Genomic DNA, 57,671 nt, shown 5'->3' with positions numbered 1-57,671 from the left:
CCTGTTTCCTTAGATTTTGCAAAGCCGGGGCTTGAAGGGCAAACCGTGACCATCCCTGCAAGCGACTTTAAAATTACCGATGCAGATGGCGACGCACTGAAGAGCATTGAGATTATAAGCGTGGATGCTAGTCAAGGGAAGCTTCAATATAATACAGTGTCAGATACAACTTATAGAGATATTACAGGCAAGATTGATGTAGCAGATTTGGCCAATGTAATCTTTATTCCTGTACCGGATCTGCCGCTATCTCCACCAGTTACGATTGAATGGCAGGGAGGAGACGGGAAGCAGAATTCGGAGAACACAGGCAAGATCATCATCACCTATGATGGAAGACCCGTAGCTAATGCCCAGTTGATTGAGGTAGAAGAGGGTACCCCTTCAATCCCGATCACATTAACAGGACAAGATGCCGAGAGTTCGGTTCTGGGCTACAACATTGTAGGGCAGCCTGCCAAGGGCTTATTGGAACCGACATCTTCCGGCGATCATGTGCGGAACTATATTCCGAACTCTGATTTCATCGGCGGCAAGGATACCTTCTCATTTACCGTAACCGATGATGTGTACAGCCAGGTCAGTGAACCTGCAGTTGTTACGATCCAGATGAACCGCACGCTGGATGGCTGGGTCGGTGAACAGAATCAAGGAGACAATGAAATTGTTACAGCCATTCCCGGGAAGCCTTTGAAGCTGTCTGCGGTCAGCTCGCTTAAGGCTCAGCAGGTGAATGCGATTGTAAACGGGGTTGTCGTTCCACTTACGGAGGTAAACCCGCAAGAAGCGGAAACCGCTGGTTATAAAACATGGAGCAACAGCAGCTGCGCCTTGCCGAAGGGAGTCAATCCGGGTAATTGCGTACTGCCTATGGACACGGCTGCTGGTACGTATACCGTAACTTTTGAGGCATATAGCGGGTCAGGACAGGAATTGCCACCAGAAACGAAGCTTCAGGACAATCAATTCAAGGTTGTAGGCACGGAGCTTACGGTCACAGCGAATCCAGCGGCTATTCCTGGAGACGGCAAGTCGACGACAGAGTTAACAGCCGTATTGAAGGATGGAGACGGAAAACCAGTTAAGGGCGTTCAAGTGGTCTTCGATGCACCGGCTGGACAAGGCGAATTTATTGGTTCGAATATCGCAGTAACGGATGAGGACGGAAAAGCTGTTGTAACATTCAAATCACCTCAGATCAGCGGAGTGGAGAACCAATCCATCGCTGTTACCGTGACGGTAGATGAACCGGAACAGGGTTTGTATGGAGAAGATCATATTCTCATCACATTCCAGCCTGCTACGATTCAAGGGGTCATTACAGAAGGCGTGTCCCGTACACCGGTAGCCAATACCAAAATACAGGTGACGCTGGACCTGAATGGGGATGGCAAAATCGAACCGGGTGTTGATTTCATCGAGACCGTGACTACGGATGCTAACGGTGCATATTCACTTCCGGTTCCAAAAGGCGATGCAACCTATCATATTGAGTTTACGCAAGACGTTGTCATCGGCGGTGTTAGAACTCCAGTAACATTCACGCAAAAAGCCCGTGTTGATAAGCTCAACGGGAACAGCGAGGTATTTGATTCCGATAAAACCGTAACAGGTATCGTCTTATTCAAGAATCCTGACGGCAAGTCGAGTTTGCTCGGCAGCAAAATGTCGGAGCATATGAAAGTTTATCTGAAAGACGAGAACGGCAATTATATCAAAGATGGGAATGGCGTGAAGAAGCCGTTTGAGCTGGGGGCAGAAGGCGTATTTAGCGCCGATGGCTTAGTGGCTAATCAGAAGTATAGTCTTGAAATCTGGTACGAGATGGAAGTCTACGACGAGAACGGACCTACCGGCACATATAAAGAAATCCTGATCAACGGGAAACGGGATCCGCAGGATCCGAAAAAGATCAGCTATCCAGAGGTTCGGGTTACGGAGGATGGCGAGCTGAATATTGTGCAGGAATTAGTTGACCCATACGGAACCATTACCGATGGGAAAACGAAAGCCGCTATTGAGGGCGCCGATGTGACATTGTACTATGCCAATACAGCAAGAAACAAAGCGAACGGTATCACACCGAATACCAAGGTGTACCTGCCGCCGATCGCGGACTTTGCTCCTAACGGCAACGCAAGCCCTGGTCAGAAGAGTGATATGAACGGTTTTTATGCCTATATGGTATACCCTGAGACGGATTACTATCTGTCCGTAACGAAGAATGGATACACTTCTTACACAAGCCCAACACTTGAAGTCAATTGGGATATTGTGAAGCATGATGTTCAGTTGCACCGGCCAACTGGCCAGGGTCAGGGAGAACCTGCTTCGCCAGTTAAACCGGAGGAGACTCCTAAAGATCAACCGGCTGTATCTTTAAATCTGTCCGTGGATAAGAACCTTGTTCAAGAAGGCGGACAATCCAAGATCACAGTCAATTATAAGAATGAATCTTCTACTGCTATAGAAGGTGGCAAAATCACAATCCAACTTCCTGAAGGAGTGGAAGTGATAGATGCGGCTGGTGGTTTGGTAGAAGGCAGCACGATTACTTGGACGGTTGGAAGTCTGACAGGAAAACAGTTCGGAAAATATGAAATTGTATTGAAGTGGCCAAACTTGGATGTCAAAGAAGTCATCTATGATGTAAAAGGAATTTTCACAGCGGGATCCAGTACTAAGGTACAAGCAACATCCATGTTGAAAATTAAAGTATTCTCTACTGGATTCGAACATTTGAATCACCAGCGGTATATCTTGGGTTACCCGGATGGCGAATTCAAACCGAATCGGTCACTGACTCGTGCCGAATTGGCAGCAATTGTGGCACGTCTGACTGAGAATAACGAATTGTCCGCTCCACTGAGCTATAAGGATGTGCCAGCGGACTACTGGGCTGTGAATTATATCAAGATTGCAACCAAGCATGGTTATTTCAATGGTTTTGCTGATGGTACCTTCCGTCCGGATGCGAAGGTAACGCGGGGCGAGCTCGCTTCGGTCATGACCAGGTTCCTGAAGCTTGATATCAGTAAGTCAGGAGAACTGCATTTTAATGATATTGAGGGATACTGGGCTGCCGATGCGATTGAAGGGTTATATCGTAACCAGTTCCTGTCCGGCTACCCGGATGGATCCTTCAAACCGAAGAGCCAGATTATCCGGTCCGAAGCCGTAACCTTGATCAACCGGATGCTGTATCGCGGTCCACTGCAAGGTGTGGAGCAGCAATTCCCGGATATGCCGAAGATCCATTGGGCATTTGGTGACGTGCAGGAAGCGACCATATCCCATGAATCCGAAAGAAACGCTGACGGAATCGAAGAGTGGGTCAAGAACATCAGCGATGATGTGAAGTAAAATGAGCAATATAGAATGATGTAACGGCACGACAGAAAGAGCCCGGGTTCTTCTCTTAAAGGAGAACTCAGGCTCTTTTTAATATTTTAATATGATTCGCTATTTATTATTTCACTTAAGAAGCTCCCAAGTCTATCTCCCCTTCGGGTCATTTGCTTACCTTACCACAAGGCCGATAATTGTATTAACGAACTTCACTGCTATGCTGAAGTATCATCTGGAGCTTCTTAGCATTTTCACTTTCCCTATCATTCTTCATCTCTACAATGCGGGCGGCTAAAGTAGGGGCCATCCATTCATTGACCATGTCTTCGTCCATTCCTGTTAGCAGACCGTATTCTTTCAAATATTCATGATGAAATAACTCGCGAAATGGCCTGTTGATCAACCATTGTGGAGCATTCGGTGGAAGTGAATGAGACTGCATCATCATAGAGGTTCTGGCAACGTCAGCTGCTTGATGTCCAATCCATACATTCAGCCAGTCAATCACAATCGGGCCTTGGGGCGACATGATGATGTTATCCGGGTGAAAATCATAGTGGCAGACAGCATGGCCTTCAGGCAAAACGTGAAGAATATGCTGAGTCATCTGTTTCTCATGTTCATTGATGACTGCTGACGAGTCGATTAATGACCCAATCTCTGTTTTGAGATTCGGCTCCATATCGACCTTGGCCTGATGGATTTCAGCGTGAAGCTGTGCCATTAACTTGGCATGATAAGAAATATTATCTTTGGTGGGTTCGATCTGCCAGAGCATGGTCAGCCCATCAATTCGTTCATAGATAAGGCAGGACTTCCCTTCATACTCCAATAACCCTGAATATTGGGGAGCGCGTAAATTCAAGCTGCTGATCATCTCTGCATTTTTTGCTTCCTTATGTGCTTCATACGTTGAATTGAAATGATCATGGAATACCTTGATAACCTCATGATTTCCCCAGCGATAGACATTAGCTGTATTACCAACCCCAACTAATTCACCTATTCTCATACTAATCCCCTCTCCTCCATCAACAGGCTTCTGCGACAGAGCTATCTGCAATTCGTGGTCAATCCCATTATATATGTTCTCATCACCATCAATTGCTGCACTTGGATGCTCTTAACTTCGAATGTTGAATTAAGGAACAAATCCCCTTAACCATTATACATCCGAGAGCGTAAATGCCGGTAGACAAGATGCATCAATATATTGTTATCTGCTGTCTTTGTTCTTCCGAATAAATCCCTGGATTATCGTTAAAGAGCATGCTTGCCCACTGGGTAATTCTGGTTCCGACGCATCAATATCTAATTCGTTCGTAATACATGTTTCACTTCTATGCAAATTGGGTAATTGTACTAAACATATTATTGCAGTTATACGGACCTATTCATAAGGGACTCGTTTCCTGCTTACGCATTTGGCATAGATCCATTTGGGCTGAGAGGAGCAGGGGCGCGATTTTATTGCTGTCTGACTGCCTATAAGTATATAAGGGATTCATGTTAAAGAAATGAGAACGCAGCCATTCCCATATACGAACTGGGGCACACAGGCTTGAAAATGTTTTGTCGGATGGATGTAACAGGGGATTGCAGAGCTTGGCAGGCTACAAAAGCAAATAAGGTGGAGTTTTTGGTCAGTAAGTCAATGTTGTAACGAAGTTTTTTGACTTAAATGGTTTATACCTCAGGGTTTCCTCTATGATTTGTTTCCACCCCTAGATGATACGCTTTAATTTTATCGATTTTTGCTTTCTTTAAAAGCTAACTTGTTAGCTTCATTTCCGTTTCTACATAACATGGCTGCTGCCTTCCTTAAATCCGGCATTAACGTTCCCCGCAACCGTTTTTTTGTCATGGATGGATGAATTGCCAAATGCTCCGCATAATATGGATACTGCTTGCAAAGGGGCGATTGAATGATAGTACTGGAGCATGTGAACAAGGTTTATGATAATGGCTTTCACGCGTTGAAAGACATTAATCTCGAATTCAAAAAAGGGGAGATTAGCGTCCTGATCGGACCGAGTGGCTGCGGCAAATCGACAACCATGAAGCTGATCAATGCGCTCAATACGCCATCATCGGGTAAAGTGCTGATTGATGGTAAGGATATTTCCAAAATGAATCCGGTCGAACTTCGGCGCAATATCGGTTATGTCATTCAAAGCGTTGGTTTATTTCCGCATATGAATATCTCCAAGAACGCGGCTGTGGTTCCGCGCCTGAAGAAATGGGATAAAGAGAGAACAGAACAGAAAGTGAATGAACTGCTGGATATGGTGGGACTGGATCATACCATTTATGGCACTCGCTATCCATCCGAGCTTAGTGGCGGACAACAGCAGCGTGTGGGTGTCGTGCGTGCGCTTGCCGCAGAACCTGACATCATCCTGATGGATGAGCCGTTCTCGGCACTGGATCCGATCAGCCGTGAGCAGCTTCAGGATGAGCTGATTCGGCTTCAGCAGGAGCTCAATAAAACGATTATCTTTGTTACGCATGATATGGATGAGGCTATTAAAATTGCCGATACCATCGTTCTGATGAAAGATGGTGAAGTGGTTCAGACGGGTAAACCGGACAGCATTTTGCGGCATCCTGCCAACGATTTTGTGCGTGACTTTATCGGTTCGAAGCGCCTGCAAAACGAAAACGAAAGCACCTATGAAATTCCGCTTGTTGATGAGGTGATGATTACGAATCCGGTAACGGCTTTCCCGAGCCGGGGACTGGCAGAAGCCATCAAAATGATGGAAATGAAGCGGGTCGATTCGCTGCTGATCGTGGATCGCAACAAGCAGCTGCAGGGTGCGGTCTCCATCTACCGCGTACTGGACCAGTATGGCGAAGAAGGCAAAACCGTGGCGGACGTCATGCATCCGGTCCGTTTTTCCGTAGCGTCGGGAAGTACGCTTCCGCAGGCCATCGAGATTATGGACAGCCACCAGCTCAGCAATCTTCCTGTCATCGACAGCAATAATCGGTTCCTCGGGCTCATTACGAGAGGTAGTGTCGTTAAACATCTAGCTGAAGTCTACCCAACGATAGCTCCTCCGGAGCTAAGCGGAGAGGGTGAGTAATATGAATGCATTCTGGAGTTTTATCACGGATCGTTATCCGGATATTCTGAAGGCTTTGCAGGAGCATCTCGTCCTATCGTTCTCTGCCGTGCTGCTCGGAACGATCATTGCCGTACCGATCGGCATTTTGCTTGTATATAACCGGGTGGGCTGGATCAATCGTATTGTCTTTTTCATTGCGAACCTGTTTCAGACGGTTCCCAGCCTGGCGCTTCTGGCGATTCTTATTCCGCTGCTTGGCATCGGCATGAAGCCGGCCATATTGGCGCTGTTTCTGTATTCCTTGATGCCAATCCTGCGGAACACGTATGACGGGTTTCACTCCGTGGATAAGGGCGCGCTCAATTCCGCCAGAGGGATGGGATACAGCATTGCCCAAACGATTTTGAGAATTCAGCTTCCCTTATCGCTTCCTTACATCATGTCCGGTATCCGCATTACGACGGTGTACATCATCAGCTGGGCCACACTGGCTTCCCTGATTGGTGCTGGCGGTTTAGGTCAGCTTATTGTATCGGGCCTTGGCGTCAACAAGCCTGAGATGATATTCATCGGGGGTATTGGGGCGATTCTCTTGGCGCTGGTGGCTGACGGCCTGCTTGGTCTTCTCGAAGGCTGGCTCAGCAAACATTACCATCAGAATCAGACCCGGGACGCTGCGATATGAGCCATATCAGCGAAAAAACAGCGAACCGGCGGAACAAGGGAGGCGTGATGGAACTGAAGAAACTCAAGTGGATAACTACGTTGGTCGGCCTGATGATGATTATTGCATTCACTTCCGCATGCGGAATCAAAAGTGATATTACGATCGGGACCCAAACCTATACCGAAACCAAGATTATTGCCGAAATTTATAAAGCTTTGATCGAAGACCAAACCGATCTGAAAGTGGATATTATCCCGGATCTGGCATCGAGCTCATTGGTCATCAATGCGATGAAGAAAAATGACGTTCAGATATCGACACTCTATACGGGTGAAATATTTAACAACCATTTTCCGATTAGCGGTACGAAAGACCGCGCAGAGGTGCTCAAGGAAGCGCAGGAAGGATTTCAGGAATACTTCGGTTTCACCTGGATGAATCCCCTGGGTTTTGAGAACACCTATGCGTTCACGGTAAGACAAGATCTTGCCGAAACCAATGGATATACCAAAATTTCCGATGTCAAAAAAGACATGGCCAATATGAAGCTTGGCGTAGATACGACGTGGCTGGAGAGAAGCACGGATGGATATCCGGCATTTTCCAAAGCTTATGATATTAAATTCGGTCAAATATTCCCTATGGAAATCAGCCTGGTATACAGCGCGGTAGCCAACGAGCAAGTCGATATCGTGCTGGCCTATTCAACGGATTCCCGGCTGAAAGCCTACGAACTACAGACGCTTCAGGATGACAAGCAATTCTTCCCTCCTTATGATGCAAGTCCGGTACTGCGTTCGGACCTCTTGAAGGAGCATCCTGAAATTCAGGATGCGATAACGCCTATCATCGGTAAGCTGGATGCAGACACGATGATATCGCTCAATTATCAGGTGGATATCGAGAAGAAAAGCGAGCGGGAGGTTGCGATCGCGTACTTGAAAGAGCAGGGCCTCTTGAAAAGCTAAAGGAGGGTTAGCATGGAAAGTGAACATTTAACATTTTCAGATTTTTTGTCGTATATATCACGAAATAAAGATATGCTCTGGGAGTTCTTCACCCAGCATATTACGATGGTTGTAATCGGTCTCGGGCTGGCCGTCATTATCGGAGTGCCGCTCGGCATTCTCTGTTCTAAGAACAAATGGGCGGCCAAGATCATTCTGTTTATAACCAATATTCTTCAAGTCGTACCGAGCCTTGCCATGCTGGTTATCCTCATGCTATGGCTGGGCCTCGGCACGACGACGGTCATGGTTGGACTGTTCCTGTATTCACTGAATCCAATCACTCGTAATACGTATGTTGGATTGCAGCAGGTGGACGCCAGCTATCTGGAGTCTGGCAAGGGGATCGGTATGAGCCCCTTCCAATTGCTTATTAACGTGCGATTTCCGCTTTCTCTGACGTATATTATGTCAGGTCTGCGCATTGCAGCCGTCATTGCCATCGGCGTGGTGACGATCGCTCCTCTCGTAGGAGGAGGGGGACTTGGACGGGAGATTTATGCTGGTCTGAACAGCAATAACTCCCTGCGAATTTTTGCAGGCGCCATTCCTGCCGCCGTGCTGGCGATCGTAGCGGATGTCGTGCTTGGCATCCTGCAGCGTAAGATGGATCTATCCAAGCGCAAGTCAGGCGGTGCGGTTACAGCTCCTGCGAAACCACAGAAAACCGCCTGAAGCTTACAACACGTATAGAAGCACAGTTTTCAGGATTGAAGGGGCATCTCACAAGTCTAACCGACTTTGGGATGCCTCTTTTTTTGGTACAAGAGACGATGTTTATAAATGATCGATATCCACGCTTCTATCAGTCTATAACCCATGAGGAATTTTTACTATATATGTCTATATTCAAAATACTTGGTGGAAATCGCATAACGATCTTATGAAAGTTAGCGTTGTATTATATATAGGCCTGAATAGTCCCAATGATCTCATCCAATCACACTAAAGGAAAGAGGTTACAGGTATGCCCAAAACGAAAAAGCAAACATACCTCTTATGGTCTGCAATGGTGCTTGTCATTTTGTTGACAGGTTGCGGACCGACCAAAGTAAAAGAGGATAATCCCGAGGCTGAACAACATCAAGAGAAGAAACCCAACGAGTTATCTGTGAAAGATAAGAACACGATTACTGAAGACATTGAAGCGCTATTCTCAGAAACCTGGGATCGCCAACATTACAGAATCGAAAATATCTCGGTTCATTTTCTTAATGAACAGGATGAAGGCGATAAAATATCCATCGATGCAAATATCAGTTATACCATGACTTTAATAAGGGATCCTGCGGACAGTCCTCTAATTAGAGGGATGAAAGAGGCCTTAGCAAAAATTAAACCTGATGATGAAAGAAAAATAGCTCAAGATATGATAGATGGCTACCTTAAGGAAAAGGAGCCTGAATTCAATCAAGAACAACAACTCAGCCTTCCGCTTAAAGTAGAAGTAACTAACAATGGTAACAGCGATTTGGAGTATCAACTATTATATCCCGTAACGAATGGGGAAGAGGTCACATTACATCCAGCCAGAGAATATTTCCTGGAGAATTTTAAAGAAGATGAAGCTGCACAAGAGCGAATGGGAGAAGACATGGTCAATGAGGAAATAGCCAGAGCCAAAGGGTAGGGTGTCGCGGCTTTCCATCAGATAAGAATAAAATGAAGCCAAAAGCGGGTGAATGCTTTTGGCTTCTAGTTATGTATCATGTCCTGTTACTTCTCAATTGTAAAGCTATCTTCACCCTCTATCGTAGGCAGATCTGTTATCGTCAATTGGTTTACACTCGCACGTTTCAATGACTGCATGCATTTGACCAGAAAATCAATATGCAGCTCTTCCCCTTGTAATTCTGCTTCCACGCTGCCATCTTCTAAATTCCTCACCCAGCCGGTTAATTTCATTCTTTGAGCAATACAGGATATTTCCAGGCGGAACCCAACCTTTTGTACCTTTCCGGCAAAGACTGCTTTTTGTCTGACTATTTGGCTTGGTTTAAAGTCTGGAATCTTAATACGGTTCGCATGCCAAGTGACATAGTCATTTCTGAGTTTTTTAAGAACGCTCATTCGTGGGCTCCTTTAGAGGTCTGTAATTGTTAAGATGACAGTGGGATTTTCTTAATCCAGCTTAGTGTCTTCCCGTACTTTTTCTCTACATGTACATAATACAACTCAATCTCAGCTTGTCCATTAGTATTTTCCAGTTTATTCATCGTAAATTTCGTTTTGTAGTTGCCCTTCTGAGTAGGAATCGCAAATCCAATATGATCCATCGCGATCTTATCTGAAGTTTCTCTTCTTAATAATTCCTCTGATTCATACCAAGTTCCAATGGAGCCTGGAGTATAGTACCCTGGATCCTCAACAAAACTAATATTTCCTAACCCAGATGCAACCGGATATATATAATGACTGGCTAATTCATCTTTCAATCTAACAATATCGAGCTCTACTAGAACATTATTTTCATCAAATGGGGTAATACGCCCTTCAATTTGAATATCAGCGCTAGTTATTGATGGTGATAAACGATTGTAATAGGTTAGAGAAAAAACAATAACCAGAACTGCTATTAATGTACTGCTAACAATCGTTACTTTTTTCATGCTTTCATCCCTTTACACATGCTGAATATTCCCCCCATGAAATAATAGACTGAAAATCACTCGATCATCAAATCGAATAGACTCCTCACCCTGAAATTTATTGAGATCGCCTGTCCAAGAACAATGGTACTCAAAAATATCATTCTTATAATGATTCGGTCCACGATAAGGGACCTCAGCAGTAACCTGCTTCAAGCACTCAAATAAAAAATCCGGGAAGCCCTCGATGGGATCATAAGTGTAGCCATAATAATTCATTCCCCATAGCGCCTTCTCTTGATGCCAAACAATCTCTTGTCCAATAAAATTAATTTCACCAAAATAACTGTCCATATATGCATAATCGCCATCTTTGTAGGGCAAATCTTTGGAGCCCATTCGACGTGGTTCTATCAATGCTCCGCTTCCCGATGCATAAGTTGTTTTCTTAGCTTGAACAAGAAATGATAAGAATTCATGATTCAGGGTCATCATTATATCCTCCAAATAGAAAATTAAAATAATTAGCCGATTGCAGGGGAACATTTTTGTATCTACGAACCCAAGAGGCATAAGGGAGCGTCATCGAATGGGCCAACGGACTTAGCCTAGCAGGGGTGTCTGTTGATCCAGCCTCCTCGAAAAAAACTCTGCAGGCTAGGACCTAGACAGAGATATGGTATAAATTCATTGATTGTTAGGTGACGTTATAGAATTCTACAAAAGCCCACCAATATCCTCCCGTATTCTATGCTGATGAGAAAATCCACATAGCAAATAACCCAGCCTATGATAAGAGCTATCTATGGCTGGGTCGTTTTGTGAATACAATAACGCGATTATGAGGTTTGCCCTACAGTGCCTTCCCTGATTGTTGATTATAGTTGCGCTTCATCATGCCAGTCGTTACTCTCATTCCTCTATTCTCATAATATCCTTGTAGATCCGCATCACATAACAAATCCACCATATAATAATCCTTCAACTGTTCTAACATTCTGTCAACTAATTCTGAGCCAATCCCTTGTTTCTGATACTCCGGTATGACTTCTAGTAATGGTATGTATGCTGTTAACACCTTATCTGAAATTGCATTAATAAATCCGACTACCTTGTTGCTATCCTTATCAACTGCCAGCCAAACATAGGTTGAATTCTGTAGTATTCTATAAAAATTCGCCCTTGACGGTGGATTCGGCCATCCATCAAAAAATCCTGAGTCCAATTGCTCTTCACTTATCCCGTCTAAGGAATATAGATATTCAATCATATGATTGAGTCCTCCAGTTGTTGTAGTAATCATGTATCTTCCATGATTATACATCGGAAGACTAGGGGCGTAAGCCCTATAGCGTGAAAACAATGTTAGATGATGTAGAGGAGGACTCCGAATACACGGATTCTCCTTTTTTAAATTTCTTGTTTCTTGTAATAGTTGGGCTGCGGTAATAAGTACTGGAGATTAGTTACTCACGCTTTCTGTAAAGTTCTTCACCATCATTATCAAGTATTATTATGTTATCTACTTCACTAGTTTCTGTATTAGGAATCAAGTAACCCTTTTTTCCTGTAATTCCTCTTGAGTGGGATTTACCATTGGTATAAGTAACTAAGATACGATCAGCACCAGAGCTTAACAAGTTTTCATTAATGATAATGGCTATGAAAGGGCTACCGTCTCCTACAAACACTGGATCTGAAGAATTTGCTCCCCATGACATTTTTTGATCATATATCTTTCCTTGCTGGTCTGCATAAAGTGTAATTAATGAATTATTAAGCAAAATGATTGCGGAATCATTAGTCCATATGCTATCTTCTAAATCCAGATTATTGCTATATACATAATCAGTTATTTGTTCATTGGTTGGGGGTTTATACACTGGTTCAGGTTTACTACAGCCGATTAGTAGAGCTATCAATGCTAAAGACAATAAATATTTTTTCATATCTTCTCCTGTATAAATTTTTAGGGGGAGTTCATCTAACATTCTTGTAACTACGAACCCTCACTACCTTAAAGGAGCAAGCGACTGGCCGCGATGTGGTTAGGAAGTGCAGGGTCATCTGCTGATACGCTTCCTCGAAAACCCTCGGCAGAACAAAGGATGACCGCGACGATGGTGTAGACACTTTGTTATGTAAAGTTACTTCTCTATGAGTCACAAAAACATCTGGTTGGAACTGGAGATAATTACTTTTTGAGCAATAAATTTAATTAGTTCTATATCATATACAAGTAAGTCTGCTTCTTTTGAAAACGGAAGTATAATCTCAATATCCTCCTCGCTCTCGTTAGATTTGCTGTGTACTATCTTGCACCTAATATTGTAGATTCTATCTCTAAGTGCATTAATTAATTCATTATCTGGCATCGAAGAGGATAATTTAATATCTGTTAGTCTTTTAGCTTGAGGCTTCTTACCGTCTTGCAATTTATATGAAAAGAACTCCTCTCTTCTAGTATTTGAATCAAGAAATTCTCTTAACTCAATTAATTCAATGCACTCATTCAAAGTAGACATTAGTTGGGTTTTTTCATTACTATAACCTTTCCCAAGCTTCAATCGTAGGGAATTTATTAATTTCGTTAAATTCACATCATTATTAACATTAAACATTGGATCTTTTAACATGTTTTTTAATGTTTTTTTCGCATTCACATCACTATAGATTGGATAATAAAACTCTATCGCCTGATAGTAAGCAAGATACTGTAATAAGGGCATTCGTCTTGCACTTCTTGCATACCAGTAGAGAGAGATGGATTCCATATTATATTGCATATTTGGAAATTCTAACATGCTAACATCCGCCTGATTCGGAACCATCCCAAAAGAAACTGAATTATATTGTTTAGATAAAATAATTGGTAATTTAAACTTCAAATCTATTTGAAAGAATAATGAATCGGAGACCTTCTGTAATACTTCTAAAGCCTTATCATGTGTCGATATATTTAATCCTTTAATTTTAAGTGAAATGCTCCCTGATCTTCTTAGATTTTTATTTAATAAAACCGCGATTTCTCGGGAGGCTGCTCCTAATTCTATTTCAATCTTTCCACTATCTGTTTCTTGCGTAAGTTGAATTGGTGAAATTGCAGTAACCTCTCGAACTGAATTAATACCAAACAACTTTCTATACATAACAATTAAACTAGTATGGATCGGTTCAATAATAGCTTCGATATATCCCGATTTATAATCACAAATTGCCAAATAATTATTGATGACTATATATTCTTCAAACCGTATTTCTAATAACGCAACAGCCGATAACCAATTATCAATTATTACACTATATTTTTCTCGACCGGAGTTTAATTTAACTATGACTTCGTAATCATCAGTATATTCGTAATCAATATTTGATTTTAAACAGCGTTCTCTTATTTCATTTGCATGTTCTTCTAGCACTATAGATTTTGTATCTCGGTCTCCGTCTGCTTCATCTGATTTTAATGAGTAATATTCTTGCATGTTTAAACCTCCGATTAATTTCTTAGAGTTACTTGTGGTTCTCTTGAGATTAATGATGGGTTTTCTGAAATATAATCAAAAATTTTTATAATATCCATTCTAATTCTCGTCAAATAATCTTCTAATGCATCTTTAGTAATAACGTTTATTACTGTATGAGGCATCCCAATAATAGGATTTCGCCATAGTAGAATACCTTGAGAAACTTCGTTTACACTCATTTCATTACTGTCATTTAAATAGGTTTCAAACAACCTGCCATCAATTACTAATATCGGAAAGCTAATGTTTACATATCTATCATTCCTTATTTGATCAGCCTGTTTGACTATTGCTCTAGTTGCCTTCGAGACCGATATACATGAGTTATATGCAACATCGTTACCACTTGTAAAAGCTTGTGTCAGCCCGTAACCAGGACGTTCAGGCAAACTGAAAAGTTTTAGATCTTGAATTTCTTTCTCATGTGCTAAGTTTCTCAAGATAATAGTACCAATCTTTGATCCTGCTCTTTGAGCAATTCTAGCAGGCGAAGCTAATCTAGTATTACTTGAGGTAAATATTATCCATGGTTTATCTTTCGAGACCTTGCACTCAAGTATCAAACTTATTCTAATAAGCTTGTCTCCTATTTCTTTTTGAAGACTTGCAACTATATCAATTTCTCTGTGTTGAGTTGACTCTTCATCAATATAGTATTCAGACTGGCGTACATTAAAGTTTAATTTCTGTAAAACTTCTGCTACACTCATCTCCAACGGATATCCTTGAGAATTTAACCAATCTGTAATCCGATCATTAATATTATTTTCTGGCAATTTATACACCTCATTTTCGATGATTTCACCTAACGTTCCCGTATTCGCCACCTCCCACCGACTTAAGGCTGCGCAAGCAGCCTTAAGTCGGTACGTATGTGTCCACTGATTCTGCTACTCTAGCAATCTTTTCTTGCGGACCAAGGGCTGCCAGGCCCGAACGTGAAAATAATGTTATCCGAAGGAAGCGTCTTCTTTTATTAAACTTTCAAACCCTATTCTCAAGTGAGTTGCATCAACAACCGTTCTATCTTTAATCAATATACAATCAATCTTAAAGTAGCCTACAGCTACTCCTACCAACATATTGATCATATCATTTATATTATCGAATGAGATCTGGAAAGAAGAGATTAATTCCTTATTGATTATGTCTTTTGCAAACAGTTTGGCTCTATCAATTCTCACCACACCGTTAACGTTACTATGTATGTAGAATGGTGAATTTAATGGATGAAAATGATGAGTTATTGCATTTCTTAACTTTCTTAACTTCTCAGATTCATTATCTATGATTTGAATACATTCTTTAATTTCGATTAAGTCTCTCTCTTGTAGTTTTCGTATTACATTTTTAATAGATACTCCATTTGAACCAAGTTTATCTTCAATTAATTTTAGACTAAACAAACAATTTATAAATTGCGCTACCCTTTCTACAAGTGTAAACAGTTTGCTCAATGCACTTTCAAAAAAGAATGAGAAATCTTGTACATCCATTACAGTCATTTTTTCAGTTGTATTTTTGAAATAATCTTTTTCAATTTTATAAGTCAAATAAACTAAGCATCCATGCGTACAAGCTAAGTCATATTCAATTAGTTGAAGCCAATACTTAATTTCTGTGAATTTAGTAAATTGTTCAGTATTCATATTTAGATCTTCTAGGGTAGTATTTTCAAATCGCTTATCGATTTTCAATATCAATTTATTAGTGACTAGTACGCTATCTAATGGGAACTCCCTAGCGATTCTATCAAACTCTTTAGAAGTTATTAGATCTCTAATATACTCCATACATAATCACCTCTGAGTTAGTAAATTTCGATTCTTTCGGAGAACGTTGTTGTATTCACGAACCTTCACTGGCTTAAGCGCAACAGCGCGGGTCTGACGGACTTAGTCAGTGCAGAGTTGTCGCCTGATTCATCTTCCTTGAAATCCCTCCTGGGACCGAGGGTGAATGCTCGACGCATGATTATGGTGTTAAGCGATGTAACTGACTTCTCCGATTCACCAGACTAAGCATTGTTACTAAAAATCTATGATCTTTACCATATAGGTTTTTTTGATCTTGTTATTAATGATTTGCACATATAGTTCTCTATCTGTATGTATGAAACTTCTGAGCAAACAGTGCCTGGCATATTTACAATGACCTCACTATATTACTTATTTGTTTGGGTTCACATATTCAGGTGTAACTAATTTTAAGGAAAAAATATGTCCACAATCTTTACATGCAGTCGCCTGTATAACGAAATAATTCTTAAGGTGAGGTTATCGTTGTAAATACTACACCATCAAGTCCAGTCGAAAGCTTCCCTTCAATAACATTAACTGAACCACAATTATTACATTTCACTTTATAAACTCCCTTGCAGTAGTTTTATCATTATTTAACTAACAATGATCGGTTAATCCTCAGTAAATGGAGTTCTTGATCTGCATATCTAGCTCTTAAACTATAAGATATTCACGACGTCGAGAGGCTTAAGGTCACAAAGGGACCGGCTGCACTTGCGCAGTTAGCCTCGCAAATATGTCTGCATGATTCCGCTCCCTTGCAATCTCCTCGGACGGACCGAGGAATCGTTAGGTTCCGAAGTGTGAATATTATGTTACATGAAGTTTATTGCTACTATGAATTTGCTATGTTATTTAGTTTGTCAAACGCCGTGGTAGTTGTAACTGTATTAACCTCTTGTAAAAGTCTCTGAATTAAACGAGCAGGAAAAGCACCTACAAATTCAACTCTTGATTTAGAAAACCTCTCAGCAACTCTATTGATCTTCTCCTCATAAGCATTTATATCCTCTTCCATTGTTTCACTTGCAATCATCACAACTTGCTTTTGTAGCACCTTGGCTTTTTCAAAAATTGTAACTTCTACTTGTTTTCTCAAAATTCTTCGTTCCTGTTCTATTCTACTAACTTGGTTAAAGAAATCATTAATAGTTGTGTAGTGATGTAAATCCAGCTTTTTTACAAACAAATGCTTATACTTGTCCCATGAATTGATTTCGATTACTGGCGTACTTTCGTAGTAGTCATTAGAACCTCTAAGTTTATCCAGAGATTCTTCAATACTTTTTATTTCTAAAACAACTATATTTGCAGCACTTTTTAACTCATCTTTTTTTTGATTTTTATAAAGAAAAAACACAAAAAAACCAACCACAAAAATAATAATTGTTTGAAAAAGATTACTATCAAAGAAATTATACAATTGCATTCCCTCCGTATTATGAATTTCATGTAACGTTCTTGTATTCACGACGTCCAACTCCCTTAAGCCCCGAAGGGGCGGCCGCGACGCGGTTAGGGAGTTGGATGTGTCCGGCTGAATATGCCTTCCCTACTGCTGAAATCCCTCTCCGAATCCACTTCTACCTTCTGCCGGACCGAGGGCCGAATGGACCGATGCGTGAACATGGTGTTATAGGATGTCAGCGCCTTCCTCGAATCACTCACACTTCGTTATATTATCTGATTATTTATTTTCGATCTAACCAATATGATTTTTCTGGTACTTCATCAAGTACAAAGATATCAATTGGTCCTCCGACTGTCTCAACTTTATTCATTACCTCTGAAAATCCTTTTCGATAAAAATCAATAATCTCATCAAATGTCCAATCTGCATTATCAGTTTCATAATAAGGCAAAATAATCTCATAAACTGGATCATCACCAATAACTGCTTTAGTTCCTCCCCATTGAAATTCGTTAAAATGAGATTGATAACTATGAATTTTTGGTATTAATTTTCCATTATCATTTTCGAATATTCCCATCAACAAGCAAAAGCGATTGTTTAAATCAAAAGGATTACGTCCCAGCTTCTCGCTTAGTGTTCTGTTCCATGTTTCCACTAATCCTCTGAAAATCAACTCGCCGGAATAATCAAACAATTTATTTTGATTCATTTTGATAAAATGCATTGTTATTTCATTTAAATCAAAGTGTTCTCCAATTGGTATTTTTCGTAAACCTGCATGACCAATGAATAGCTTATTTTGAATCTCAATGATTTTATTGGCTTTATCATCAAATTCAAGCATTTTCCCATCTTTATCTCTAGCAGATGATCTACTATCTGCCATAATAATGATTTTGTTCTGCCATACATGAGCAATTACCATTGTCATGAGTTTGCACCTTCTTGTTTTCGTATTTTTGCGCTGATTTCCTATAACTCTTTTCCACGTATTCATCCATTTCCCAGACAGGTCCAAATAGACGAATTCGTCTAACGCCATACTTACATATATTAGACAAAGAGGAGGCCAATCCTCCTACATTTTCGGCAGAATTCTTCACATAATGTGGTTCTGAGGTCACGGAAGTGTTCCTGAATATACCTCTAGTGCGGTTTCACTCTCCGACAAATGTGTGAGATTGTTCATGAATCATGTTTCTCTGAGACTATTCGGCTAGAGCACAGCTAAAGCGATATAAAGCAAAAATGAATGAAGCACACACGACAAAACCATCTCTTTGATTAATCGAAAGGGATGGTTTTTTTTGTGCGCTATTTTGTCTCCAAAGCCAAAGTGTATGAATTTCCCAAATAATTTATTGACAGTTTAAATCAAATGACATAAACTTTCAATTGATTTATAGTGTCAATAAAAGTTAATGGCGAAAGGTGGTAACTTCCATGAACAGTCAATACAAGCGAAGATGGTGGGTGTTGGGGGCACTGGCCATAGGCATACTCGCGGTAGGTTTGGACATGACGATCCTCAACCTTGCTTTGCCTATTTTAGCTACAGACATGCAGGCAACGAATGGGGAACTTCAATGGTTTGCGGATGCGTACAATCTTGTATTCGCGGCAGCGCTACTTCCGGCAGGTTTGCTCGGGGATCGGTTAGGGCGTAAAAAGATGCTCATCATCGGGCTGATTATATTCGGAGCTGCATCGTTAGTGTGTGCGTATTCTAGTTCCCCATGGGAGCTCATAACAGGGCGTGCATTACTAGGACTTGGAGCCGCACTGTTGGTACCCTTGTCTATGTCCATCATACCCGTGATGTTTTCTGAAAAAGAACGGCCTAAGGCAATAGGAGTTTGGATGATGGCTAACGCTTTTGGTATCCCGCTCGGTCCAGTTCTAGGTGGGTGGCTACTCGATAATTACTGGTGGGGGTCCGTGTTTCTGATTAATATTCCTCTCATTGTTATCGCTCTGTTTGCAGTTTCTTTCCTTCTGCCAGAATCTCGAGGTTTACAGAATCAAAGGATGGATCTCATCGGAATACTGACTTCAAGTGTCGGTCTAGTCGGTGTAACCTACGGCGTAATTGAAGTGGGGGAAAGAGGCTGGGGGGACATCACAGCAATTACTACAATCCTCACAGGACTAGTACTTCTAGTGGTCTTTATGTTATGGGAGCGTCGAACGAGTCATCCGCTTATTGACCCTGCTTTGTTCCGTTCGCGAAGCTTCACCTGGGGTACTGTATTAGCGACGGTTGTTTCTTTTGCCATGTTTGGGGTGTTGTTTGTAATGCCGCAATACTTCCAAGCGGTGGAAGGGGTGGATGCATTAAGTGCAGGTTTACGATTATTGCCGCTCGTTGGTGGGCTTTTAGTTGGATCACAAGTATCCGATCTGCTCCAGTCCCGTTTCGGTACCAAGGTCACTCTTTCATTCGGCTTTTTAGTACTCGGAATTGCTTTGGTTATTGGAGCCAATACGGGTGTTACTAGTGATTATGGATTTGCCTCGATATGGGTAACCCTTGTCGGGCTTGGAATTGGATTTGCACTGCCAGCTGCCATGGATGAGGCAATGTCCGCACTTACTGCCGAAACAAGTGGTGTGGGTTCAGCGCTCCTTATGGCCTTACGTCAGGTTGGTGGAACGATGGGGGTAGCTATCTTGGGCACCATACTTAGCAGTGGGTATCGAAGTAAACTGGATTTACAAGGGTTACCTGCGGAAGCTGTGGAATCGATTCGACGAAACGTATCGGCTGGTGTAGCTGTGGCTCGCCAGATTCATTCGAACACATTGATAGATTCGGTAAAGTCCTCTTTTGTTCATGGAATGGGAATCACGTTGTGGGTGTGCGCGGGAGTGGCAGTTATCGGTGTTCTCATAACGATGAAATTCGTAAAGACGAGGGTACACCGTAATGAAGTTACGGATGTTGGAGTTTAACACCTTTCAAAATTTGACATACACATTTAAATGGAACAAACTATCACTATATATGTAGACTCGATTAAAATCCTCACCTTTTGCGGATTCAACCGATTCAAGGTCGTTCCCGCGCTAGAGTTGTATTCAGTACCTTCATGCTTGGCGTAAAGAGGGGGATGGAGACATGGAGTCTGAACAAACTAGCATTAAGGAGTGAGATTAAAGTGTCAACGAATAATAAACGGAACGGCGGATTGCGTGAGCGCAAAAAGGCAAAAACCATGGCAAACGTGCAGATGCATGCGCTGCGGCTTTTTCGCGAAATTGGATATAATGCCACAACTGTGGAGCAGATTGCGGAGGCTGCGGAGATTTCCCCCAGCACTTTTTTTCGGTACTTTTCGACAAAAGAGGATGTGATGATCACAGATAACTATGATCCTCTCCTAATCGCTTCATTTGAAAAACAGCCTCCTGAACTGAGTACACTTCAGGCGGTGAGAAATGCGATGTTATCAGGAATCTCCGAGTTGTCTGCTGATGAGATAAAGACGATGCGCGAGCGAAATCAGCTTATCATGTCAGTTCCTGAACTTAGGGCAGCGACATTGAATAACCTGACCCAGACCATGCAGCTGCTCACAGAGATGATAGCCAAACGCACGGGCCATAAATCTGATGACTTAGCTGTGCGTACATTTGCTGGGGCTGTCGTAGGGGTAAACATCTCGGTGATGTTTTACTGTGCAGAGAATCCTGAGGCGGATTTTGCTAAAATGCTGGATGAAGCCTTGGCCAAATTAGAGGAAGGTTTACCGCTGTGAGTGTGTCCCCCAAAAGTACCCTTAAACTCTAAATAGGCATGAGTACGCACAAGTATGAGTTACCTTTTTTAAGGCTCGATATGTGCTTGGGTAGCATACCATCCCCTAAACTTTAGTTTTAGGGTTAAATTGATGGGTTCCTTAAATCCGAAACTATCATTCTCATATTGTTGTGTTACAAAGACCTTCGAGACGAAAAAGAAATGCAGCGGCAGAACAAATCCTATGCGATGTGATTTCTTGTTATACGTAAAATTTTCTTCAATATTAACTCCACGCTCGATTGGATTGATTTTTTGATATGTCATTTGGTTCATATAATCCGCATGATCGGTCGCTCCGCTCATGGCCTTTTCTAAAATAACCTTTATGTCATGTGCAATCCATACGCCGAACAAAACATAGGCAGCAACAAATAGGACTGTCAGTGAAAGTACAAGTTTTTTTCTTCTCATGTCTATTCCCTCCTGAAGATTGTACCCATCTCTTCTATATAAAACGTGTTAAGAACGAAATAGTTATATCTTAATTTAATGTTAGGATGTTCATTGCTCCTTATGAGATTCGAACCGTTATAAAAAAGCCAGCATCATCCGCATCATGGGATAACGCTGGCTTCTTTGTTTGTCTCACATACATCGTATTCACCGCTTCTTCCAGAACAGCTGCAGTGCCGTCTTCGCGCACCACAGGGAGAACAGCAGGAACAGCAGCGCCCAGACGAAGGCCGGGAGAAAGGTCATGTTGGCCAGATTCGTGGCATCGCCTGCTTGCTTGGGACGGGTCAGCGCCATGGTAAGGAGGGTTAGTGGACTGACCACGGACTCTTCCAGTACGAGAAAGGCGAGCAGCAGGTAATAGAAATTGCGGATCTTTCCGCCAATGAAATAGAAGATTAGATTCACGATCATAAAAATAACAAGCCACCACAATCCGTATCCAGCACGAACGAAGAAGATGATCATAAGGAGGGCAAGCACGGTAATGGTGATTAGGCCAGTGTCCTGTTTTTTCTTGGCATAGCCGTAGAACATCAGAATGGCGAACAGCGATGCCGACATATAACCTGCCAGGGAGACCACGATCGGACTCCACCCGCCGGAAGCCAGCATGGAATACGTCACGCCGCTGTGATCGGGATTCAGCTCGATGCTGAGCACCCGCCCCGACATCAGGAGGGTCATCACGGCATGCCCCAGCTCATGGATCATCGTATCCAGGATACGGAACCAAGAAGAGAAGGGAATCAGCCTCGTCAGAAAAGCTGCACCCACCAGAAATAACAAAGCTTTCAACCATTTATTCATTCGAAGGTCCTTTCAGCGTAAAGTCGTTCGCTACACTATCATTCCGTCCATTATAATACAGATAGGAAACATGTGAAAACGAAAGAAGTCCCCGCAGGTTTAAATGATATAATTGAAGTTGTGACGGAGGTTCATGTTCAATGACAAATGATAAGCCTAACAACGACAATCACATTGATTTGATAAAACATACTACGCACGTGAATGACCAAGGGATTCGTTTTGCCGAATTCGAGCTGGCCGGGGATGAGCAGGACGTGCTGCTGCCGGACAAGCGGACGGATCTGCAGAAGCCAGTGCACGAACAAGTCGATACTTCAGCAACAACGAAGAAGTCCCTGATTGTGGAACCCCAGCAGCCGCTGAGTATCAATTGGGATGAAGACTTCCGCTACGTGACCAAGGAGCAGCAATTCGTGCAGAAGGCAAGGGAGCTCGCCTGGCATGTGGAGGGGGAGTCCCCTTTTGTACCTTTCAAAAGCTATTGGCCGACCTACGACCAAATGGCCAGCGACCAGTTCAAATGGTATTTTTACTGGCGTGAGGAAGTAAGATCCGGACGATACCCGGATACGGACTTGTCCTATTTGTTTGTTTATTTTTACGAGCTGATCCATGGTGTTGGCTGGAGCGATCCCGTGCAGGGTTATGAGTTGATGGAACAGGCATGGACGGCCTACCGCAAGCGGTATAACAAGCTGGATACGTACCTGCGTGAGTGGCTATATGATTTTATGATTGTGCATAGTCTGGATATGCCGATTCGGGAAACGTACGAGCGCTTTCCGCGCGTTTTATCCAGTGAGCTGAAGGAGAGTGAATGGAAGCGTCGGTTCTCCCTCCAGCCGATAGAGCTGACATGGGACCTGCTGCTGGACCTGCTGGATTATGACGTGGAGAAGAGCCGTTTTTATCAGGAGGAAGGCCGCAAAGATCTGGAACAATATGTCCCCAAAGTCATTGCACTCGTGGACAGCTATTGGGCCAAAATCAAGGGGCAGCGCTTCATCGACCATTTTCAGCCCCGGCCCCGGCAGGTGAAACGGCATTTATTCCGCAGCGCGGTGTACGATCATGGGTTATACGGGCGAAGCGTCGTGCTGACGGTGGTGTCCTTAAGCGAGTATGCACCTTTGCGTTCCTATATAACGGCGCTGGTTCGCTTGACCGAGAATAAGCTGCGGGAGCTGAGAGGTTTTAAGGGACGGCTGCGCGGCCCTGATGTGGTGGATCCCGAAATAGTAGAGATTATCACCCGTTATTTGAAAAAAGAGATTCAGGAGCAGATAGAGGCCCAGCGCGTACAGGCGATACCTGAGGTTCAGATCGATACAGGGAAGCTGCGCCGATTACAGCAGGAGTCGGACCAGGTCCGCGACATGCTGCTTACGGAGGAAGCCATGCAGCAGGCTGCAGTGATCAGCAGCCAGCTGGAACGGGAGCCAGCCCCTTCAGCAGAAGCTTACTCAGGCCGCTCCGAAGATGCGGAAGCAGACACGAACATGGTCGGGTCCACGAAGAAGGGCCGATCATCTAGAAAGTCTGCGGCGAAGAAACCGGATGTATTCCAGGCAGTGATGGATTTTGACGCGGTTCCGTATGAGACTGATGCCTTGCAGGGGCCGGAGGCGCTTGGGGGCGGAGCTGAGGTTACAATGAACTCCGATAACTTGGAAGAAACGGGAGAAGAAGCCTTCGTGAACTTAGGGAACTCGGAGGGAGCGAGAGCTGAAGTCCCTATCAACTCCGGGAACTCGGAAGATATGAGAGTAGAAGCCGTTGGGAACTCCCGTAACTGGGAAGGAACAGGGGCCGAGAGCGGGAGAAGGTCGAAAGCGTTAGGCGGCAGCGGTGTGGACCTAGTGCAATCAACGGGCTCTCCAGAAGAGAAAGCATCTGCAGCTCAAGCCGATGTTAACCACGTTGTTGCCCATGATGCAGAGTCGCATGACTTGAACGAGGGGATTTCCAAGTCCTCGTCTATAGAGGAAGTCATTTTGAGAGAGCAGGCATGGCAATGGGAAGTAGAGGATGAAGAATGGCAGATGCTTGCAGAGCGTCTCAGTCCTCTCCATCTGGAAGTTCTCCACGCCCTGAAAGCGGGCGCGAACCGTTCTGAGCTGCAGCGGATTGCAGAGCGGGCCGGCTCCATGCCAGCGCTGCTGCTCGATGAGATCAATGAGGCTGCAATGGATACTATTGGTGATCTTTTGATCGATGGGGAGTCTATTGCAGATGATTATATAGAGATGCTGGATACGCTGAAGAGCGTGTAAGCGGAAGAATTGTAATAGACCAGACTTATTCACGTTTGATAGATGCTTGAAAGAGGTGAGATCATGACCGAACTAAAAATACCGAAACGGCTCACAACGGCCCTCGTAAACTCTTTAACGGCAGGGGTTGTGCCGCGAGTGGGGCTGGAGTTCATCGCTGTCGGCCGGAAGCCGGAGGTGGAGTCCATCCTGCGCGATATGGATAATATCGCCGAGGGCGGCGCTGCCTTCCGCCTGATTACGGGCCGCTACGGAAGCGGAAAAAGCTTCCTGCTGCAGATCATCCGCAACTACGCGATGGACCGCGATTTCGTGGTGGCGGATGCGGATCTGTCGCCGGAGCGGCGACTGGTAGGTACGAAAGGGCAAGGGCTTGCCACTTACCGTGAGCTGATGACCCATCTGTCCACAAGGACGCGTCCGGACGGGGGCGCGCTGGAGGCCATTTTGCAGAAATGGATCGCCGCGATCCAGCAGGACATCATGCAGGAGACGGGCATGCGCCCGGATGACCCTGCCCTGAACGATCGGGTGGAGCTGCAGATCTATGCGGTGACGAACGACATGCAAAATCTGGTGCACGGGTTTGATTTTGCGAAGGTGCTGGCTGCTTATTGGAACGGTTATAAGCTTGGCGACGATGACCGCAAGGGAGCGGCGCTGCGCTGGCTCCGCGGGGAAGTCCCGACGAAGACGGAGGCCCGCAAGGACCTTGGCGTCGGGGTCATTATCGATGATGACAACTGGTACGAGTATATGAAGCTGTGGTCGGAATTCACGGCTGCCATCGGTTATAAGGGATTGCTATTGTTCATAGACGAAGGGGTTAACCTCTACAAAATCACCAACAGCGTGTCTCGTCAGAGCAACTACGAGAAGCTGCTGACCATGTTCAACGACACGATGCAGGGCAAAGCGGAGCATTTGGGCATTTATATGGGCGGAACGCCGCAGTTTGTCGAGGATGAGCGCCGGGGGCTGTTCAGTTATGACGCGCTGCGCTCCCGCCTGATTGACGGGCGTTACGGCAGTGGTTCGCTGAAAACCTACACCTCGCCCATTCTGAAGCTGGACATGCTGTCGTATGAGGAGATTTTGATCCTCCTGCAAAAGCTGCGGGATATTCACGCTCTGCACTTCAAATATGAAGCGCAGTTAACGGATGATCAGCTCATCGCATTCATGCAGACGGCCGTGAATCGGCTGGGGGCTGAGGAGCTGCTAACCACCCGCGAGGTGGTGCGGGATTTCATGGATCTGCTGCATACGCTGCATCAGCATCCGGAGGCCACGTTTGATGATTTGCTGGGTGAACGCGCTACGGCACAGCCGCAGGGCAAAGGGACGAACGAAACGGCTTCGGACGATTTGGACGATCTGCTGGCGGAGTTTGAATTATGAGTGCGAATCCTTTTTCCAGACTGGCCCCGTTCATTCAGGAGTTTATCTATAAAAAAAGATGGGACACGCTTCGCGAGGCGCAGGTGGAAGCCTGCCGCGTCCTGTTTGATACGCCGAATCATCTGCTGATTGCTTCGGGCACGGCATCGGGCAAGACCGAAGCCGCGTTCTTCCCGGCGCTGACGGAGCTGTACAACCTGCCTTCCAGCTCAGTCGGGATTCTGTATATCGGGCCGCTTAAGGCGCTGATTAACGACCAATTTGAACGTATCACCGATCTGTTGAAGGAAGGCCGGGTCCCGGTATGGCATTGGCATGGTGATGTGTCCCAGGCTGAGAAAACCAAGCTGATGCAGAAGCCGTGCGGCGTGCTGCAGATTACGCCCGAGTCGCTTGAGGGGCTGCTGATGAACCGGCCGAACGCCATCCCGGCGCTGTTTCAGGATCTGCGGTATGTCATCATTGACGAGGTTCATGCCTTTATGGGGGCCGACCGCGGCATTCAGGTGCTGAGCCAGCTGACCCGGATCGAGCGGATGGCTTCCTGCTCGCCTCGCCGCATCGGGTTGTCGGCAACGCTTAGCGACTATGAGACCGCAGCTGGCTGGCTGGGCGCGGGCACGAAGAACGCGGTAGAAGTCATCGCCCCGCAAGGAGGACGGAAGCTGCGGCTGTCGGTCGAGCATTTCTCCTTCCCGGATGCGCGGGATGAGAAGCAGGCGGAGCAGCTGGAGCTTGCGCGCAAAGCCTATTACGACTTCGTATACGACAACACGCATCTGAAAAAAGCGCTGGTCTTCACGAACAGCCGCTCGGATGCCGAGCTGACCACGCTCGAGCTGCGCCGGATTGCCGCCAAGCGCGAGCAGCGGGATGTCTTCCATGTGCATCATGGAAGCATCTCCGCCATGCTGCGCGAGGAAGCCGAGGCCGCGCTCCGCGAAGGTCCGGGGCCGGCAGTTGCGGCGGCCACCCTGACGCTGGAGCTCGGTATCGATCTCGGCGAGCTGGAGCGGGTGATCCAGCTGGGCGCGCCGTACAGCTGCTCCAGCTTCGTTCAGCGGCTCGGCCGCTCCGGCCGCCGTGGAGATCAGGCCTCCGAGATGATGTTCCTCTGTCCGGAGGACGAGGATGAGGAGGCTATGCTGCCTGCCCGCATGCCATGGATGCTGCTTCGGGCCATCGCGGTCATTGAGCTTTATATTCGCGAGAAGTGGGTTGAGCCGCTGGCTCTGCGGAAGAAGCCTGTGGGCGTGCTTTATCATCAGACGATGAGCACGCTCAAGAGCATGGGCGAGGCAGAACCCCCGGATTTGGCGAGAGCGGTGCTGACACTGCCAGCTTTCCGCGGCATTGAGCCGGAGGAATACAAGGAGTTCTTGCAGTATTTGCTTCAGACTGATCATATCCAGCGTACGGAAGAAGGCAGCCTAATCATCGGGCTTGGTGGGGAGAAGATCGTGAACAACTACCGCTTCTATGCGGTGTTCAAGGATGATGAAGAGCATGTTGTATATAACGGTTCCGAAGAAATCGGATCGATTACGACCGTGCCGCCACCGGGCTACTGCTTCTCATTGGCGGGCAAGTTGTGGAAGGTGGAGGAAGTCGATACGAAGCATAAAGCCCTGTACGTGAAGTCGGCCAAGGGCAAGGTCGATACGTTGTGGCTTGGTGCAGGCGGCGATGTGCATACCCGGGTGGTACAGAAGATGCGGGAGGTGCTGGCCGACAGCGCCATCTATCCGTACCTGGCGCCGGGGGCAGTCAATCGCCTGGAGCGGGCCCGCCGACTAGCTCGGGAAAGCGGACTGCTGAAGCAGGTAGTTCTTCCAGCAGGCGGCGACTCCTTGTTCATCCTGCCTTGGGCGGGCAGCAAGCAGTTCCGCACCCTGGAGCGATTGCTGAAGCATAATCTGTCCGAGCGACTGGCCCTGCGCTCCATCGTGCCGATGGAGCCGTATTATATGGTTGTCGCGGGCAAGGTTGATAATAAGACGCTGATGGAGGAAATTAAAAAGGAACTGGCCGAATGCGAGGACGCTGGCGACCTCCTTGACCTGGACGAGGCGCCGTATCTCGGCAAATATGACGAGTTCGTCCCACCGAAGCTCGTTCGCACCGCTTTTGCTGCCGACGGATTGGACCTAGGTGGATTGGCTGAAGCGCTGGGGGCAGTCAATGATCTGAAAGGCTAGTGTGATAGTCGTAATGGTTCGACATGAGTTTGTTTTATAATAAATACAGCCATGAATTGGGGGACCCCAGTATTCATGGCTGTATTTAGTAATTTGTTTTATTTCGATAGAACGTATGCCTTTAAGTCTTCAAATTTCGTTTCGTTGTTCTTCATCCATGCTGCTTCATTCCCGGATTGAGATGATTGAAGTGTACTTTCTTCCCCTAAAATTAGTGGTATTGCAGGGAAAAACTCGTTATTGCCTTCTTTAACCCTCTCTATTATGAATGGAATTGCAGGTATACCGAGAGATTCTAATGACTTGATTTTCTCATCAGCTGAGAGGTTTGAATTTGCGATATTATTAACTTCTTGTGGAGTTTGATGAAGCTGTTTTTTCCACTGCTGTGAAAATGCATTACCAGTGTCCCAAAATGTCTTTGAGTTTTTCTTGAGGTCTACTTTAGCTATTTTTTCAGCAGCAATAGCTAAAATGTAATCCATAAGACCACTACCCTCGCTCTCGTCAATATTCTGTTCAATATAAGGTAATGCCCTGTATCCTAAATCAACAATGCTCTCAATTCCTTTGATGTTATTCACGTAATCGTAAGGGTTGCTACTTAGTGCTAAGGTAGAATGATTTTGTATTTCCCGTTCGATCTTTTTTTGAATTTTATTAATGGAGTTCGTCGGAATGGTTTAGCTTGTATTCATTGTGGGAGTCTTCGTGTGAAGAGAAACGGTACTTATCGCGAGCGTCAACGATACTTATGCAAGGATTGTAGAAAAAGTTTTAACGACATAAGCGGAACGCCACTTTCTGGCACACACAGTCCTGAAAAATGGATGAAATATTTTTTACTGATGGTTGAAAACAAAGGGAAGTCACTGCCCAAAATAGCTGTTGAACTCGATATTCACGTTGCTACTGCATTTTATTGGAGGCACAAGATACTCAATGCCTTGCGGTCAGTAGGTCATGCCACTTTATGTGGCATTGTTGAAAGTGATGAAACTTATGTCTTGGAAAGTGAAAAGGGCAAAAAAGGAGGCATTGCACATCGTAAGCCTCGTAAAAGAGGCGGTAAAGCTAAAAAACGTGGGATAAGTGATGAACAAGTATCCATCGTGGTCGCTCTTGACCGTAATGGTGCTATTTTTTCACAAATTGCTGGGCATGGACGAGTTACAGCATCTCAAATTAATGATGTAATGGGGGATCTTCTTCATGAAGAAGCCGTGTTATGTACGGATTCTGCCACTAATTACAAGTCATTAGCCCAGCAAAATAACATTAATCATGAAGTAATAAATGTTCGAACAGATGGATATGTAAAAAAGGGGATTTATCATATTCAACACGTTAATCGATATCACGGTGAACTGAAATATTGGTTGAGGCGTTTTGATGGTGTGGCTACACGACAAGTCACTTTCTAACACAATATTATTAGCTGCTTCCCAGAAGCCTTCTTTTACAAGAGTGAACTCTTTTTAACAAGCCAACTAATTTCAATCAAACTCGACAGTGGACATGTCTATGTTCATATTTAAGGGTCTAACAATTAGCGTGACAGTTTATTCCTGATTTGCTCTAAATGATGAATATCATGCTCTGAAAATATACTAATGTAACTTTCAATAGTAAATGGTCGTTCATCCGAACCAATAGTGAATTGTAGATCGCTATTAATGCTATCGATAGCCTCAAATAATTGGTTTCGTGTATATACAACCTCATGAATTAAAGCAACCACATTTTTGAAGCTACTGATATACTGAATTCCTTCATTATTGTGGAAATCATGATCAGGGAATGCAATTAGATTTGCTCCTTGCGCCATGAAAGGGATATGTTGTTCTAAAATAAATTTATCCCAATAGTGTAGATGTCCAATTATTTCCCTAATTGACCATTTCCCTTCTTTAATAGGGTCAAGCATTTTATACTCTTCATTTTCTTTTAACATTGCTATCTCTTTGGTTGTGTCCTGATAACTAATAATTGCTTTCAAGCTCATTTGACTCTCTCCCACCATATTTAAAATTTAGATTCTGGAATTATTATACTTTAAAGGAATCGAACCTGTAAAGAACATATGTTCTCAATATTTGAATGTTATTAATATGAGTTATGATAGCTATTTTTACTTAGCAACAATATTTTAGAAAATAGCCTTAAAAATATATATAGGAACCCTGAAAGTTCATTCCATTCTCCTGAAATGAACTTTCAGGGTTGTTCGCTGTTCTAAAAGGCGAATAATAGTTAAGGGAGACTATTAGACTATCACAACAATAGGCATATTATACCAAAATATATGTTTTTATGATAAAATAACTATAATTTCTCTCAATATATGTACAAATGTAAATTCCGGTGAGATTGAGAGAGGCGGGTTGACGTCCCTAAGCAAGGGCGTAGAAAGGAGATTAGAGGCTTAGTACATAGAGATATGTGTGTAGTGTAATGGGTTTTATGTAGAATGACGGTAGCGGAATCCAGAATGAACGGGAATGGAATTTGAAGTTGAAGTTGAAGTTGCATTGTTGGAACCGCTTCCCTTATTCAAGGAAATTAGGAAATGGGAGTTGATTCTATGAAACTTGTAAAAAGTTTACTCATGGGCGCTTTGGTCACATCTTCGATACTTGGGTTATTTGTGGGACCAACCACGGCAGATGCTGCAAAAGTGGAGTATCGCAAAGTTCAGGTGCTTGTAGATGCCCGTAAAGTGAAGTTTAAAGGAGGAGAGCCGTTTCAAGAAAGCGGTCGAGTGCAGGTGCCGCTGCGCGGGATCGGGGAGGCACTTGGAGCCAAGATTGGATTCGATGGGAAAAAGGTCAGCTATACGAAAGACAACAACCAAATTGTTTTGACACTGGGCAGCAAGCAGGCACTGGTAAACGGTAGGACAGTGGCAATGGATACACCAGCCAAAGCAATTAAAGGTCGGACTTATGTTCCACTGCGGTTTGTTAGTGAGAATCTAGGTGTCCCGGTTAACTGGGATCAGGTTGGGAATTGGGTTTGGATCGGATCGAAGGAAGTTCCTGATTACAGAACAGTTAAGACTATAAAGGAGTATCCGCTACAAAAATTTAGGCATTTATTTGGATCTGCACAATTTCTAGCTGAGGGTAAAGAAAACATTTATGTTTTCACTATTGATGATCTGCCTTTAAGTTTCGATGGTTTTATCCTCTATGATGTTTGGGAAGAAAAATGGACTACCAACAATTACCCTTATCTGAAAGCCAGATTCCATAAAGGAGTTGGGCAAATGGCATATCTACAGGAAGGTGTGGAGCCAAGACATAGAAGTAATGCTTTTCCAGAGCGCTACTCGGATAAAACTTTCACAAAGACATATCAAAGTTGGAGTGAAAATGATAAAGACTTTGATCCCAATTGGCGCAATTATCAGGTGAAAGAAGCCGAATATATTTATATTAATACGATAGCTGATCATCTTGCGTTTTTAGTTAATCCATTTAAATAACGTGGTAAGTGACTTATGAAGCTAATAAAGAAGATTATACTCATAACCTTACTTTTAACTAGTGTCGTGAACTTCTTTTCTTGGCAGTATACATATGCATCAGTATTGCCAACAACTCCGAAACCGTCCGATCCGGATAATACCCATTTGTTTGTCGGTTTGTTTTACCATGATATTTGGCGAAACTCTGCAGGTGGTTGGACATCGGATGGTGCTCCAGGACAATTAAAAGATATCGAATTCCCTTATAGTTTTGATTTTCCTGGGAGAAAAATCAAAGATGTGAAGACAAATAAATTCGATCCAAATATGACAGATCCAGCAGGCACTTCATTGTATTATAATTCTCGATATAAACAAGAGACCTGGGATTCTAGGAAGAATAATGTTTCTCCTACGTATACTGTTTTTAATCCAATGAATTTGCAAGGGAAAGGAACAGATTCGGCAAATTTTATTGTTAAAATCAATGGACTTCTTGACGCACCTCTATTTGAGAATATTACCAAGCAAGACCAGGGAGGATTAGTTCAAGGGCGTAGATATTATTTCCCCATTCTCATCACCATCGAGCTAGAACCTGAAGGTGGCGAGGCTTTAATTCGGCACTATACCACAACGGGAACGCCACTCAACGGCACCCCAGGCTTTACTGATCGGACGGAGGTACTTACCGTAGGGAAATCACATCCGTTCTCACATACGCCTGGCACAGCAGATTACGTGTATGAGGGTTATAAAGTAAGCGAGTCTGGACCACCGTCTGGAGGCAGTATAGAACAGGGAGATCCACCTCCATTACGTTATGACGGATCTTTTCCTAAATACTACGTCTATTACTATTATGAGGAAGTAAACAAACCAGGTCAGCCAGACCCTGACCCGCCAACCGCCTCGTGTACCCCACCAGCTCCAGGTATGAAGATGGATGGCCGGTATATGGACCCGGAGGTTTCAGCCAAAATATTAGCCGATCAGCGTGGTCAGGAGATGTTCGATGTTTTGCAGGGGATACCCACCTCCGAAAGTCTGTACGGCAATATCTTATCGCTCAATTATTTGTTTCAGCATTCATTTGTCAATATGACCGGAAGCTGCACGTTTGAGGTCAACGTGGAGAAGACATGGACACTGAGCTGGGATCCGGGTAAGCCGGGACCTAAGGGTCCGGATGGCAAACCGACTACGGTACCTGATCCGCAGACGGAGGAAGAGACGGTTACACAGCGATATACCGTGGTGCGTCCCTATTCCTACTGGGTGATTGATAATCTGGAGGTCTATAAAATCGATCAGGGTACACTTAGTAACTACGCCCTGCCTGGCGGGCAGATTACGATCCAGCCGCAAGGATATCAGCCGCCGCAGTATTCAACGAATGCGTCTGGAGCCTTCTATCCTCCATCACCACCTGATCCGATCGTAGCGCCTTCGGGGTCTCATGGAGGTAGTTCCTATAAATCGAAGCCGTCTCCGCCGAGTGAGAATTTGCAGAGCGTGGCCGAGGCCGCCGTTGATAAAGTGGAGGTTACCAATGACGCTCTTGTTTTTAACGGAACAACGATCATGAATCCAGGCCGCGTTCAGGAAAGCGGACCGACCCCGGGCAGCATACCTGCTCCTACGCGCATTAATGACCAAGTGCTTTACAAGCCTAACAATATGATCAGCAGTGATAAGGTCAACAGAGCTAACACGCCGAGCAGTGGGACAATCCACTACGGTCTGTTACCTGGAAATATTAATGGCGGTAGCAATAAGGAATTCCCGATTAATCCCATCAATACCGTCACGGTCCATACGCCAGTGGTCAATTACTCCTCAGTGACGGATGATCAGGCCCACAATCAGAAGACGACCCCGAACCGGAGTCGGTCCGCCTTCATATTGGATCGCCCGTTCACAGTCCGTATACCTACCTCAGGTCAGCATCGCAATATTCCGGGCTATGGAAACCGGGACTATGCAAAGTATATAAGAGTGAAGCAGGTGTATTTCCCGTTCGATGTGTACAGTGGCGATAAGAGCACATTTTATCCAAAGCATACCTGGATCACGATTCCGACATCTCAGCTCGATACGGAGTTTTTCCTGCCGGTATGGGTAGATGAGGGAGATTATGAGGTCTATTTCCGTACCATTGCAGAGAACGCGCCGCCTGATTTCACCACACAGCCCAGTGCCAATCTTGATCTTGCGAACCATGTAGCCACCGATATTGAGCCAGTCGAGGTCATAGGCCGGGTGTATGATTTTCATATCACAGATATCGCTGATTACAACTGGGAGACTGTTTTCCGCAAGCAAAAAGGTAGCGCTACTCCAAGCGGAGCATCATATTGGATCGGTCTCCGTGATATTGACGGTGGAACGCGAGGCAATGTATTACCATACACTTTACCGATTGCACCAGGCAAGCATCCGGCTCAAGGATACAAGAATTCTGCGGTCAAGACGGGGTATCACTTCAAATTCGATCTGAAGACAAAGGGGAATATGTTTCGTTCCCAGGACGGAATTTCGATAACGCCGAGCTTCTATTTTGTTAATAAAGATGGAACCGGCCGACAAGCGGTAGATCTGTATTACCACAGCGGGAATCGGAAGTTCATTCGCATCGGCTCCCCGCAGGACACGGAGAAGCGGTACGTCATTCTGAATGATCGGCTGCGCAATGTTCCGCAAGAGGAGCTGCAGGATGCCGCTTCGTATCTGTACAATCATGGTAGCGCACCAGCGGGCATGTCGGCTGCAGCCTATGCCAAGCAGTATATAGAGAAGCTCAGTAAAAACAAAACCTGGGTTGGACGATTGGACTGGCTGCTGCTTCCGGCCGATGTGCGAACATTGATTGGACCCAAATCAGGTCTGCCAGCATCGGTTGATGCGGAGCGCGCGAATGCGGCAATTCAGCGCTGGTATGGCGAATACAGTATTCCCTCAGATGTGTATGTGGTGAAGAAGGGGACGAATATCGCGGAATATGGGCGTACGAATCGATTGGATGAGCGTTCTGATATTTTCCTGAAAAAAGGATATATCATCGTGAACTTCAACATCGAGACGATCCGCGATGGCAACACGGCCAGGCCGCACTTGCAGTATATTCACGCTCCCTTGATGAATCAGTGGAGGCTTGAGGGATATGATCAAGCGTATCGGGATCCATATGGCAACCGATTTAGCCTGCTGGATGGCGATGTTGTATTCTATCATGGAGATCAATCTAGTAAGAAAGATTTTAATTCCCAAGTTCCTCATTAATCCATAAGGAACCAGCGCTCACGGAAAGCCGCCTAGCTGGATGTGAGATGAGATGATTAGCTTATAAGAAACTTAGTAGGAGCAGCCCCTTTCCTAGCAAGGAGAGGGGCTCTTCATATTATTTTGAAATCCCTTTCAAAAAAGCGTTGTAATCCCCTCGCTTCCATGGTAACTTATGTATATAAAAACGTTTTTATTGCGAAGGAAGATTGGAATGGTTATATGGGTAAAGTAACGATCAAGGATGTGGCAAGAGAAGCTGGAGTCTCTATTTCTACAGTTTCTAATGCATTGAATGACGTAGATGTATTGAACCCGGAGACCAAATCCCATGTGCTGAAGGTGGCTGAACGGCTCAATTATGTGCCGAACCTGAACGGAAAGCTGCTGAAGTCGGGGAAGACCAAGATGTTGGGCTTTTTCACGACTAGCGTGTCAGGGCCTTACTTCTACACACTGGTGGATTCGATGTCACGGGAATGTGATCGTCTGGGTTACGGGTTGAATGTGTTTGTTACGAAGGATAAGCAGGTCATTATGAGCAATATTATGGGCGGCCGCGTGGATGGTGTCATCATCTTCGAAGAGCTGAAGATCGATGATAAAGATATTGCTGCCATGGAGAAGGATAAGATTAAGGCGGTATTCCTGGATCGCGAGATTCAAAAAGAGACGATGGGCAGCATTATATTCGACTCTTATGAGGCTGGTTATGAAGCAACCAAGTACTTGATCAGTCTGGGCCACAAGAAGATCGCTTATATATCCGGCGTGGATACGATGTTTGACAGCGTGCAGCGGCGGGAAGGCTATCTGGCTGCACTGCGGGAGTGTCAGTATCCGATTGATGGAGACTATATCCTGCAAGGATATTTTGAAGAAGAAGGCTCCTATTCGGCTGTGAAATCGCTGCTCCATCAACATCCCGGCAAAGTGCCGGATGCTTTTCTGGCTGGTAATGATGTGAGTGCCATTGGCTGTATCAAGGCCTTGAAGTCGCTGGGTTACGAGGTTCCGCAGGATATCAGCGTGGTGGGTTTTGATGATATTGATATCGCGCAGTATTTTACACCGCCCCTGTCGACCGTACGTAACCAGATTGCCAGACAAGGAATCCTGGTCGTGAATCATCTGGTGCGCATGATTCAAAAGAAAGAAAAGGGTAAGATTCAGAAACTGCAAGGGGAACTGGTCGTTCGCGGTTCCAGCCACGTTAAGCTGAACCGAGACGAGAGGGCTTAAATTCACGAGAATTAGCAAGGATCGTCAAGTTTTTTTAAAGGATATAGAAAGACGACGCGTTTTTCGTCGAAAAATAAAAACGTTTTTATTGATAATTTATGATCGAAGGGGGCTAAGCAGGTGAGCAAAGCAGCTACGGCTCAGTCAAGCGGTACCAGCACGGTACCGCCAACTGGCAAGAAACCGATGGGACAGAGAATCAAGGAATTCTTCATTGATTACAAGCGGCAGTGGGAGCTCCAATCGATGATCCTTCCGGGCATTATCTTTATGTTCATTTTCTGCTACATACCGATTTACGGTTTGACGATTGCCTTTAAGAACTACACCGTGATCGATACGCTGGATTCTGCACCGTGGGTGGGCCTGGATAATTTCAAAATTATTATGTCAGACCGATACTTCTGGGATTCCGTTGTCAATACGCTGGGCATCAGTTTCTTGAAATTGGCGATCGGCTTTGTGATTCCAATTATTCTGGCCATTATGATTTACGAAGTGGGAATGGGACGGTTCAAAAAGTTCGTGCAGACGGTTTCGTACCTGCCTCACTTCTTGTCCTGGATCGTACTTGGCGGGATGCTCATTACCTGGTTTTCGACATCCGGCTTGTTTAATGAAGTTTTGCTTAGTCTCGGCCTGATCTCTCAGCCGCAAAACATTTTGCTCGATCCCAGCAAGTATTGGTGGATCGCGACATTATCGGATATTTGGAAAGAGGCGGGCTGGGGAACCATTCTTTATTTGGCTATCATGGCGAAGATCGATCCGACCTATTATGAGGCCGCGAGAATCGATGGAGCCAGTCGGCTCAGACAAATCTGGAACATCACTCTCCCGAACATGAAGATGATTATCAGCTTGAATCTGATTCTTACTGTAAGCGGTTTATTGGGCTCGAATCTGGATCAGACCTTGGTGCTCATGAATTCGCAGAACCGGGAGAAGGCGGAAGTCATTAACTCGTACGTGTACCGGATGGGGATGACGCAGGGCGATTTCTCATATGCGACCGCCGTTGGTTTGGGTGTATCGATCATCTCTGTCATTCTGCTCGTAACGGCGAACAAGGTGACCAGTAAATTGAATGATAATCAATCCGTTCTGTAGGTCATGGAGAGGGAGGTATTACGGTGAATTTGAAAGCAGCAAAAGGGGATCTCGACAGCCGGATTTTTGATACGATCAACATCATCTTACTGGTTGCGTTCACGATCATTATTGTCGTTCCGTTATGGAACGTTGTCGTTTCGTCCTTCAGCTCGGGCAGGTCGCTTGCCGAGGGCGGGTTTATCTTCTGGCCTACGGAATTTTCGCTTGAGAACTATCAAGCCGTATTCCGGGATGCAGGTATCTGGCAGGCCTTCTTCATCTCGGTGGCCAAAACACTCGTCGGGGTCATCACACACGTGTTCTTCTGTGCCATGGTGGGGTACGGCTTGAGCAAAAAATACGTCCGCGGACGCAAATTTTATGTCGCTATGGGTGTTGTCACCATGTTTTTCTCCGGCGGCATGATCCCGACGTACTTGTTAATCAAGGACTTGGGGCTGCTAAACAGCTTCTGGGTGTACATTATTCCAGCTCTATTGAGCTTTTACGATGTCATTATTCTGATGAACTTTTTCCGCAATGTGCCGGATTCACTGGAAGAGTCGGCGAAGATCGACGGCGGGGGCGACTGGAGAATATTCCTGAGCATTTTCATTCCCCTTTCCATGCCGGCGATGGCGACCATCGCTTTGTTCAACGGAGTTGGGCAGTGGAATGACTTTATGACCACCAAGCTGTATATCACGGATCAGTCACTCTATCCGCTGCAGATGATGCTGTACGAGATTATTGTGCAGTCTCAGACCCAATCGATGCAAAATATCGGCTCGGTAGCGATTCAGACAACAACCAAAGGGGTCCAACTAGCAACAATCGTCGTAACGACGCTGCCCATTGTTGTGATGTATCCAATATTACAGAGATATTTTATCTCCGGCATGATGCTCGGAGCGGTTAAAGAGTAGCGAAGTCCGCAGCTCTTTAAGGGAGTGGAACAGAAGCAAGCCTGTAATGACTAGGGTCAAATAAGAAAGCGCTTTAATTAAAAGGGAGGTTTACAGGATGTTGATGAACAAAGCTATGGGCAAAAAAGGACTTATGCTGTTTACGGCACTCATGGCAGTTGTGCTGGTCGTGAGCGGCTGCGGCGGATCAGGCGAGAAATCTGGGTCCAAGAAAGAAAACTGGGTTTCGATCGAGGATCGTTACACACCGGATGCGAATACACCGGCCTGGCAGCTGGATAAAAAAGAAGAGACAACCGATCTCACATGGTATGTCAATGCAGACTGGTGGAACACGGATTTCGGCAAGGATGTTGTCACCAAGAAGATCAAGGAAGATTTAAACATCAACATTAAATTTATTACCGGCGATGATACGAAGCTGAACACATTCTTTGCGGGCGGCAATATGCCGGACTTGATTACTACTTTTGATTCCAATTCTCCAGTCGTGCAAAAGGCCGCCACCTGGGCGCTGCCGCTGAACGATCTGGCCGAGAAATATGATCCATACTTCAACGAAGTAGCTGCTCAGGATACGATCAATTGGTTCCAATTGAAGGACGGCAAAACCTACGGGTATCCGAACTACTCCAATACTCAGGAAGACTACGACAGCGGCAACATTCCTGCAAAGACAGCATTTGTGATCCGCAAGGATGTGTATGAAGCTCTAGGCAAGCCTGCTATGGGAACGCCGGAAGAATTCCGGGCTGCTCTCGCTGATATCAAGAAGCAATTCCCTTCCCTGATTCCACTGGGCTTCAACTCGATCGGGGAAGGTACGGGATCGCTTGGCGATGTGCTGCAGGACTTCATCGGCGTGCCGCTGGAAGATGAGAATGGCGGTTTCTATAACCGGAATCTGGATGAGGATTATCTGACCTGGGTCAAAGCGTTCAACACTGTGTACCGGGATGGATTGATCAGCGATGACAGCTTTGCCGATGACGGAACGGCTTTTGAAGAGAAGGTGAAAGCGGGCAAATACGCAACAATCATGCTGGACGGCACGCCGCAGCAAGGCGGTAACCTGCAGAGCTTCTACAGCAACAATAAAGGCAAAGAGTATATCGCGATTGACGGACCGCAAAGCACAGTCGGACATGCGCCGACATTGAACCAATCGGGTATTACTGGCTGGATGATCAGCTTTATTACAAAAGATAATGCCGATCCTGCCAAGTCCATTCAGCTGTTCACGTACCTGTTGAGCGAAGAAGGGCAAATGCTGATGAACTATGGTATCGAGGGCGAGACCTACCAAGTGAATGCAGACGGAACGGTAGAGTTCCTGCCTGAGGTGAAAGATCTGCAGATGAACAACCCGGATACCTTCAAAAAAGATTACCGTATGGGCGAATTCATGTTCTTTGGCCATGACCGTCACAAAGCCTTGAGCGGAGATGCTTTCCCGGATGCAATCAAGCAAATGCAGGAATGGGGCAAAGGGAAGCTGACGCCGCATTTTATTCTCGAGAATATTAACCCGGATCAAGGAACGCCTGAAGCACGTTCTCTGACAGCCATCAATACGAAGTGGAACACCACGCTCATCAGTATGATTCGTTCCAAGGATGATGCCACTTACGACAGCCTTTTGAACGAATACAAAAAGTTTCTGGACGATAACAACTGGGATAAAATCGTCGAAGTCCGCAATGAGAAGATGAAGGCAAATAAAGAGAAGCTGGGTCTGAAATAAGGAAGCGTTAGGGATGGGTCCCTATCTTGACAGAGTAGAGGTCCTGTCCAAGCTTTTTTCTGGAGACATGGGTAGGAAGACCACAAGAAACCTGGAGGGAAACAACATGCTGAACATCACTATCTACCAGTCAAACGGTGAAGAGGAACTATTTGTTAAAAAAACCAAGGAGCAGCTGGGACCCGTAACTATGGGTGCGGAGAAGCATACGGTTGTCATCGATGAGGAGCAGACGTTTCAGGAAATGGACGGCTTCGGCGCGTCCTTCACGGATTCCGCGGCTTATCTGATCCATCAAGTATTGGACACGGAACAGCGTTTGGAGCTCATGACGCAGCTGTTTGATGCGAACGAAGGGATCGGATTGTCCGTTCTACGCCAACCGATGGGCGCATCCGATTATGCGCGAGACTTCTATAGTTACAATGACCTGCCTGAGGGCCAGACGGATGTGGAATTGGAGCGGTTCTCCATTGCTCATGACGAGGAGGACATCATTCCGCTTCTGCAGGAAGCACTTCAATTGAATCCGGATGTGAAGCTGATGGGTTCCCCGTGGAGCCCGCCGGGCTGGATGAAGACAAGCGGTTCGATGATCGGCGGAGAGCTGAAGCCGGAATATTGCTCGGTGTATGCCAATTATTTTGTGCGTTATATTCAAGGTTATGAAGCCAACGGGCTGCCAATCTATGCGATCACACCCCAGAATGAAGCATTATACTCGCCAGGTCATTATCCCGGCATGATCATGCTGCCCGAGGTGCAAAGTGATTTCATCAAGAATCATCTGAAGCCGCAATTCGTGAAGAACGGCATTGATACCAAAATCCTCTGTTATGATCATAACTGGGATAAGCCAGACTACCCACTAACGGTGCTTGAGCAGGCGGGCGACGCCGTGGATGGGGTCGCTTGGCACTGGTATGGCGGCAAGCCGACGGCGCAGTCGGAAGTGTTCGAAGCTTTCTCGGGGAAAGAGGTTCATTTCACGGAAGGATCCGGCGGGGAGTGGATTCCACCATTTGAGCAGGCCTTCTCCAATGTGATGCGGACGGGAATTGAGATACTTCGCAATCACAGCAAGTCCTATGTCCTGTGGAATATGGCCCTGGATGAGAAGAACGGCCCTACGGTGCCAGGCTTTGGAACGAGCACCTGCCGCGGCATTGTGACAGTGAATCAACAGACGAAGGAACTAACCTATACGCTGGATTACTATGCCTTGGCGCATTTTAGCAAAGTGATCCGTCCGAAAGCGGTTCGTATTGCTTCTACAAGCGATGATCGGATTCGTTCCGTTGCATTTAAGAACACGGATGGCTCCATTGCCGCCGTATTGTTTAACGACAGCGAGGCTTCGGAGAGTGTGGCGATCCAGCTGCACGGGGAAGAGGCATTGCATTTAGAGATGCCGGCGAAGAGCGCGCTGACGATCAAGCTGGAGAGCAACTAATTGGAGATTGCAGTCTAAATAGCTGAATGATAAGAAGCCTGGAACGGTTGTTCCAGGCTTTTTTATCGTTTAGAGATATCAGAAAATTTAAACTTCAAGAGGCCTTATCCACCTGATCTCGCAAAACCAGCATGGGGCTATACGCGGACTGCCTTCTGGGGGATAAGCTGATCGATTTTTTCATAGATACGGCAGATTATTTCAGTGAGAAGAAAAACAAAGAAAAGAGAATAAGAATACCGAGCAGAATCAGCGTCATTTGATGCTGTTTGGTTTCCCTCAGATACTTCCATTCCAGGAAACCGCGGAATATAAGAACAAGAATAAGCGAGACTAGATACATTCCTTGAATGGTGATTTTTTCAAAAATTCCAAAGAAGCTGACAATGGCGATTCCTATAATTACGATGACGAAGAGCGCGCCGCCACGATAGTAATAGGATTCTCCCATTGTATCTGTGATCCTGGCTTTGCGGTCTTCTTTATCCAAGAGAAGCCATCTCATTAATAATTGCAGGATGCCAAGGACCAGAAACACAAAAATGATAAACATAGGCTTATTCCTCCTCTCCTATTCTTTCCTTATCGTCAAGATACCTATAGGAGGCTTAGTTTGATAGAGGGTGGCCCTTTCGGCCGCAATGGTTGAACGCTAGAGGATTAGGCAGGTTCCTGCTACTTTGATTCCTTGTTGAGACCGAACACATAAGACTCCAGGAAAGCCTTCAACTGATTGAAGGACTCGGGTCTGGCGCTGTATTTATATCGTTCATTCGGCATCTTAAAATGCATGCGCAGAAGGCCCGCGGTTTTGAGCAGGGACAGGTGATAGTGCAGGTTGCTCTTGGACAGGCCGGTCTTTTGCTGTAATTCCGTAAACGTGACGGGACCGTCAGCCAGAATGTGCAGCAGCACCAGCCGCTTTTCGTCAGCCAATCCTTTGGTCATGCGCAGCAGCTGGTTGGTCGGCGTATCCTCGTCCAGCTGCTCATCATCTACCGCATAACTGATAATGAGCTGTTGATTGCTCACATAGTCCATCCGGTTTAACGGCTTGATATGATAAGTCGGAATGAGAAGAATGGCATGGTAGTCGTCTTCAGAGTCAAGCACAATCCCGCTCGTTGCTTCATCGATCAAATCAATATAGGGAAGCTCCCGGCTCAGCTGCTCCATCCGGGCAGCGGAACGCCCAAGCAGCTCGTGAATCTCGGGCGGGATGGTATAAGCGCGGTACCACTCCGTCATAAATTCAACGCTCAACTCCCGAAAGGCTTTAAGTCCCATCGGCAATCCGTCTCCAAGATAAGGAGCCAGGATTTCATACAGCTGACCTTCTCCCAAATCGGCAAACCAGCTGAGAAAACGCTCGATGTTATCTTTTTCCGGGCTGTCTAAGATAACCAGATGCAGATAAGAAATAATCTCGCACAGGTCTACCTCTGCCAGCTTGTCCGTAAAAGAAGCAGGCAGCTTCTTCTCAATTTCCTTCCTCCACTTATTTCCCAGATCATGCATTTGATTTTTATTATCTGTATACGCATACAAGCTGGTTATCAGCTCGTGAACAGGCGAATAGTCAATTCTGATATGAGTCATGATCGTTCACTCCTCTAAGTACTCGTCTTTCCATTTTTATGATACCACATCACTTGATAAATAAATATTGAACTTTCCATTGGTTCATATATAATTGAACTTAAATAAATGGTTCAAAAATTTATGAACTAGTGGGCGGCAAAAGGAGAGATTGGAGATGAGCAATTGGTTTGATACGAATATCTCATAAGACAGCAGCAGATGGAGCTGAATCGAAAGGCCAGCGAAGCGTGGAAATTCGAATTCAAGCATGATCCGGTAAGCTTGTGGATGCGTCTCTTCCCGGGGAAGAAACAGGGATTTCAAGCGGCCAAGAACAGGGCCCGAACCTCAAATTAAGAAGTGCAGGTACCATCAATGAACCTAAGAGGAAATGGAGTGGAATGAATGGACTTTCTTTCTGTAGATCGTGTAAGCGAAGATGCTGTGCAGGCTCCTCCAGAATCTGTGATGAAAAGCGAGGATCAAGACGAAACGCTATTATCGGCTGTGCTTACACTGCCGGAAACCCTGAGACAGCCGATGTATTTGTACTATTTTGAGCATTTCAACACCCTGGAGATTGCGGAAGTGCTGCAGATTGAGCCTGAAAATGTACGGAACCGCATGAGCAGGGCCCGCAAGAAGCTGAAGATGATGCTCGGTAAGAAGCTGGAGGCCATACGGGATGGCCGCGAGAGATCCAGAGCGACATTGAAATCATCCTCTTGACTTCAACCTTGGTGTTCGGATATGATTTCCAATAACTTGAATAATACTAATCAAAAGCAATGAAGAGAAAGAGTACCTTGGCGACGTCTTTGAACAGAGAGCCCCGGCTGGTGAAAAGGGGTAAAGAAAGAACCTGGGGAATATGGTCTCTGAGCTGTACACCGAAACCCTGCCGTGTGGGGTTGTAGGCTGTGCCGGAACCCGCACCCGTTAACGTGCTAGGGTATACCCGCGTTCATTCGCGTCGTACCCGAAGAGGTGAATGCCGCAAGGCATGAATGAAATTGGGTGGTACCACGTGAGCGACAAGCTCTCGTCCCTTTTGGGATGAGGGCTTTTTTTGTTGTCTACAAAAAGGAGGATGAATGAGATGACGAACATTTTTATCGGTGGCGCTTGGCCTTATGCCAATGGGTCATTGCATCTTGGGAGGCTTGCAAGCTTATTACCCGGCGATGTGTTGGCACGTTATTTTCGCGCGAAGGGAGAGCAGGTGCTGTATGTATCCGGCAGTGATTGCCACGGTACGCCGGTGGCTGTTCAAGCGATACAGGAAGGAGTGTCTCCCGGGGATATCGCAGACCGGTATCATGGGGAGTTTGTGGAATGTTTCGAACAGCTGGGCTTCACCTACGATTTATACACCCGAACTGATCAGGCGTTTCATCATGAGGTGGTGCGGGAGTTGTTTCTAAAGCTGCTGGACAATGGGCATCTGTATCGTAAAACCGTGTTGCAGACCTACTGCGAAACCGATCGGCGGTTTCTCCCCGACCGCTATGTGGAAGGGGATTGTCCCGTATGCGGCAGCAGGGCTCGCGGAGATCAGTGCGATGCTTGTTCCACAATGCTCGATCCGTCTGATCTGGGTAACAGAACCTGTAAAATTTGCGGAAACCAGCCGGTGGAGCGGCCTACCGAGCATTTTTACGTATCGCTGTCGCATTTTCAGGACGAGTTGGCGAATGAACTCGAGAGCGTCCAGGGCTGGCGGGATAATGCGGTGCAAATGACCAGGCGATACTTGGAGGAAGGGCTTCAGGACCGGGCGGCTACGCGGATCTGGCCTGGGGCGTGGATGTGCCCGTTCCAGGCTTCGAGGATAAGAAAATTTATGTCTGGATCGAAGCGGTCAGCGGCTACTTATCCGCCAGCAAGCAGTGGGCCGCGGAAACGGGCGGCGGCTGGGAGTCCTTTTGGCGCAAGGGTCAGGGCGAGGTTACGGCTTATTATGTACACGGGAAGGACAATATTCCGTTTCATACGTTGATCTGGCCTGCGCTGCTTAAAGGGGTCGGGGACCTACATTTACCGGATCGGATCATTTCGTGCGAGTACATGACCCTGGAGGGAAGAAAATTCTCAACCAGTCGCAACTGGGCCATATGGGTGCCGGATTTATTAAGCCGTTATGAGCCGGATTCAATTCGTTATTTCCTTATCGCGAACGGACCTGAGAAGCGAGATGCCGATTTCTCCTGGAGGGAGTTCATTCACAGCCATAATGGGGAGCTGCTTGGTGCATTCGGGAACTTGGTCAACCGTACCTTGGTGTTTGTGAACAAATCGTTTGAGGGGAAGGTGCCCGAGGGCAGCATATCCGAAGAGTGGCAGAGCCGGGTAGAGGTATTGTACCGTCAGGCTGGCACACTCATCGAGGAAGGACGACTGAAGGAAGCGCTGGAGTTGATATTCAGCGTGGTGCGACTAGCAAACAAATACTTTGATGAACAGAAGCCGTGGATTCAGGTGAAGGAGGATCGTGAAGCGTGCGGAAATACACTCTACACCTGTGTTCAGATCATAGCCAATCTGGCGAATCTGCTGCAGCCATTCATTCCGTTCTCCTGCGATAAAATAAGAGGCTTTCTCTCGCTGGAGCAACCGGTGTGGACTTGGTGCCACGTTCAGGCTGGCAGACCGCTCCATGGGGTGGAGCTATTATTTGAACGGATCGATCCGAGCCGGATCGAGGAGGAGACCCGGAGATTGGGGGAATCATCTCTCTGAGCAGGGAGGACATTCCATTACCGAGCTTTTGTTAATGAGCATCTTAATCCAGATTCACTGCCTTAACCATGTCAGGATCTTACAAATACGCCGATAACTCGCACAATAGACGGGGCACGATGTATTTTTTATGCAGGGTACCTTGTATCCGGGATGATACGGGTGCAGCCGCATGAAGAGAGTGTACCAGTTGAAGCCCAAGCCAAGCAGAAAGAAGAGGAACCCCAGCGGATTGCTGCGGCTCCTCTTCATTAGAATGTAGGCATCCATTTGATCTTTACAAGGATTCGTGATCTGTTTCATGAATCCAATCCGATGATCTGGTTGCTCTTCCTTTTTAAAAAGTTGTTACGTTCCATTTCAGCAATCTATTATATGCTTAGCCCGTCCCAGGCCACGGTAATCGGACATGGGAACGACTGGGATGCAATCCAGTCCACGAGCTCAGCATGGTTGGAGGTAAAGTGGTTGATATGAGTCAGGTAGATGCGGGAACCGGCATGCAGCGTGCCTTGGTCAAGCAGTACGCGGAACAATTCCATACAGCTGAATGCGTCCAGATGCCCATTCGGGTGCAGCCCGCGCCCAGGCGTGAGGCCAAAGGTACACTCGCTTATCAGCACGTCCAGCGACGCATTTTCCAGAGCTTTGAAAGTCTCCGGCAAATACCAGCCTGTGTCCACGCCATAGTAAACTTTTTGCCCGTCCGGCCGTTTAATTAAATAATTGGCGCAGCTCTCACCCATATTGCCCAAATGATTGCCGCGGAGCGGCGTCACTTCCATGCCGGAGATCACAACCTTCTCGTTAAACGCCAGCTTATGGAAAGCGACAATGCCGCGTGCCTCCAGGTCGGAAGTCATCCCTTTCATAATCGGCCGGCTCTGCCGATAGAAATCAACGATGTCATACGCTTGATCGGTAAAATAATAGTGCAAAGGCTCTGCGTTGCGTTCGATCGACATATTTCTTACATTCATCATCATGTAATTGAAATGGTCCTCGTGCGTATGGCTCACCAGCACATGCTGCAGCTTGGTAAAGTCGCCGAATTCGATCGCTTCCTGAAAAGCATCCGCCCCCAGGTCGATGCAGATTTGTTCATCGAGCCGCAGCATGGAACGGCGGCGAATTTCGCGCCCTCCTGTGCTTCGCGCGTTGTCGCAAACCGGACAAGAACAGAACGGATTCGGAATTCCTTCGGCTGCGCTCGTACCATAAAAGATCATGTCCGTATTCCCCTTTTCTCGAATTCTCGTCTATTATTGCTGATTCCAACGGTCGTAAGCGGCTTGATAGATGGCAAGGTATTTATCCAGCTTCATCTTACCGAGCGTCTCCACAAATGTCTCCCATTCGCCGATTGGTCTTGCGCCCGTAATAAATTTAACGATTTGCTCATCCGTGAATGCTTCGATATCCGTCGCGTAAGTGCTTAACTGAATGTTTTCTTCTTCCGTAAAGTTCGGAATCATCAGCTTTTCGTCTGGTACCAGGAATGGGCGAATGACATCCTTGTTGGCGATCATTTCGGGAAGGACAGCCGCACTTTGGTCAACATTTTGCGTGACGCGCTGTGGAATATTGCCGCCTTGGAAAATGGTGTACTCCGCGAGCGCTTCATCTACCGTAAGCCCGTTAGGATTGTTGGAGAATTCGTCCTTCAGCTTATAAAAGCCGTCACCGTCAATCGTGTAAGTAACGTCCTGGATGCCAAGCCGAGCCAGCGCGGTCCCTTCCTCGCTAAGGAAATAATCGGCCCAGCGGAGTGTAGCTGCAGGATTCGGATTCTTGCTCGTAATGACAAAGGAGCCGAGATCCCGAACTTTAGGGCTGACGCCCGTCCAATACACATCCCCGTCAATCGCTTTAAAAATAGGGTTTTGCACGTAATGGCTGCGATTGTCTCCCATCCATAGATTGTTGTTGCCTTTCGCTACGTAACCGACCCGTTCTTCATCGATCTTAGCGACTTCCTGGTTCATATCCTGCGAGAAAATCTCTTTATCGATCAGTCCTTCGGCCCACAATTTGTTGAAGAAGGTCAGCATATCCTTAAACGTGTCGTCTGTTGCGATATAACGAACCTTGCCCTCATCATCAACATCCATATAAGGTGCGATAATGCCGGAATTACCACCGAAGCCCCAGCTGCCATAGAATGATCTGAAGAACTCATTGCCGCTGCTATTGTTCTCTTTGTAACCGGAAATCGGCAGTTCATCCGCTATTCCGTTGCCATTCGGATCCTGCTCTTTGAACGCTTTCAATACTTCATAGAAATCGTCCATTGTTGTTGGCATTTCCAGCCCCAGCTTGTCCAGCCACTCTTTATTGATCCACGAGGAGGCAATTCGGCCGTCTGCTTCGCTAATATTCGGCAGCGAGTAAATATGACCGTCCGCGGACGTAATGGATTTGCGAATACCGTCATTGGCTTCCATTAGCGCAGAAAGGTTCGGCGCATAGCCGGCATCGATCAAATCGTCAAGCGGGATGATTTGACCGGCAGCGGCGTAAGATGTGATCAATTGCGGCGACAGCATCGCCCGCATGACAAAATCCGGCAGGTCATTGGAGGCAAACAGCAGATTTCTTCGCTCTTCGAAGGTATTTTGCGGGACGGAATCCCAATCGATGATGACATTGGACTTCTCCTCGTAGTCCTTCAACCCCTTATGCTCGTTCCAATCCTTAACAAGCTCGTACTTCGCGACCAGCCCTTTCAGATGGACGGGCTCATTGGCAATCGGCATGCCCGTTTTATTAATATTATCCGTGCTTTCATTCGCCAAAGGCGCCTTATGATCTGCGTTATTTCCCGTATTGCTGCAAGCGCTCATCAGGAGCAGCGATACACTCAGCAGGGTAGACAAGAGCAGTACATACTTCTTTTTCATCGTCGTCATCTCCTTTATTATTCAACCTTTAAGTGCGCCAATCATCATGCCTTTAACAAAAAATTTCTGAAGAAACGGATACAGCATTAAAATAGGTACGCTGGATACGATGATAACCGCGTATTTGACTCCTTCAGCAACGAGAAACTTGCTCGAATCGGTCTCAATGGAATCCATCATCACATTATCCGACTGATTCATAACTAGAATTTCCCGCAGGAACAGCTGCAAGGGATAGAATGATCGATCTTTCAAGTAGATCATTGCCTCGAAATAGGAGTTCCAATGGTAGACGGCATAGAACAGGACAAGGACAGCTATGATCGGTGCGCTCAAAGGCAGCACGATGGAGAAAAATGCCCGTATATTGCTGCAGCCGTCCATATAGGCCGATTCATAGATCTGCTCGTCGATGGTTGATTCAATAAATGTCCGGGCGACGATCATATTGTACACGTTGATGGCGGTTGGCAGAATCAACGCCCACATCGAATTGTACAGGCCCAAATTTTTAACGAGCAAATACATCGGGATGATGCCGCCGCTGAAGAACATGGTGATCGTGAAGAATACCATGAACCCTCTGCGCCAGGGGAAATTTTTGCGGGCCAACGGGTAAGCGCCCATCATCGTCAGCGCAATGTTGACTACCGTTCCGATGACCGTGTACAGGATCGTATTCCGATAGCCGATCCATATTTCTTCGTTCATGAATACCCGCCGGTAAGCCTCCAAGTTAAATCCTTTCGGAAATAGGCCGATTTTGCCGGTTACGACCAGCTTGGGATCGCTAAAAGAGGCACTGACGACATGAATAAGCGGGTAAAGAATGATTAATACCAACATACCGATTAATGAATATGTAACAATCAGAAACAAACGGTCCCCTTTAGACTCTTTAATTTTGTTGGACACTGCCTGCATGGTCATTCCTCCCTTTAGAACAAGCTGCCGCTGCTGTATTTTTTGGCGAGCTTGTTGGCCGCGAGCAGCAGAATGATGTTGATGACATTGTTAAAGAGCCCCACGGCAGTAGAAAATCCGTAATCCATATTGATTAGACCCATTTTGTAAGCGTAAGTGGAGATAACCTCGGATGATTCGATATTCAAGCTGTTTTGCATCAGCAGGATGCGCTCGTAGCTGAGTGTCATCATTTTTCCCATCTGCAAAATAAATTGAATGACAATGGTCGGCAGAAGGCATGGCAAGTTCACATGAATGATCCTCTTCCATCGGCCGGCCCCGTCGATTTGCGCAGATTCATGCAGCTGCGGATCTACACTGGACAATGCCGCGATGAAAATAATAGAGTTCCAGCCTGCGTTTCGCCACACGTCCGTGCCGATGTAAACGCCGGGGAAATAATGCGGATCGGTCAGAAACGGAATCGGACCAAAACCGAATATATCCAGAATATGATTGAGGTACCCGTTCTCTCCGGCAAGAAATAAATTAATAATTCCGACAAATACAACCGTGGATATAAAATACGGCGCATAGGTGATCGTCTGAAATGTTCGCTTCAAGCGTTCGCGCTTAATCTCGTTAAACATGAGAGCCAGGATGATGGGAATCGGAAAGCTGATCAGCGTCTTAAACAAATTAATGACCAGCGTATTCGTGAGAATTCGGGAAAACTGGTACGAACCAAAGAGCCTCGTAAAGTTATCCATGCCAATCCAAGGGCTGGCTGTAATCCCCATGGCCGGATTAAATCGTTTAAAGGATAGCTGAACCCCATACATGGGGCCGTAACAAAAGATTAGAAAATAAAGGACGACCGGAATAACGAAGATCAGATAGTCCCAATTTTTACGCAGCGCAAACCTTCTTCTCCGTGATCCGGGCGAGGTGGCAGTCTTGTCTTTAGCAGCCATTTAACGGGCCTCCTTCTTCGTTGCCAAAAGCGGTTCGGCGCCTGAAACGCTTTCGTATGGCTCGATGATAAGTGAATCTGCGGTCGGCAACAACAAGCGGATATCGGCTTATGCACGCAAAAATTGCGATTCAAGCCGAATATGTACCCTGCAAATTTTTCAGCAACCAGTCAATTTTTGCTTTTTTACAAAGAAGAATTGATAAGCTTATATCAAATTCGTATACTCGAAATACGTTTTAGACCTAATTCATCAAGGATGTGACGAGTGTGCGCAAAGCGATTCAGTCCAAGCTGTATCGTAAATTTCTGTTCCGGTATCTTCTCATATTAGCTGTATCCGGCCTTCTGTTCTTATTGACCAATATCATTTTTTTATCGAACACGTACAATCGGCTTATGGACAACACGCAGAAATCGATGGCGCATATGACCGAGCTGCTCGATACCCGAATATTCGATTTGCAGATGCTGACCTTGTCCGTATCGCGAAATACAAGGCTGCTTCCTTATCAATTGCAAGAACAGGTGGCTTATCCGTATGATATTGCGAAAGAGTTGGTAAATTTGAAAGCGCCTTCAGCCAATCTTGATTCGATAGGTCTTTACTATCGCCAATCTTCTTATCCATCGCTGGAAAACACCATTTTTACGGATACGGGCATGTATACCCCGGAAAGCTATGTTCGCTTAATCGGACATAACCGAATAGCGCCGGAGGAATTACATAATGTGATGGATAAACTGAAGGAGCCTGTATTTATTTCCTCGCTGACCCAATCGAATGAAGAACCGGGCAAGGAACAGGTTCTATTATTGTTGATCCCGCTCGACGGTACGCCATATTCCAGCGGCATTATGATCTATAAGCTGGACTATTCCGCTCTATTGAACAATTTCCGGCAGGTAGCCGATAACGAACGCAGCTTGATCGCTTTTGACCGCAGTGGCACGCCGATTTTCTACTTGAAAGGCCATAGCGACTTGGATTGGAGGCGGCTTGCTCTAGTTGTTGATGATGCCAAGATGCGCATTCCAGGCTATCTTCTCTTGCAAGAAACGTCCGACAAACAACAGTTCCATGTCATTAACGCGATTCGGCGTAGCGCCTACAATCAAGAGTATTATGTTGCCCTGACTATTTCCCTGGGAATATTCCTGTTCTCGCTTATTCTTGGCGTGGTACTATGCTTCCGGTCGGCTCTTAAGAGCTATCAGCCGATTCAGGAGCTATCGAACCGTTTTTCAGGATTTGTACGGGATAAAGCCGAGGGCGCGGAGCAGGATGAGCTGACCCGGTTAACGCAATATATCGAGCAGATGAGAGATGAAAGCCTGCATTTGTCCCATATGATGCATAATCAGGAGATTTTGACGAGAAACCAGCTATTATTAGCTGTACTGATGGGGAAGTTGAACGTGGATAATACATCCGAGACCAATCGGAATGCATTGGACAAGCTGCTTGGCAAACGAAATACGAGCAGCGTGCTAGTGTTTATGTTTGATGACTACAACGCCAAAATAAGCAAAGAGCCGCTAAGCGAGCAATGGTTGATGAAGTACGCCATCTGCAACGTTTTTGAGAATTTATCGGGCGAGCATGGTGCCAATTATGCGCTTGATTTGGCTATCGACAATGGCATTGTCGGCATCGTCTCGTGGAATACCGAAGAGGCAGGTCGCTGGGAGGAGCATAGCCGTGCGTTTGCGGAGCAGATTTTGGCATTCATGGAAAGGCATCTTGCGCTCTCCTTGTCCTGTGCTGTCGGCGAGCCGCAGCCAACCAATGAACTGCACCAATCGTTCAACTCGGCGACTTCGCTTTCCGAATATCGGATCTTTGCCGGCAAACAATCGATTATTACGCCTTCGGCAGCCGCGCCAAAAATCGCGAGTGAGGCAGCTGCGGGTACGAGCGACGTACGGCAAATTTCGCTATTGGCAGATGCGCTTCATGCCGCAGTCTGCTCCAAAGACTCCGAAAACCTGGAACGGCAAATCACCGAGCTTAAAGCACGGTTTACGTTTATGGAGGATGCATCCGCCTTCCGCTTGACGTACCAGCAAATGATTTTCACCTTGAACCAGCTCGTCAACAATATCCCGCTATCGCATCGCGAAGCCATTAAATACAAGCTAGATGCGCTTACCGAATATCAGTCGAAGACGATTGAAGAGGCTTGCAGCAATTTGTTTGAGGCTGCGTGCAGCATTCAAGACAGCTTAGGGGAGGATTCGAGCCATGACCGATTGTATACGTCCATGCTTGAATACGTTGCCCGATCGTATATGGACTGCAATCTTAGTCTCTCGACCATTGCCGAAGAGCTCTCATTGACTCCTTCTTACATAACACGTTACTTCAAAAACAAGAATGGACTGCCTTTAATGCAGTATGTCTCGAAAATTCGAATCGAGAAAGCAAAGCAGCTGCTTGAAACAACACCGCTATCCATTAAAGAAATCGTCGAGCAGGTTGGATTCGTTGATGAGAATAATTTTTCGCGTGCTTTCCGCAAACGGGAAGGTGTCTCTCCGTCGCAGTACCGTTCTGTTCGGCTTGGCTAAAGCCGTTATTGCCGGCGATTGCATGCCTATGCGCAACGGAAGTAACGTTGCCTCGTACGGAATCGTTATACTCAATATCAGCAAATAACAGATCCTTTGTCCGGTTGTTCGGCAAATGCACACGCCGGCGTGCCATTGATGTTCAGGTGTTTTCTCAAGCTCAGTGAAACTGAATCCGCATGAAGAGAGTTTACCGGTTAAAACGTAAGTAGACGTAAAAGGAGCCCCAGCGGGAAAGCTGTGGGCTCCTTTTTTATTTGTATAGCGTCATGCGTATCGTATTTACCGGATCAGCGCTCCGTTTCATGAATCCAATCCGTCAAGACTGCGTTAAAAAGTTCGGGCTCTTCGAACATCGGATTATGGCCACTGTGCTCAAAAATGACCTTTCTCACGTTCGCTTGCGAGCCGTCTACAGCATCCCACAGCGATACGGGGCTGACTAAATAGTCGTAACGCCCAAGACCAATGAAGACGGGGATATCGACCTCTTTCAGGGAATCGATCAGATTCAGCCGTGCGAAGGCTTCCCCCCATAAATGATCCATGACGGGCATGTTGGTGAAGACTCCTTCCCACATCGGCGCCGCATCATAGGCATAATCATAGAAGCTGTGGGCTCCCATCCGGATGCAAATGTGTACAAACCGTCGTTCAGGCTCCCTCTGGATATCACCCTCCAGCAGGGCGATATCCGCTTCGAACTGCCGCTTCCGCTCAGAGCTTGCTGTTTCATTGAAAAAGGCAATACTCTGCTGCTGCCGCTCTACGCTATTGGTCGGGGCCGTGTTTAACAGGACCACCTTCCGGACATGTTCCGGATATTTTTTGGTATATTCCAGCGCCATGAAGGCGTGTCCCGAATGCCCCAATATGATAAAATCCTCCAGTCCCAGCGCTTGCCTTGCCCTTTCGATATCATCCAGAACCTTATCCAGCGTATAGTCTTCCGGTTCCAGTGTTCGAGGAGGCTGCACAAAACCTCGATGGTCCAGGAAAATCAATTGAAATGACGAATAAAGCTGCTCCGAGAACAAGCGGGGATAGTAAACGCTGCTTCCCACCACCAATATGGGCTTGCCGTTTCCATGAATAGAAACATTTAACGCAAATCCTTCGCTCATTATCGTACCTTGTGTATTCATGTGTATCGTCCTCGTTTCGTTTTATATTTTAATCGCACCAGCCCCTTTTCTGTTCCGATTCCATTACATTCTCCATAGAACGTTCCAGCATTCTATATCACCTCGATCTGTGTCGTTCAAGCTCAGTATAGCACAGGAGCACAGGCACTCGGAGTACCTGGATACTAAGCAGGAACCTACGTAAAGCTTCCGTCTCATTTCCTTCATGCCTATCGGAATGAATAGTTGTAACCACCACACAAGTTATCTTCTTCTTCCCACTAGGGGCCTTACTGTGCAAATGGCGCGTGGTTCCGGGCATTTATGGTCGACAGCCATCCATGCATGCCCGAACCATGCATCGTGCGCACAAGGAGAAGTGCGCACGATGTGCGCTGTCGATCGTAAGTACTGCTACAAAAAAGTAAAGTATACAAGTCCCGCTCGCTCCTCAAGCCTCTTTTTCAGCGAAGTTTCGGATTGTCAGGGCAAGTGCAGGATAGTCCGCGGCAATTGCATCCCTGCGTTCAAGAATCTGATCAAAATCAAAAGCAGAGCTGAACAGTTCCGGTTCAGGCTTAAATGTCACGCTCGTGCCCGTCTCTTGGGTCAAACCGACCGTTTGCAGTCCGGTCTGCGGAATGCCATGCCGGTATTCTTGCCGATAGATGTTCCCGTCACGGCGAATCTCCACGGTCAGATATTTGGAGAGGGCATTTACCACGGCAATGCTGATCCCTTTCTCCGCGCCGGGAACCAGAAAGTTCGCGCTTGCGTTCAACCGGTGAACATCGGTCAGAATCGACTGCACAACTGAAATGTTGGAATTCGAAAGTGCCTGCACGGGAATGCCTCTTCCGTTATCAGTAACCGTCACACTGCCATCCTCATGCAGGAATATGCCTATCTGATCGCCATACCCGTTTGTATGCTCCAATATAGAGTTTTCCACCACTGCCCACAGCAGCTGATGAATGTCGAAGCCATGCGCTGTTCCGAAGTACATCCCCGCATTGCTGCGAGTTTCTGACATTTCGATATAGTCGCTCGCATCGAGCAGATCACCAGCAGCTGACAGCAGCAGCAGGAACGGCAGGCTCCGATGCTTAGGTAGAGTGTAGCGACCGCCCTGCTCCTGAACGAGTAGATCCGCGCCGAGCAGCGCCTTGAGATGATGATACAGCTGACCCGTCGTTCCCATGTTCAATCGTTCCACCAGTTCGGAACCGGTTAGGGGCTCTGCCATGACGGCCTTAAGAATATCCAGGCGCTGCTTGTTGCCCAGTGCAGCGAGGATTTTGGCTGCCTTCTCGGTGTTCATGTCCAACAATTGATCCATGCGCCGTTCCTGCGGCTCCCAGCGGATACAATGTCCGTTCAGATTCACTTGTCCGGCATAGAAGACGGAGGCAGCTTCTGGGGTTGTTTCATTTATAGTGGGTGCCGTAGCTATTTCTTGTTGGTTTTGGTTTGATGCGGTTACAGGTTTGCGTTCCATAATCGCTTGATAAACAAGCTGCTGCAGTTCTGCCATTTGATTCTTTAAGACATCCATCTCTTGAGTCAGATCACGTGTCATGTCGGATCATCAACCTCACTTTTTTCACAATTTATGTTATTACGTAATTATTATATTACGTAATAACATAAATGTATACCTTTCTTAAGAAATTCATATTTGAAAAGCGGTTAGTTTGTTTATAGTTGTTTTTACTCTATGCTTATCATGTCAGGACGCCCTACAATGAGCGTAAAGGTTGGTGATATTCAATTGAGCAATAGAATCATACGGAATTTTAAGCAGGGCGACATGCCTTGGCTTGGGGAGCTGTATCAAGCGGTATCCGCTGAGCATGCGCTGTTCTGGTGGGTAGGCGACCAAGAGAACTGGGATAACGTGTTCTGTGCATTTGAAGACGGAAAAATGGTGGCTAAAGGACAGGTAGGGATCATTAATATAGTCCCGTCCGGATGTGAGCCTGGCTGTAAGCATCATATATACGTGAACCTCAAAGCCTTGCCGGAACGGGAGCGAGATTATGATCTGTTAGGTGAACTGTACAAGGTTCTCTATGAACGGGCGTTTGTCTTAATGAAGACCTTGCCGGAGACGTATGGAACGTATTTGTGTGTGGGCAATTATGCACATGAGATTGGCAATAATAATTTTTTTACAGAGAAGGCGGGATTTAGGCCTCTTGAGAATTTATATTCCATGAAACGGTCGCTTGAGGAGCCTATTCCTGACTTCCCGTTAGAAGATCGCTATCGGCATCGATTGTGGAAGATGGAGCATGCGGAAGAGGAAGCAACGTATTTGAAGCTCGAGGCTGAAATCTGGCCGGAAACGCCGCTGGGTCTTGAACGATTACGGGAATATAAAGCGAATCCCAACTGGATTGCGTTGAATGTCTTGGATGGGGATACGGTGATCGGCAGCACCATGGCCTGGCTGGAAGAGGGGAACAAGGGCGTAATTGAAGATGTGTTTGTGAGAGAACCGTGGAGACAACGGGGAATCGCAAAATATCTGCTCTACCATGCCATGTCTTATCTCCAGGATCACGGAGCTGCTTCGGTAAGACTTCAAGTAAAGGCAGCTAATGAAACTGCGTTGTCACTCTATCAGTCGGTTGGCTTTGCCAAAGACCAGGAGGAATACCGTTTCTATCTGCCCCTGGGATAGGGGAGCCAGTAGCTATCCAGATATGCAAGCTGATAGCCATCCGGAGCATGCACCCTTCGATTATGGAGTAGTACGCACGATATATAAAAAAAACACCACGCCCAACAGGACGTGGTTTATTTGTGATAGGTATTCACTTTTTTTCGTAAAAGTGTCCATTGAATTCAATTAGTTTGGTTTCAGGACCCACTTTATCATCCTCATCAGGTAAAATAACGATTTGTTCATCAGGATATTCGTTTGGATGTTCAACATAATCAAAGGTCCCATACTCTGTTCTAATATCTACTCCTGGCTGACCTTTAAGATTTTCTTTTATCCTTTCAAAATCTGCGTCCGTTAACACCTCGTTTTGAGTGTTAGATTTTTTATCATCAGCAAAAATATTACCATTGATAACGGCAACTGTAAGACCTATACCTATGACTAACACAACAAGACTTGTTGTGATATAACGTTTTCTCACGAAATCACCTTCTTTTATTATTATATGTTACTTACATTATTTATATTGTTTCATATATAAAACACTTTAAGTAAGGAGAGGTAGCGTCAAGAATTATGTGTAAATGAAAATATCCTTGTCTTGTAGAAGATTGTGCTAGTCATTGGTGGAGAACAT

The 57,671-nt window shown here is 45.9% G+C and carries 46 protein-coding genes, 2 pseudogenes and 1 other annotated feature (1 of these 49 only partly in view); of the genes and pseudogenes, 24 read left to right on the top strand and 24 right to left on the bottom strand.

What is annotated here, in order from left to right; translation table 11 throughout:
* Window positions 1–3,363, top strand: the 3' portion of a protein-coding gene (locus AM231_RS17025; RefSeq protein ID WP_054403760.1) for an S-layer homology domain-containing protein. It extends 1,692 nt beyond the left edge of the window; only the last 3,363 of its 5,055 coding nucleotides appear in the window; its start codon lies off the left edge, out of view; it ends in the stop codon at window positions 3,361–3,363.
* A gap of 184 nt (window positions 3,364–3,547) precedes the next feature.
* On the opposite strand, the gene AM231_RS17020 is transcribed toward AM231_RS17025, so the two are convergent.
* Window positions 3,548–4,360, bottom strand: coding sequence for a phosphotransferase (locus AM231_RS17020; RefSeq protein ID WP_054403759.1), 813 nt, complete (start codon window positions 4,358–4,360; stop codon window positions 3,548–3,550).
* Between the two features lie 913 nt (window positions 4,361–5,273).
* Here AM231_RS17020 and AM231_RS17015 point away from each other — a divergent pair.
* From AM231_RS17015 to AM231_RS16995, 5 genes are all read left to right on the top strand, one after another.
* Window positions 5,274–6,437 (top strand): ABC transporter ATP-binding protein, encoded by a 1,164-nt coding sequence (locus tag AM231_RS17015; RefSeq protein ID WP_054403758.1) that lies wholly within the window; start codon window positions 5,274–5,276, stop codon window positions 6,435–6,437.
* Between the two features lies 1 nt (window position 6,438).
* Window positions 6,439–7,104, top strand: coding sequence for an ABC transporter permease (locus AM231_RS17010; RefSeq protein ID WP_053490554.1), 666 nt, complete (start codon window positions 6,439–6,441; stop codon window positions 7,102–7,104).
* Complete coding sequence (locus AM231_RS17005; protein ID WP_106406094.1) at window positions 7,101–8,054, top strand: osmoprotectant ABC transporter substrate-binding protein; 954 nt, start codon at window positions 7,101–7,103, stop codon at window positions 8,052–8,054. Before AM231_RS17010 ends, AM231_RS17005 begins: the two co-directional genes overlap by 4 nt.
* A gap of 12 nt (window positions 8,055–8,066) precedes the next feature.
* Complete coding sequence (locus tag AM231_RS17000; protein WP_054403757.1) at window positions 8,067–8,768, top strand: ABC transporter permease; 702 nt, start codon at window positions 8,067–8,069, stop codon at window positions 8,766–8,768.
* Window positions 8,769–9,060: 292 nt separating this feature from the next.
* Window positions 9,061–9,723, top strand: coding sequence for a hypothetical protein (locus AM231_RS16995; RefSeq protein WP_054403756.1), 663 nt, complete (start codon window positions 9,061–9,063; stop codon window positions 9,721–9,723).
* A gap of 86 nt (window positions 9,724–9,809) precedes the next feature.
* On the opposite strand, the gene AM231_RS16990 is transcribed toward AM231_RS16995, so the two are convergent.
* The 10 genes from AM231_RS16990 to AM231_RS16945 all read right to left on the bottom strand — a co-directional run bounded on the left by AM231_RS16990 (window position 9,810) and on the right by AM231_RS16945 (window position 18,352).
* Entirely contained in the window at window positions 9,810–10,163 is a 354-nt protein-coding gene (locus AM231_RS16990) for an acylphosphatase (RefSeq protein ID WP_054403755.1), read from the bottom strand.
* A gap of 29 nt (window positions 10,164–10,192) precedes the next feature.
* A complete protein-coding gene (locus tag AM231_RS16985) occupies window positions 10,193–10,702 on the bottom strand; it encodes a hypothetical protein (protein WP_054403754.1) in 510 nt (169 codons plus the stop codon).
* 12 nt (window positions 10,703–10,714) lie between these two features.
* Complete coding sequence (locus AM231_RS16980; protein WP_207383628.1) at window positions 10,715–11,176, bottom strand: DUF5680 domain-containing protein; 462 nt, start codon at window positions 11,174–11,176, stop codon at window positions 10,715–10,717.
* Between the two features lie 358 nt (window positions 11,177–11,534).
* Entirely contained in the window at window positions 11,535–11,951 is a 417-nt protein-coding gene (locus AM231_RS16975; protein ID WP_341271626.1) for a GNAT family N-acetyltransferase, read from the bottom strand.
* Window positions 11,952–12,147: 196 nt separating this feature from the next.
* Window positions 12,148–12,630, bottom strand: a complete 483-nt coding sequence (locus AM231_RS16970) for a hypothetical protein (protein ID WP_054403752.1) — start codon at window positions 12,628–12,630, stop codon at window positions 12,148–12,150.
* Between the two features lie 213 nt (window positions 12,631–12,843).
* A complete protein-coding gene (locus tag AM231_RS16965; RefSeq protein WP_054403751.1) occupies window positions 12,844–14,163 on the bottom strand; it encodes a hypothetical protein in 1,320 nt (439 codons plus the stop codon).
* A 14-nt stretch (window positions 14,164–14,177) separates the two neighbouring features.
* Complete coding sequence (locus tag AM231_RS16960; protein ID WP_054403750.1) at window positions 14,178–15,032, bottom strand: hypothetical protein; 855 nt, start codon at window positions 15,030–15,032, stop codon at window positions 14,178–14,180.
* Between the two features lie 123 nt (window positions 15,033–15,155).
* Window positions 15,156–15,998, bottom strand: coding sequence for a Cthe_2314 family HEPN domain-containing protein (locus AM231_RS16955; protein ID WP_054403749.1), 843 nt, complete (start codon window positions 15,996–15,998; stop codon window positions 15,156–15,158).
* A gap of 844 nt (window positions 15,999–16,842) precedes the next feature.
* On the bottom strand, window positions 16,843–17,478 hold the full coding sequence (locus AM231_RS16950; protein WP_054403748.1) for a hypothetical protein: 636 nt from the start codon (window positions 17,476–17,478) through the stop codon (window positions 16,843–16,845).
* 220 nt (window positions 17,479–17,698) lie between these two features.
* Complete coding sequence (locus AM231_RS16945) at window positions 17,699–18,352, bottom strand: hypothetical protein (RefSeq protein ID WP_131724769.1); 654 nt, start codon at window positions 18,350–18,352, stop codon at window positions 17,699–17,701.
* Window positions 18,353–18,864: 512 nt separating this feature from the next.
* Between AM231_RS16945 and AM231_RS16940 the strand changes: the two genes are divergently transcribed.
* Both AM231_RS16940 and AM231_RS16935 read left to right on the top strand, forming a co-directional pair.
* Window positions 18,865–20,373 carry a DHA2 family efflux MFS transporter permease subunit gene (locus tag AM231_RS16940; RefSeq protein ID WP_054403746.1) on the top strand — a complete coding sequence of 503 codons (1,509 nt, stop codon included), beginning with the start codon at window positions 18,865–18,867 and terminating at the stop codon, window positions 20,371–20,373.
* A gap of 206 nt (window positions 20,374–20,579) precedes the next feature.
* On the top strand, window positions 20,580–21,179 hold the full coding sequence (locus tag AM231_RS16935; protein ID WP_479724487.1) for an acyl-CoA-like ligand-binding transcription factor: 600 nt from the start codon (window positions 20,580–20,582) through the stop codon (window positions 21,177–21,179).
* A gap of 68 nt (window positions 21,180–21,247) precedes the next feature.
* Here AM231_RS16935 and AM231_RS16930 read toward each other — a convergent pair whose 3' ends face one another.
* Complete coding sequence (locus AM231_RS16930) at window positions 21,248–21,634, bottom strand: hypothetical protein (protein ID WP_054403745.1); 387 nt, start codon at window positions 21,632–21,634, stop codon at window positions 21,248–21,250.
* A 189-nt stretch (window positions 21,635–21,823) separates the two neighbouring features.
* Complete coding sequence (locus tag AM231_RS16925) at window positions 21,824–22,486, bottom strand: M50 family metallopeptidase (protein ID WP_053490531.1); 663 nt, start codon at window positions 22,484–22,486, stop codon at window positions 21,824–21,826.
* Window positions 22,487–22,626: 140 nt separating this feature from the next.
* Between AM231_RS16925 and AM231_RS16920 the strand changes: the two genes are divergently transcribed.
* The 3 genes from AM231_RS16920 (at window position 22,627) to AM231_RS16910 (ending at window position 28,361) form a co-directional block, all read left to right on the top strand.
* Window positions 22,627–24,762, top strand: coding sequence for a TerB N-terminal domain-containing protein (locus tag AM231_RS16920; RefSeq protein WP_054403744.1), 2,136 nt, complete (start codon window positions 22,627–22,629; stop codon window positions 24,760–24,762).
* 63 nt (window positions 24,763–24,825) lie between these two features.
* On the top strand, window positions 24,826–26,163 hold the full coding sequence (locus AM231_RS16915; protein WP_054403743.1) for an ATP-binding protein: 1,338 nt from the start codon (window positions 24,826–24,828) through the stop codon (window positions 26,161–26,163).
* A complete protein-coding gene (locus AM231_RS16910) occupies window positions 26,160–28,361 on the top strand; it encodes a DEAD/DEAH box helicase (protein ID WP_054403742.1) in 2,202 nt (733 codons plus the stop codon). Before AM231_RS16915 ends, AM231_RS16910 begins: the two co-directional genes overlap by 4 nt.
* A 98-nt stretch (window positions 28,362–28,459) precedes the next feature.
* On the opposite strand, the gene AM231_RS16905 is transcribed toward AM231_RS16910, so the two are convergent.
* Window positions 28,460–28,945 carry a hypothetical protein gene (locus tag AM231_RS16905; RefSeq protein WP_054403741.1) on the bottom strand — a complete coding sequence of 162 codons (486 nt, stop codon included), beginning with the start codon at window positions 28,943–28,945 and terminating at the stop codon, window positions 28,460–28,462.
* A 93-nt stretch (window positions 28,946–29,038) separates the two neighbouring features.
* On the opposite strand from AM231_RS16905, the pseudogene AM231_RS28315 reads away from it, so the two are divergent.
* Window positions 29,039–29,770, top strand: a pseudogene (locus tag AM231_RS28315) (IS1595 family transposase); the annotation flags it as partial.
* A gap of 140 nt (window positions 29,771–29,910) precedes the next feature.
* Here AM231_RS28315 and AM231_RS16895 read toward each other — a convergent pair.
* The gene (locus tag AM231_RS16895) at window positions 29,911–30,366 is read right to left on the bottom strand and encodes a DinB family protein (protein ID WP_242615219.1); all 456 of its coding nucleotides are present in this window, start codon (window positions 30,364–30,366) and stop codon (window positions 29,911–29,913) included.
* A gap of 579 nt (window positions 30,367–30,945) precedes the next feature.
* On the opposite strand from AM231_RS16895, the gene AM231_RS16890 reads away from it, so the two are divergent.
* The 7 genes from AM231_RS16890 (at window position 30,946) to AM231_RS16860 (ending at window position 41,569) form a co-directional block, all read left to right on the top strand.
* Window positions 30,946–31,848 (top strand): copper amine oxidase N-terminal domain-containing protein, encoded by a 903-nt coding sequence (locus tag AM231_RS16890; protein WP_054403740.1) that lies wholly within the window; start codon window positions 30,946–30,948, stop codon window positions 31,846–31,848.
* A 417-nt stretch (window positions 31,849–32,265) separates the two neighbouring features.
* Window positions 32,266–35,112, top strand: a complete 2,847-nt coding sequence (locus tag AM231_RS16885) for a DUF5704 domain-containing protein (RefSeq protein ID WP_423212925.1) — start codon at window positions 32,266–32,268, stop codon at window positions 35,110–35,112.
* 165 nt (window positions 35,113–35,277) lie between these two features.
* A complete protein-coding gene (locus AM231_RS16880) occupies window positions 35,278–36,354 on the top strand; it encodes a LacI family DNA-binding transcriptional regulator (RefSeq protein ID WP_242615218.1) in 1,077 nt (358 codons plus the stop codon).
* Window positions 36,355–36,474: 120 nt separating this feature from the next.
* Window positions 36,475–37,464: an ABC transporter permease gene (locus AM231_RS16875; RefSeq protein WP_207383627.1), complete on the top strand. Its 990-nt coding sequence runs from the start codon at window positions 36,475–36,477 to the stop codon at window positions 37,462–37,464.
* A gap of 23 nt (window positions 37,465–37,487) precedes the next feature.
* Window positions 37,488–38,372, top strand: a complete 885-nt coding sequence (locus AM231_RS16870; protein WP_053490521.1) for a carbohydrate ABC transporter permease — start codon at window positions 37,488–37,490, stop codon at window positions 38,370–38,372.
* Window positions 38,373–38,469: 97 nt separating this feature from the next.
* Window positions 38,470–40,116, top strand: coding sequence for a type 2 periplasmic-binding domain-containing protein (locus tag AM231_RS16865; protein WP_054403738.1), 1,647 nt, complete (start codon window positions 38,470–38,472; stop codon window positions 40,114–40,116).
* 106 nt (window positions 40,117–40,222) lie between these two features.
* Window positions 40,223–41,569 carry a glycoside hydrolase family 30 protein gene (locus AM231_RS16860; protein WP_054403809.1) on the top strand — a complete coding sequence of 449 codons (1,347 nt, stop codon included), beginning with the start codon at window positions 40,223–40,225 and terminating at the stop codon, window positions 41,567–41,569.
* Window positions 41,570–41,765: 196 nt separating this feature from the next.
* Here AM231_RS16860 and AM231_RS16855 read toward each other — a convergent pair whose 3' ends face one another.
* On the bottom strand, window positions 41,766–42,122 hold the full coding sequence (locus tag AM231_RS16855) for a DUF4181 domain-containing protein (protein ID WP_054403737.1): 357 nt from the start codon (window positions 42,120–42,122) through the stop codon (window positions 41,766–41,768).
* A gap of 122 nt (window positions 42,123–42,244) precedes the next feature.
* Complete coding sequence (locus AM231_RS16850) at window positions 42,245–43,168, bottom strand: ArsR/SmtB family transcription factor (RefSeq protein ID WP_054403736.1); 924 nt, start codon at window positions 43,166–43,168, stop codon at window positions 42,245–42,247.
* Between the two features lie 201 nt (window positions 43,169–43,369).
* Between AM231_RS16850 and AM231_RS29585 the strand changes: the two genes are divergently transcribed.
* The 3 genes and pseudogenes from AM231_RS29585 (at window position 43,370) to metG (ending at window position 45,889) form a co-directional block, all read left to right on the top strand.
* Entirely contained in the window at window positions 43,370–43,507 is a 138-nt protein-coding gene (locus AM231_RS29585) for a hypothetical protein (protein ID WP_242615217.1), read from the top strand.
* 48 nt (window positions 43,508–43,555) lie between these two features.
* Window positions 43,556–43,879 carry a sigma-70 family RNA polymerase sigma factor gene (locus AM231_RS16845; protein WP_054403735.1) on the top strand — a complete coding sequence of 108 codons (324 nt, stop codon included), beginning with the start codon at window positions 43,556–43,558 and terminating at the stop codon, window positions 43,877–43,879.
* 50 nt (window positions 43,880–43,929) lie between these two features.
* Window positions 43,930–44,203, top strand: a binding site (T-box leader).
* Window positions 44,204–44,249: 46 nt separating this feature from the next.
* Window positions 44,250–45,889: pseudogene (metG, locus tag AM231_RS16840) on the top strand (methionine--tRNA ligase).
* A 371-nt stretch (window positions 45,890–46,260) separates the two neighbouring features.
* Here metG and AM231_RS16835 read toward each other — a convergent pair.
* The 4 genes from AM231_RS16835 to AM231_RS16820 are packed head-to-tail and all read right to left on the bottom strand — an operon-like array spanning window position 46,261 to window position 50,669.
* Entirely contained in the window at window positions 46,261–47,118 is an 858-nt protein-coding gene (locus AM231_RS16835) for an MBL fold metallo-hydrolase (RefSeq protein WP_054403734.1), read from the bottom strand.
* 33 nt (window positions 47,119–47,151) lie between these two features.
* The gene (locus AM231_RS16830; RefSeq protein ID WP_054403733.1) at window positions 47,152–48,789 is read right to left on the bottom strand and encodes an extracellular solute-binding protein; all 1,638 of its coding nucleotides are present in this window, start codon (window positions 48,787–48,789) and stop codon (window positions 47,152–47,154) included.
* 21 nt (window positions 48,790–48,810) lie between these two features.
* Window positions 48,811–49,719, bottom strand: coding sequence for a carbohydrate ABC transporter permease (locus tag AM231_RS16825; RefSeq protein WP_207383626.1), 909 nt, complete (start codon window positions 49,717–49,719; stop codon window positions 48,811–48,813).
* A gap of 8 nt (window positions 49,720–49,727) precedes the next feature.
* On the bottom strand, window positions 49,728–50,669 hold the full coding sequence (locus AM231_RS16820) for an ABC transporter permease (RefSeq protein ID WP_054403732.1): 942 nt from the start codon (window positions 50,667–50,669) through the stop codon (window positions 49,728–49,730).
* Between the two features lie 269 nt (window positions 50,670–50,938).
* Here AM231_RS16820 and AM231_RS16815 point away from each other — a divergent pair, with 269 nt between their 5' ends.
* The gene (locus tag AM231_RS16815; RefSeq protein WP_054403731.1) at window positions 50,939–53,239 is read left to right on the top strand and encodes a helix-turn-helix transcriptional regulator; all 2,301 of its coding nucleotides are present in this window, start codon (window positions 50,939–50,941) and stop codon (window positions 53,237–53,239) included.
* 290 nt (window positions 53,240–53,529) lie between these two features.
* On the opposite strand, the gene AM231_RS16810 is transcribed toward AM231_RS16815, so the two are convergent.
* Window positions 53,530–54,384 (bottom strand): alpha/beta hydrolase, encoded by an 855-nt coding sequence (locus AM231_RS16810; RefSeq protein ID WP_054403730.1) that lies wholly within the window; start codon window positions 54,382–54,384, stop codon window positions 53,530–53,532.
* A gap of 430 nt (window positions 54,385–54,814) precedes the next feature.
* Entirely contained in the window at window positions 54,815–55,942 is a 1,128-nt protein-coding gene (locus AM231_RS16805; protein ID WP_054403729.1) for an ATP-binding protein, read from the bottom strand.
* Between the two features lie 165 nt (window positions 55,943–56,107).
* Between AM231_RS16805 and AM231_RS16800 the strand changes: the two genes are divergently transcribed.
* Window positions 56,108–57,049: a GNAT family N-acetyltransferase gene (locus AM231_RS16800; RefSeq protein ID WP_054403728.1), complete on the top strand. Its 942-nt coding sequence runs from the start codon at window positions 56,108–56,110 to the stop codon at window positions 57,047–57,049.
* Between the two features lie 133 nt (window positions 57,050–57,182).
* Here AM231_RS16800 and AM231_RS16795 read toward each other — a convergent pair whose 3' ends face one another.
* Complete coding sequence (locus tag AM231_RS16795) at window positions 57,183–57,515, bottom strand: hypothetical protein (protein ID WP_054403727.1); 333 nt, start codon at window positions 57,513–57,515, stop codon at window positions 57,183–57,185.
* Between the last annotated feature and the right edge of the window lie 156 nt (window positions 57,516–57,671).

The organism is Paenibacillus solani, from assembly GCF_001277345.1.
In the GTDB taxonomy this organism is placed as follows: Bacteria; Bacillota; Bacilli; order Paenibacillales; family Paenibacillaceae; genus Paenibacillus_AQ; species Paenibacillus_AQ solani.
This window is presented reverse-complemented; position numbering and strand designations above follow the sequence as displayed.

Bases quoted from the DNA above. Each gene is read 5' to 3' on its own strand.
- AM231_RS17020 (WP_054403759.1), bottom strand. From the start codon at position 4,360: ATGAGAATAGGTGAATTAGTTGGGGTTGGTAATACAGCTAATGTCTAT.
- AM231_RS17015 (WP_054403758.1), top strand. From the start codon at position 5,274: ATGATAGTACTGGAGCATGTGAACAAGGTTTATGATAATGGCTTTCAC.
- AM231_RS17010 (WP_053490554.1), top strand. From the start codon at position 6,439: ATGAATGCATTCTGGAGTTTTATCACGGATCGTTATCCGGATATTCTG.
- AM231_RS17005 (WP_106406094.1), top strand. From the start codon at position 7,101: ATGAGCCATATCAGCGAAAAAACAGCGAACCGGCGGAACAAGGGAGGC.
- AM231_RS17000 (WP_054403757.1), top strand. From the start codon at position 8,067: ATGGAAAGTGAACATTTAACATTTTCAGATTTTTTGTCGTATATATCA.
- AM231_RS16995 (WP_054403756.1), top strand. From the start codon at position 9,061: ATGCCCAAAACGAAAAAGCAAACATACCTCTTATGGTCTGCAATGGTG.
- AM231_RS16990 (WP_054403755.1), bottom strand. From the start codon at position 10,163: ATGAGCGTTCTTAAAAAACTCAGAAATGACTATGTCACTTGGCATGCG.
- AM231_RS16985 (WP_054403754.1), bottom strand. From the start codon at position 10,702: ATGAAAAAAGTAACGATTGTTAGCAGTACATTAATAGCAGTTCTGGTT.
- AM231_RS16980 (WP_207383628.1), bottom strand. From the start codon at position 11,176: ATGATGACCCTGAATCATGAATTCTTATCATTTCTTGTTCAAGCTAAG.
- AM231_RS16975 (WP_341271626.1), bottom strand. From the start codon at position 11,951: ATGATTGAATATCTATATTCCTTAGACGGGATAAGTGAAGAGCAATTG.
- AM231_RS16970 (WP_054403752.1), bottom strand. From the start codon at position 12,630: ATGAAAAAATATTTATTGTCTTTAGCATTGATAGCTCTACTAATCGGC.
- AM231_RS16965 (WP_054403751.1), bottom strand. From the start codon at position 14,163: ATGCAAGAATATTACTCATTAAAATCAGATGAAGCAGACGGAGACCGA.
- AM231_RS16955 (WP_054403749.1), bottom strand. From the start codon at position 15,998: ATGGAGTATATTAGAGATCTAATAACTTCTAAAGAGTTTGATAGAATC.
- AM231_RS16945 (WP_131724769.1), bottom strand. From the start codon at position 18,352: ATGACAATGGTAATTGCTCATGTATGGCAGAACAAAATCATTATTATG.
- AM231_RS16940 (WP_054403746.1), top strand. From the start codon at position 18,865: ATGAACAGTCAATACAAGCGAAGATGGTGGGTGTTGGGGGCACTGGCC.
- AM231_RS16930 (WP_054403745.1), bottom strand. From the start codon at position 21,634: ATGAGAAGAAAAAAACTTGTACTTTCACTGACAGTCCTATTTGTTGCT.
- AM231_RS16925 (WP_053490531.1), bottom strand. From the start codon at position 22,486: ATGAATAAATGGTTGAAAGCTTTGTTATTTCTGGTGGGTGCAGCTTTT.
- AM231_RS16920 (WP_054403744.1), top strand. From the start codon at position 22,627: ATGACAAATGATAAGCCTAACAACGACAATCACATTGATTTGATAAAA.
- AM231_RS16915 (WP_054403743.1), top strand. From the start codon at position 24,826: ATGACCGAACTAAAAATACCGAAACGGCTCACAACGGCCCTCGTAAAC.
- AM231_RS16910 (WP_054403742.1), top strand. From the start codon at position 26,160: ATGAGTGCGAATCCTTTTTCCAGACTGGCCCCGTTCATTCAGGAGTTT.
- AM231_RS16895 (WP_242615219.1), bottom strand. From the start codon at position 30,366: ATGAGCTTGAAAGCAATTATTAGTTATCAGGACACAACCAAAGAGATA.
- AM231_RS16890 (WP_054403740.1), top strand. From the start codon at position 30,946: ATGAAACTTGTAAAAAGTTTACTCATGGGCGCTTTGGTCACATCTTCG.
- AM231_RS16885 (WP_423212925.1), top strand. From the start codon at position 32,266: ATGAATTTGCAAGGGAAAGGAACAGATTCGGCAAATTTTATTGTTAAA.
- AM231_RS16880 (WP_242615218.1), top strand. From the start codon at position 35,278: ATGGTAACTTATGTATATAAAAACGTTTTTATTGCGAAGGAAGATTGG.
- AM231_RS16865 (WP_054403738.1), top strand. From the start codon at position 38,470: ATGTTGATGAACAAAGCTATGGGCAAAAAAGGACTTATGCTGTTTACG.
- AM231_RS16860 (WP_054403809.1), top strand. From the start codon at position 40,223: ATGCTGAACATCACTATCTACCAGTCAAACGGTGAAGAGGAACTATTT.
- AM231_RS16855 (WP_054403737.1), bottom strand. From the start codon at position 42,122: ATGTTTATCATTTTTGTGTTTCTGGTCCTTGGCATCCTGCAATTATTA.
- AM231_RS16850 (WP_054403736.1), bottom strand. From the start codon at position 43,168: ATGACTCATATCAGAATTGACTATTCGCCTGTTCACGAGCTGATAACC.
- AM231_RS29585 (WP_242615217.1), top strand. From the start codon at position 43,370: ATGGAGCTGAATCGAAAGGCCAGCGAAGCGTGGAAATTCGAATTCAAG.
- AM231_RS16845 (WP_054403735.1), top strand. From the start codon at position 43,556: ATGGACTTTCTTTCTGTAGATCGTGTAAGCGAAGATGCTGTGCAGGCT.
- AM231_RS16835 (WP_054403734.1), bottom strand. From the start codon at position 47,118: ATGATCTTTTATGGTACGAGCGCAGCCGAAGGAATTCCGAATCCGTTC.
- AM231_RS16830 (WP_054403733.1), bottom strand. From the start codon at position 48,789: ATGAAAAAGAAGTATGTACTGCTCTTGTCTACCCTGCTGAGTGTATCG.
- AM231_RS16825 (WP_207383626.1), bottom strand. From the start codon at position 49,719: ATGACCATGCAGGCAGTGTCCAACAAAATTAAAGAGTCTAAAGGGGAC.
- AM231_RS16820 (WP_054403732.1), bottom strand. From the start codon at position 50,669: ATGGCTGCTAAAGACAAGACTGCCACCTCGCCCGGATCACGGAGAAGA.
- AM231_RS16810 (WP_054403730.1), bottom strand. From the start codon at position 54,384: ATGAATACACAAGGTACGATAATGAGCGAAGGATTTGCGTTAAATGTT.
- AM231_RS16805 (WP_054403729.1), bottom strand. From the start codon at position 55,942: ATGACACGTGATCTGACTCAAGAGATGGATGTCTTAAAGAATCAAATG.
- AM231_RS16800 (WP_054403728.1), top strand. From the start codon at position 56,108: ATGAGCGTAAAGGTTGGTGATATTCAATTGAGCAATAGAATCATACGG.